General features: G+C 55.8%; 49 protein-coding genes. 15 read left to right on the top strand and 34 right to left on the bottom strand.

The features are described 5' to 3' along the window. Both AC14IB_RS00500 and AC14IB_RS00495 read right to left on the bottom strand, forming a co-directional pair. Window positions 1-212, bottom strand: a 212-nt coding sequence (locus AC14IB_RS00500) for an AAA family ATPase (protein ID WP_484230058.1), incomplete at its 3' end; no start/stop codon positions are given. A 9-nt stretch (window positions 213-221) separates the two neighbouring features. Further along, window positions 222-917 carry a GntR family transcriptional regulator gene (locus AC14IB_RS00495; RefSeq protein ID WP_484230057.1) on the bottom strand — a complete coding sequence of 232 codons (696 nt, stop codon included), beginning with the start codon at window positions 915-917 and terminating at the stop codon, window positions 222-224. 205 nt (window positions 918-1122) lie between these two features. Between AC14IB_RS00495 and AC14IB_RS00490 the strand changes: the two genes are divergently transcribed. Continuing rightward, window positions 1123-2784 (top strand): nitrite/sulfite reductase, encoded by a 1662-nt coding sequence (locus tag AC14IB_RS00490; RefSeq protein ID WP_484230056.1) that lies wholly within the window; start codon window positions 1123-1125, stop codon window positions 2782-2784. After that, entirely contained in the window at window positions 2768-3265 is a 498-nt protein-coding gene (locus AC14IB_RS00485; protein WP_484230055.1) for a DUF934 domain-containing protein, read from the top strand. Before AC14IB_RS00490 ends, AC14IB_RS00485 begins: the two co-directional genes overlap by 17 nt. Before the next feature lies 1 nt (window position 3266). On the opposite strand, the gene AC14IB_RS00480 is transcribed toward AC14IB_RS00485, so the two are convergent. The 12 genes from AC14IB_RS00480 to AC14IB_RS00425 all read right to left on the bottom strand — a co-directional run bounded on the left by AC14IB_RS00480 (window position 3267) and on the right by AC14IB_RS00425 (window position 16675). Beyond that, window positions 3267-4358, bottom strand: a complete 1092-nt coding sequence (locus AC14IB_RS00480; RefSeq protein WP_484230054.1) for a PepSY-associated TM helix domain-containing protein — start codon at window positions 4356-4358, stop codon at window positions 3267-3269. 9 nt (window positions 4359-4367) lie between these two features. Then, entirely contained in the window at window positions 4368-4781 is a 414-nt protein-coding gene (locus AC14IB_RS00475; protein ID WP_484230053.1) for an ExbD/TolR family protein, read from the bottom strand. 4 nt (window positions 4782-4785) lie between these two features. Further along, window positions 4786-5532 carry a MotA/TolQ/ExbB proton channel family protein gene (locus AC14IB_RS00470; RefSeq protein WP_484230052.1) on the bottom strand — a complete coding sequence of 249 codons (747 nt, stop codon included), beginning with the start codon at window positions 5530-5532 and terminating at the stop codon, window positions 4786-4788. Between the two features lie 19 nt (window positions 5533-5551). Next, a complete protein-coding gene (locus AC14IB_RS00465; RefSeq protein ID WP_484230051.1) occupies window positions 5552-6226 on the bottom strand; it encodes an energy transducer TonB in 675 nt (224 codons plus the stop codon). Window positions 6227-6380: 154 nt separating this feature from the next. Beyond that, window positions 6381-7568 carry a 2-methylaconitate cis-trans isomerase PrpF gene (prpF, locus tag AC14IB_RS00460; protein ID WP_484230050.1) on the bottom strand — a complete coding sequence of 396 codons (1188 nt, stop codon included), beginning with the start codon at window positions 7566-7568 and terminating at the stop codon, window positions 6381-6383. A gap of 217 nt (window positions 7569-7785) precedes the next feature. Beyond that, the gene (gene acnD, locus AC14IB_RS00455) at window positions 7786-10389 is read right to left on the bottom strand and encodes a Fe/S-dependent 2-methylisocitrate dehydratase AcnD (RefSeq protein WP_484230049.1); all 2604 of its coding nucleotides are present in this window, start codon (window positions 10387-10389) and stop codon (window positions 7786-7788) included. 2 nt (window positions 10390-10391) lie between these two features. Further along, the gene (gene prpC, locus AC14IB_RS00450; protein ID WP_198341639.1) at window positions 10392-11546 is read right to left on the bottom strand and encodes a bifunctional 2-methylcitrate synthase/citrate synthase; all 1155 of its coding nucleotides are present in this window, start codon (window positions 11544-11546) and stop codon (window positions 10392-10394) included. Window positions 11547-11588: 42 nt separating this feature from the next. Beyond that, window positions 11589-12488: a methylisocitrate lyase gene (prpB, locus tag AC14IB_RS00445; protein ID WP_068859397.1), complete on the bottom strand. Its 900-nt coding sequence runs from the start codon at window positions 12486-12488 to the stop codon at window positions 11589-11591. Further along, window positions 12488-13255, bottom strand: coding sequence for a GntR family transcriptional regulator (locus AC14IB_RS00440; protein ID WP_082968732.1), 768 nt, complete (start codon window positions 13253-13255; stop codon window positions 12488-12490). Before AC14IB_RS00440 ends, prpB begins: the two co-directional genes overlap by 1 nt. A 65-nt stretch (window positions 13256-13320) precedes the next feature. After that, on the bottom strand, window positions 13321-14682 hold the full coding sequence (locus tag AC14IB_RS00435; RefSeq protein ID WP_484230048.1) for a TrkH family potassium uptake protein: 1362 nt from the start codon (window positions 14680-14682) through the stop codon (window positions 13321-13323). Continuing rightward, on the bottom strand, window positions 14679-15332 hold the full coding sequence (locus tag AC14IB_RS00430; RefSeq protein WP_484230047.1) for a potassium channel family protein: 654 nt from the start codon (window positions 15330-15332) through the stop codon (window positions 14679-14681). The genes AC14IB_RS00435 and AC14IB_RS00430 overlap by 4 nt, the downstream gene beginning before the upstream one ends. Continuing rightward, the gene (locus tag AC14IB_RS00425) at window positions 15329-16675 is read right to left on the bottom strand and encodes an MFS transporter (RefSeq protein WP_068859401.1); all 1347 of its coding nucleotides are present in this window, start codon (window positions 16673-16675) and stop codon (window positions 15329-15331) included. The genes AC14IB_RS00430 and AC14IB_RS00425 overlap by 4 nt, the downstream gene beginning before the upstream one ends. A 219-nt stretch (window positions 16676-16894) precedes the next feature. Between AC14IB_RS00425 and AC14IB_RS00420 the strand changes: the two genes are divergently transcribed. Continuing rightward, window positions 16895-18130, top strand: a complete 1236-nt coding sequence (locus AC14IB_RS00420; RefSeq protein ID WP_227513002.1) for a lytic murein transglycosylase — start codon at window positions 16895-16897, stop codon at window positions 18128-18130. Window positions 18131-18149: 19 nt separating this feature from the next. Here AC14IB_RS00420 and AC14IB_RS00415 read toward each other — a convergent pair whose 3' ends face one another. From AC14IB_RS00415 to AC14IB_RS00390, 6 genes are all read right to left on the bottom strand, one after another. Next, a complete protein-coding gene (locus AC14IB_RS00415) occupies window positions 18150-19067 on the bottom strand; it encodes an MBL fold metallo-hydrolase (RefSeq protein ID WP_082968734.1) in 918 nt (305 codons plus the stop codon). Between the two features lie 27 nt (window positions 19068-19094). After that, window positions 19095-19343: a glutaredoxin family protein gene (locus AC14IB_RS00410; protein ID WP_319822947.1), complete on the bottom strand. Its 249-nt coding sequence runs from the start codon at window positions 19341-19343 to the stop codon at window positions 19095-19097. 8 nt (window positions 19344-19351) lie between these two features. Continuing rightward, window positions 19352-21577 carry a bifunctional 23S rRNA (guanine(2069)-N(7))-methyltransferase RlmK/23S rRNA (guanine(2445)-N(2))-methyltransferase RlmL gene (rlmKL, locus tag AC14IB_RS00405; protein ID WP_484230061.1) on the bottom strand — a complete coding sequence of 742 codons (2226 nt, stop codon included), beginning with the start codon at window positions 21575-21577 and terminating at the stop codon, window positions 19352-19354. A gap of 8 nt (window positions 21578-21585) precedes the next feature. Next, complete coding sequence (locus AC14IB_RS00400; RefSeq protein WP_484230060.1) at window positions 21586-22635, bottom strand: quinone-dependent dihydroorotate dehydrogenase; 1050 nt, start codon at window positions 22633-22635, stop codon at window positions 21586-21588. A 184-nt stretch (window positions 22636-22819) separates the two neighbouring features. Then, window positions 22820-25480 (bottom strand): aminopeptidase N, encoded by a 2661-nt coding sequence (gene pepN / locus AC14IB_RS00395; protein ID WP_484230046.1) that lies wholly within the window; start codon window positions 25478-25480, stop codon window positions 22820-22822. Beyond that, window positions 25477-26298, bottom strand: a complete 822-nt coding sequence (locus AC14IB_RS00390; RefSeq protein ID WP_484230045.1) for a DUF2797 domain-containing protein — start codon at window positions 26296-26298, stop codon at window positions 25477-25479. Before AC14IB_RS00390 ends, pepN begins: the two co-directional genes overlap by 4 nt. A 24-nt stretch (window positions 26299-26322) precedes the next feature. Between AC14IB_RS00390 and AC14IB_RS00385 the strand changes: the two genes are divergently transcribed. Then, window positions 26323-26832, top strand: a complete 510-nt coding sequence (locus tag AC14IB_RS00385) for a DUF6231 family protein (RefSeq protein ID WP_484230044.1) — start codon at window positions 26323-26325, stop codon at window positions 26830-26832. Window positions 26833-26841: 9 nt separating this feature from the next. Here the strand turns inward: AC14IB_RS00385 and AC14IB_RS00380 are convergent, their stop codons facing one another. The 3 genes from AC14IB_RS00380 to AC14IB_RS00370 all read right to left on the bottom strand — a co-directional run bounded on the left by AC14IB_RS00380 (window position 26842) and on the right by AC14IB_RS00370 (window position 28881). Continuing rightward, window positions 26842-27111: a YeaC family protein gene (locus tag AC14IB_RS00380; protein WP_068859429.1), complete on the bottom strand. Its 270-nt coding sequence runs from the start codon at window positions 27109-27111 to the stop codon at window positions 26842-26844. Continuing rightward, complete coding sequence (locus AC14IB_RS00375) at window positions 27108-27998, bottom strand: NAD(+) kinase (RefSeq protein WP_484230043.1); 891 nt, start codon at window positions 27996-27998, stop codon at window positions 27108-27110. The genes AC14IB_RS00380 and AC14IB_RS00375 overlap by 4 nt, the downstream gene beginning before the upstream one ends. A gap of 253 nt (window positions 27999-28251) precedes the next feature. Continuing rightward, window positions 28252-28881, bottom strand: coding sequence for a 6-pyruvoyl trahydropterin synthase family protein (locus AC14IB_RS00370; protein ID WP_484230042.1), 630 nt, complete (start codon window positions 28879-28881; stop codon window positions 28252-28254). 162 nt (window positions 28882-29043) lie between these two features. Here AC14IB_RS00370 and AC14IB_RS00365 point away from each other — a divergent pair, with 162 nt between their 5' ends. Next, window positions 29044-30030, top strand: coding sequence for a malate dehydrogenase (locus tag AC14IB_RS00365; RefSeq protein WP_068859431.1), 987 nt, complete (start codon window positions 29044-29046; stop codon window positions 30028-30030). A gap of 209 nt (window positions 30031-30239) precedes the next feature. Next, complete coding sequence (locus tag AC14IB_RS00360; protein ID WP_484230041.1) at window positions 30240-31808, top strand: S8 family peptidase; 1569 nt, start codon at window positions 30240-30242, stop codon at window positions 31806-31808. A 71-nt stretch (window positions 31809-31879) separates the two neighbouring features. Here the strand turns inward: AC14IB_RS00360 and nfuA are convergent, their stop codons facing one another. Then, a complete protein-coding gene (gene nfuA / locus AC14IB_RS00355; RefSeq protein WP_484230040.1) occupies window positions 31880-32518 on the bottom strand; it encodes a Fe-S biogenesis protein NfuA in 639 nt (212 codons plus the stop codon). A 128-nt stretch (window positions 32519-32646) separates the two neighbouring features. Between nfuA and metH the strand changes: the two genes are divergently transcribed. Both metH and AC14IB_RS00345 read left to right on the top strand, forming a co-directional pair. After that, on the top strand, window positions 32647-36375 hold the full coding sequence (gene metH / locus AC14IB_RS00350) for a methionine synthase (RefSeq protein ID WP_484230039.1): 3729 nt from the start codon (window positions 32647-32649) through the stop codon (window positions 36373-36375). 64 nt (window positions 36376-36439) lie between these two features. Next, a complete protein-coding gene (locus AC14IB_RS00345) occupies window positions 36440-36679 on the top strand; it encodes a hypothetical protein (RefSeq protein ID WP_484230038.1) in 240 nt (79 codons plus the stop codon). Window positions 36680-36702: 23 nt separating this feature from the next. On the opposite strand, the gene sohB is transcribed toward AC14IB_RS00345, so the two are convergent. The 5 genes from sohB to AC14IB_RS00320 are packed head-to-tail and all read right to left on the bottom strand — an operon-like array spanning window position 36703 to window position 40467. Next, window positions 36703-37761: a protease SohB gene (gene sohB / locus AC14IB_RS00340; RefSeq protein ID WP_484230037.1), complete on the bottom strand. Its 1059-nt coding sequence runs from the start codon at window positions 37759-37761 to the stop codon at window positions 36703-36705. Between the two features lie 6 nt (window positions 37762-37767). After that, a complete protein-coding gene (gene nudC, locus AC14IB_RS00335; protein ID WP_484230036.1) occupies window positions 37768-38619 on the bottom strand; it encodes an NAD(+) diphosphatase in 852 nt (283 codons plus the stop codon). Beyond that, window positions 38616-39353 carry a DNA polymerase III subunit epsilon gene (gene dnaQ, locus AC14IB_RS00330; protein ID WP_484230035.1) on the bottom strand — a complete coding sequence of 246 codons (738 nt, stop codon included), beginning with the start codon at window positions 39351-39353 and terminating at the stop codon, window positions 38616-38618. The genes nudC and dnaQ overlap by 4 nt, the downstream gene beginning before the upstream one ends. After that, window positions 39350-39796, bottom strand: coding sequence for a ribonuclease HI (gene rnhA / locus AC14IB_RS00325; RefSeq protein WP_484230034.1), 447 nt, complete (start codon window positions 39794-39796; stop codon window positions 39350-39352). The genes dnaQ and rnhA overlap by 4 nt, the downstream gene beginning before the upstream one ends. A gap of 8 nt (window positions 39797-39804) precedes the next feature. Beyond that, entirely contained in the window at window positions 39805-40467 is a 663-nt protein-coding gene (locus AC14IB_RS00320) for a hypothetical protein (protein WP_484230033.1), read from the bottom strand. Window positions 40468-40529: 62 nt separating this feature from the next. Here AC14IB_RS00320 and gloB point away from each other — a divergent pair, with 62 nt between their 5' ends. The 7 genes from gloB (at window position 40530) to AC14IB_RS00285 (ending at window position 49420) form a co-directional block, all read left to right on the top strand. Continuing rightward, on the top strand, window positions 40530-41309 hold the full coding sequence (gene gloB, locus AC14IB_RS00315) for a hydroxyacylglutathione hydrolase (RefSeq protein WP_484230032.1): 780 nt from the start codon (window positions 40530-40532) through the stop codon (window positions 41307-41309). A 171-nt stretch (window positions 41310-41480) separates the two neighbouring features. Then, a complete protein-coding gene (locus tag AC14IB_RS00310; protein WP_484230031.1) occupies window positions 41481-43016 on the top strand; it encodes a transglycosylase SLT domain-containing protein in 1536 nt (511 codons plus the stop codon). A gap of 15 nt (window positions 43017-43031) precedes the next feature. Continuing rightward, window positions 43032-44846: an extracellular solute-binding protein gene (locus AC14IB_RS00305; RefSeq protein WP_484230030.1), complete on the top strand. Its 1815-nt coding sequence runs from the start codon at window positions 43032-43034 to the stop codon at window positions 44844-44846. Next, window positions 44846-45925: a microcin C ABC transporter permease YejB gene (locus tag AC14IB_RS00300; RefSeq protein ID WP_484230029.1), complete on the top strand. Its 1080-nt coding sequence runs from the start codon at window positions 44846-44848 to the stop codon at window positions 45923-45925. Before AC14IB_RS00305 ends, AC14IB_RS00300 begins: the two co-directional genes overlap by 1 nt. Then, the gene (locus tag AC14IB_RS00295) at window positions 45922-46962 is read left to right on the top strand and encodes an ABC transporter permease (RefSeq protein ID WP_484230028.1); all 1041 of its coding nucleotides are present in this window, start codon (window positions 45922-45924) and stop codon (window positions 46960-46962) included. The genes AC14IB_RS00300 and AC14IB_RS00295 overlap by 4 nt, the downstream gene beginning before the upstream one ends. Next, window positions 46959-48569 (top strand): ABC transporter ATP-binding protein, encoded by a 1611-nt coding sequence (locus AC14IB_RS00290; protein ID WP_484230027.1) that lies wholly within the window; start codon window positions 46959-46961, stop codon window positions 48567-48569. Before AC14IB_RS00295 ends, AC14IB_RS00290 begins: the two co-directional genes overlap by 4 nt. A gap of 59 nt (window positions 48570-48628) precedes the next feature. Then, window positions 48629-49420, top strand: a complete 792-nt coding sequence (locus AC14IB_RS00285) for an enoyl-ACP reductase FabI (RefSeq protein WP_484230026.1) — start codon at window positions 48629-48631, stop codon at window positions 49418-49420. A gap of 78 nt (window positions 49421-49498) precedes the next feature. Here AC14IB_RS00285 and AC14IB_RS00280 read toward each other — a convergent pair whose 3' ends face one another. The 5 genes from AC14IB_RS00280 to AC14IB_RS00260 form a co-directional block, all read right to left on the bottom strand. Beyond that, entirely contained in the window at window positions 49499-51391 is a 1893-nt protein-coding gene (locus AC14IB_RS00280; protein WP_484230025.1) for a SurA N-terminal domain-containing protein, read from the bottom strand. Between the two features lie 100 nt (window positions 51392-51491). Next, complete coding sequence (locus AC14IB_RS00275) at window positions 51492-51767, bottom strand: HU family DNA-binding protein (RefSeq protein ID WP_068860697.1); 276 nt, start codon at window positions 51765-51767, stop codon at window positions 51492-51494. Window positions 51768-51927: 160 nt separating this feature from the next. Next, a complete protein-coding gene (gene lon / locus AC14IB_RS00270) occupies window positions 51928-54324 on the bottom strand; it encodes an endopeptidase La (RefSeq protein ID WP_484230024.1) in 2397 nt (798 codons plus the stop codon). Between the two features lie 155 nt (window positions 54325-54479). Further along, on the bottom strand, window positions 54480-55772 hold the full coding sequence (gene clpX / locus AC14IB_RS00265; RefSeq protein ID WP_484230023.1) for an ATP-dependent Clp protease ATP-binding subunit ClpX: 1293 nt from the start codon (window positions 55770-55772) through the stop codon (window positions 54480-54482). A 30-nt stretch (window positions 55773-55802) separates the two neighbouring features. Further along, a partial coding sequence (locus tag AC14IB_RS00260; RefSeq protein WP_484230059.1) for an ATP-dependent Clp protease proteolytic subunit occupies window positions 55803-55923 on the bottom strand: 121 nt, incomplete at its 5' end.

Raw genomic sequence — 55923 nt, 5'->3', positions numbered from 1 at the left:
CCCACCGCGCCATTGAAAATGACGTCGGTCATGTTCTCGCCGCGCAAGTTTTTAGCCGAACTTTCACCCATGACCCAGCGCACCGCATCAATAATATTGGACTTGCCGCAACCATTGGGGCCAACCACCGCAGACAAATTGGTGGGAAAGCTCGCCGTGGTAGGGTCCACAAAGGATTTGAAGCCCGCCAGCTTGATGGATTTTAAACGCATACTGTTTCCTTAACGGCGGTGCCGACGAGCCCAAGCCATCTCAATTTGCTTAACGCGAAAGAGCGACTCAAGCACTAAATTTCGTTGATGCATCACAAATTCTTCTAGGTATTCCGCGGCGCGCTCAGACTGCCTGAGCAAGACCGCATCGAGAAGCCCTCGTAAAAAGCTAAAGGACTCCTCGAGCTCACGCTTATTCATTTGCAACGCCAAGTAATAGGCACGGCGAACGGATGGCTGCATATCCTTGAGCTGCTGATCCAAATAGGGGTTAGCTGCAAACACAGAGGCCGATTTCAACCAATCTAGGCTGCGCTCAAAAAACAGCTCCGTATCTTCCTCAACAACAGCCTCTTGGATGTGCTGAATACCCTCCATAAAGGGTTCAAGGCCGGCTTGCTGCCACACCTCAGCCCACCGCCTAACCACCAAGCTCAGTTGCAGGTTCAGCACTTCATACAAACTTTTCACCAGTGCTGGAGTTAACTCCGTCACAACTGCGCCGCGACGCGGAAAAATATCAATGAGATGCCGACGCTGCAAAATCAATAGCGCCTCGCGCACTGAGCCGCGACTGACTTCCAACTCCGCGACAATGCGCATTTCCTGAATGCGTTCGCCCTCGACCAAATCGCCGGTAACGATCTGCCTTTCGAGATGATGCGCAATTTGTTCAGCGAGACTGTCTTGAGCGCGAAACGTCATAGGAAAAAAGCTACTCTTTACGGATGCTCGGCATCCTAGCACAGGCATTTGCACTTGCCGGTTCGTTCGTCGATTGTTGGACAAACTGTACGCATAATCTTTAATCAAGCAGCATTACTGATAAGCACGGTCAACAAATTCCATTTTCACTGACGAGTCTGCGCTGTTATTCTGCGCGCCTTCTATACCCTGTGGATGAACCCGCATGTATCGCTACGATGCGTATGACCAAAAAATTGTCGACGACCGCGTTCGCCAGTTCCGTGACCAGACTCAGCGCTACCTCGCTGGTCAGCTCAGCGAAGATGAGTTCCGCCCATTGCGCTTGCAGAACGGTCTCTATGTTCAGCGCTATGCGCCCATGCTGCGCATTGCCGTGCCGTACGGCATGCTCTCTAGCGATCAGCTGCGCAAAATTGCGGATATCTCCCGTCATTACGATCGTGGCTATGCTCATGTCAGCACACGTCAGAATTTCCAGCTGAACTGGCCTGCCCTGGCCGATGTGCCAGAAATTCTGGCGGAGTTAGCTCAGGTCGAGATGCATGCCATCCAAACCAGTGGTAACTGTATTCGCAACACCACCACCGACCAATTCGCGGGTGTTGTCGCCGGTGAGATTGAAGATCCGCGCCCTACCTGCGAATTAATTCGTCAGTGGTCGACCTTCCATCCGGAATTCGCCTTCCTGCCACGCAAGTTCAAAATTGCCGTGAACGCACTTCCTGAGATTGATCGTGCCGCCACGCAGGTGCATGACATTGGTGTGTACATTGTTCGCAATGCCGCGGGTGAAGTTGGCTACAAAATCATGGTGGGTGGCGGCCTGGGTCGAACCCCCATCATTGGCTCTATTATTCGTGAGTTCCTGCCGCGTCAGGATTTGATCGCCTATTTGGATGCCGTGCTGCGCGTGTACAACCTGCATGGTCGCCGCGACAACAAATACAAAGCCCGTATCAAAATCTTGGTTAAGGCCCTCACCCCTGCGGTTTTTGCCGAGCAAGTGGAAGCTGAGTTCAAGCATCTCCAAAACGGCCCATTGACAGTTCCGAGTGCTGAATTTGAGCGCCTTGCCGGCTTCTTTACTGCGCCTGCTTATGAGTCACTGCCCGCCATTTCTGCTGAGCTCACCGCTGCTCGCGCACATGATGCTGTGTTTGATAACTGGGTCCATCGCAATGTGTCGGCACATAAAGTGCCGGGCTACGCCATTGTCACGTTATCGCTGAAGCAAGTGGGTATTGCACCCGGTGATATCACCGCCGAACAAATGGAAGCCGTTGCTGGCCTTGCTGACACATTCAGCTTTGGTGAGTTACGCACCACGCACGAACAAAACATCGTGCTCGCGGATGTGAAGCAATCGGATCTGCCAGCGCTTTACGCTGAATTGAAAACGTTGGGTTTTGACACTGCCAACATTGGCTTCCTGACCAACATCATCTGCTGCCCCGGTGGAGACTACTGCTCGCTGGCCAATGCCAAATCTATCCCCATTGCCGAAGCAATCCAACGTCGCTATCAGGATCTGGAAGAGGTGTATGACCTCGGCCCGCTCGACCTGAATATCTCGGGTTGTATGAATGCCTGCGGTCATCACCATGTGGGCCATATCGGGATTCTCGGTGTCGATAAAAAAGGCGCCGAGTTCTACCAAGTTTCATTGGGTGGCTCGTCCGGGCACGATGCCAGCATTGGCGACATCCTCGGCCCATCGTTTGAAGCCGATGACATGGCGGAAGTGATTGAGGAAATCCTCAATACCTACCTCGATCTGCGTCTGTCCGGCGAGACTTTCCTCAGCACTTACCGTCGTGTCGGCATTGCCGTCTTTAAGGAGCGCGTTTATGCCAACGCTGATTAAAAACGGCGCCATTGCCGCCGATACCTATACCCGTGTGGATGCTATTGACGGCAATTTATCTCTGCCTGCAGGGGATGTGCTGGTCGGCCTAGACACCCTCCTTTGCCACCGCGCTCAAGTTCTAGCTCATGCGGGCCGCAAGGGCGTGCAACTAAAGCCAGACCAGTTTGCCGAGCAAATCGCGGACATGGTTTCTGAGCTCGATTTAGTTGCCGTTGAGTTCCCAGCGTTTGCGGATGGCCGCGGCTACTCCACGGCGTACCTTCTGCGCACGCGCTTTGGCTTTACAGGCGAACTGCGCGCCGTTGGCGATATTTTCAAAGACACACTGTTTTATCAGTCGCGTGTTGGCTTTGATGCCTTCGCTATTCGCGATGATAAAGATGCCGAAGTGGCGCTGAAAGGCCTGGCAGACTTCAGCGAGGTGTATCACGCCTCGGCAGATCAGCCTCAGCCCTTATTTTTGCGCCGCGCTATATGACTTAGCGCGGCGTCGTCCGCGAACGGAATAAGCTGATGCCCAGCCAAGCAAAACCTAGCAAAGACAGGCTGCTTAACATCATCATAAGTTGACCGGACCAGCCCCAGTATTGCCCGGTGTGAAGCATTTTCCACGATGCAGTGATTTGCTCGCCCCACGGCTTTTCAGCAAAGCGCTTATGCGACAACACATCACCTGATGGGCTAAACGTGAGGGTGTTCTTCGCACGAATATGCGGCGAATCTTTCGCCAAATATTCCACGCGAATGGCATCGCTGGGCAACGTGGCCAAAAGCACCGTGACACTGTCATAAGCCGGCAATTCAGCTTGCAAACGCGGCCAAACCGACGCCAGATACCCATCGAATTGCTCCGCCGTAATAACCTCTTTAGGGCCGGGCTTAGGCTTCTTAGGCATCTCCACAGACAGCACTTGGTAGATTCCCGCCTTATACCAATCGTAGGACCAGCTCAATCCCGTCGCCGCTGAAAAAATAAACAGGGCAAATAGCCAAGTGCCCGCCACGCTATGCAACTGAAAGCGCCATGCCCGACCATTTAGGCCGCGATGGTAGCCTAACCAACCACCGATACCTCGAGGTCGGCGCTTCCAGCGCAGGTAAAGACCACTCAGCGACATAAAAATCAGAACGAATGCGGACACCCCAGTAACCGCCTTGCCCACTTTATCGACCAACAAATTGCGATGAAGATCCTCTATCCACTCGAAAGCGGCTTCACCTGTAGGCTCAGGCAATAGAGCGCCGGTGTAGGGATCCACCCCCACTGATTCACCTTTAGGGCTTTTCGCCGACGTAAAGATAACCTGTGCCGGACGATCAGGTTGCCCACTCAGGGTTAATGCCTGCAGCGGGCGATTGGGTTCAGCCCGTTGAATTTCTCGATACAATGCTTGCGGGCTAAGCATCACCTGACCCGCTGCGGGCTCCAACTCAAGGATGCCGGGATTTAATAGGCGTAAAATCTGTGGCTCAAAGGCCATCATTGCACCGGTACTACCGACTAATGCAATGACCAGGCCTGCCGTTATACCGAGCCAGGCATGAAGACGCAGTAAAGTTGTTTTAAGCATTACTAATCCTTAAGTGGAGGGCGGTAAATCGGTAACGAAACCAACTTTGGCTAAACCCGCTTCAACAGCCGAAGACAACACGAGAGCCACCACTTCGTAGTCCGTCTTACGGTCGGCACGCAGATGTACTTCGCTCTCAGGTTTAAATTGCTTGAGATAGGTTGGTAATGCGCTGACTGCCACCTCAGCCCCATTCACCAAAAGACGACCGTCCGCCAACACCGCAATGTCAACCGGCTTACTGGCTGCTGCTAAGGGTTTTGCAGTGGCTTGTGGTAAATCCACCTTGACCGCATGCGTCATCAGCGGTGCTGTAATCATAAAAATGATGAGCAAGACCAGCATGATGTCGATAAACGGCACCATGTTGATTTCGGCATTGGCTTCAATCTCGTCGCCTTGTTCAAACGATCCAAATGCCATCGAATTACTCCTGATTATCCCGTGATTGCTGGATACGAGAGATCATGCGCTCCGACGTTTTCTCTACATCGTGCAGTAATGAGCCCGTCGCCAAACCCGTCGAAAGGAAAGCAAAGACATCGTGGGCAAAGGAGTTCAGCTGAACCAACGTATTGCGGTTTAGACGCACGAAAACGTTGTAGGCAACGGCACTGGGGATGGCCACCGCCAATCCGAGCCCGGTCATGATCAGTGCCTCACCCACAGGGCCTGCAACTTGATCTAACCCACCCTGCCCACTCACGCTGATGGCCATGAGCGCGTGGTAGATACCCCATACCGTGCCGAACAAGCCCACAAACGGCGCACTCGAGGCCACCGTAGCAAGGAAGGTCAAACCGCCCTCTAAGCGCGCTTTGTCTTGATCGATGGCGCGCTTCAACGAACGCGTCAAAAAGTCTTCAGCCGAGCCGGCTTCCACCAGCGAGTTGTTCTGGCGCGACTGATGTTGCTCAACGGCCGTAAACCCGTGATGCACTAAGTGTGAGAACGGATCGGTAATACCCGTGCTGCGCAGCTTGCGCGCCACAGCTTCGAGGCTAGGTGCGGCCCAAAAACCACGAACGAAATCACGAGAGCGATTCTGAGCGCCCCAATAGCGCCAGCCTTTGGTCACAATGTAGTACCAAGTACCCACCGACATGACGAACAAAATGGCCAGAATGCTTAATGCAACGCCATCAGCCTGATCCATGAAATGTTGAAAACCCATGATGCTCACTCAGCCTTAATTAATTGGTTAACTTGAATACGAGGGGCACTAGCACCCACTCCGTCAGATTTTCATCGCCCCGTTTTGCCGGGATAAATCGCCACTGGCGCACCGCTGCGATCGCTGCATCATCGAGCCGGCTGTAGCCACTGCTTCGTTGCAAATCGATTTGCTGGGGTTTTCCGTCGCTGCTCACGTGCACACGTAACAGCACCTTACCGGCCTCGCCATTGCGTCGCGATAAAGCCGGATAGCTCGGCGCTGGATTGTTCAGATAAGCCGCATCAAAACGGGGCGGCACGACCGGAGCAGCCAACGCGGGCTCCTGCGGCTGCTCAACAGGCTTGGGCGTAGGCTGTGGCGGCTGTACGGGTGGCAAGGACTTAGGTTCTGGTGTGGGTAGCGCCGGTGCCGGCTCATCTGTCTTAAACCGCTTAATTTCAGGCTTGGGCAATGGTTTAGGTACAGGTTGTGGCTTGACCGGCACAGGCTTCACCGGGGCATCCACAGGGGGTGATGCCTGCAGCATGCGAACCGACAGCACATCTATGCGAACGGGGTCGCTGACCCGCTGAAACATAAACAATCCAGTGAGTAACAACGCGTGAAGCAACACAATGCCGGCTAAAACCGGATAGGCCACCGTTTCAGCGTGTTCATGCAAGGGGTCGTCGGCTAAATAGGCATTTTTCATGACTGAAATTGTACGGGCAAAACAGCATCAACTCAATAAATGAGAATCAATCTCATAAAGATTTTTAAGTTGTGATTTCATGGCCTAATCAGTGCCAAAAAAGACCCGCATATTGCGGGTCCTTTCATACGCACAGTCAAGAAAACACTAATCGTTAGATCGCATCACCAGGCACCCTCACCCAGCCTTCCATAAGCACACGCGCACTACGGCTCATAATGGCTTTGGTCACCGTCCACTGCCCGTTGACTTGGCTGGCCGCAGCCCCAACACGCAACGTGCCGGACGGATGCCCGAAGCGCACCGCTTCGCGCGCCTCGCCACCTGCAGCAAGACTCACCAGCGTGCCCGGAATTGCCGCGGCGGTTCCAATCGCCACCGCAGCAGTACCCATCATGGCGTGATGCAGCTTGCCCATGGACAATGCACGAACCAACAGGTCTACCTCCGAGGCTTTGATCAGCTTACCGCTAGACGAGACATAGTCGGTCGGTGGCGCGACAAAAGCGATTTTTGGCGTGTGCTGGCGGGTTGCCGCTTCTTCCGGGGTTTTGATCAAACCCATACGCAAGGCACCGGCAATTCGAATCGCTTCAAAACGCTTCAGTGCAGCGGCATCGGTATTGATCTGTTCACGCAGCTCCGTGCCGGTGTAACCAATATCAGCGGCATTAACGAACACCGTAGGGATACCGGCTGTGATCATCGTGGCTTTCAACGTACCGATGCCGGGCACATCCAGATCATCCACTAAGTTACCCGTGGGGAACATGGAGCCACCCTCCTCGCCATCATCGGAGGGGTCCATGAACTCAAGGACAATCTCCGCTGCGGGAAAGGTCACGCCATCGAGTTCGAAATCACCGGTTTCCTGCACCTGACCGTTCGTCACCGGCACATGGGCAATGATGGTTTTCTTGATATTGGCCTGCCAGATCCTTACCACGCAGGTGCCGTTGTCAGGGATGCGCGAGGCATCCACCAAACCGGCGTGAAGCGCGAACGCACCCGCCGCCGTGGACAGGTTGCCGCAGTTGCCGCTCCAGTCCACGAACGCCTTGTCGATGGAGACCTGACCATAGAGATAGTCGACATCATGATCTGGCTCGCTGCTCTTCGACAGGATCACGCACTTCGAGGTCGACGAGGTCGCTCCGCCCATGCCATCGATGTGTGCGGCATAGGGGTCTGGGCTGCCGATCACGCGCATGAATAGCTGATCGCGAGACGCGCCGGGCACCTGACAACTGGGCGGCAGATCCTGCAGACGGAAGAACACACCCTTGGAGGTGCCGCCACGGATATAGGTGGCAGGCACTTTAATCTGGGGGGGATGAATCATGATGTTTGTGTCTCACTCAATTAAAAGTAACCGCCCATTTAGCACTCATCCATAACCGACCACCACGCCCGAAACCCGGACATTGGCGAGGCGCGTGGTACGGATGCACTCAGTCAAACCTTCACGCGCCAAGGATGGCGCGTGAGAGCCTACAGGGACGTATTCACGGCGTGTTTGACAGGGTGCAATCGTCCCACACGCCGCGAACTTGGGAGCATCAGGCAGTCGCCGTAGCCTCCAGGAAGTCCTTGGCAAAGCGCTGCAACACGCCACCCGCTTCATACACGGATACTTCTTCATCGGAATCGAGACGACAGGTCATCGGCACACGCACAACCTCGCCGTTGCGACGATTTATCACCAGCGTCAGCGTAGCACGCGGTGTCAGCTCACCTTCCACATCGTAGGTTTCAGTGCCGTCGATGCCCAGCGTTAGGCGCGTGGTGCCCGGCTTGAACTCTAGCGGCAGCACGCCCATGCCGATCAGGTTGGTGCGATGGATGCGCTCGAAGCCCTCGGCCACGATCACCTCGACCCCGGCCAGACGTACGCCCTTGGCGGCCCAGTCACGCGAGCTGCCCTGACCGTAGTCGGCACCGGCGACAATGATCAGGTTCTGCTTGCGGTTCATGTAGGTCTCGATGGCTTCCCACATGCGCATGACCTTGCCTTCCGGCTCGACGCGGGCGAGCGAGCCCTTCTTGACCTGGCCGTCGACCACGGCCATCTCGTTGACCAGCTCCTTGTTGGCGAAGGTCGCGCGCTGGGTGGTGAGGTGGTCGCCGCGGTGGGTGGCGTAGGAATTGAAGTCCTCTTCCGGCAGGCCCATCTTGTGCAGGTACTCGCCAGCCGCCGAGTTCATCACGATCGCGTTCGACGGCGATAGGTGATCGGTGGTGATGTTGTCCGGCAGGATGGCCAGCGGACGCATGCCCTTGAGCGTGCGCTCGCCGGCCAGCGCGCCTTCCCAGTACGGCGGACGACGGATGTAGGTGCTCATCTCGCGCCAGGCATAGAGCGGCGAGGCGGCCCTCTCCGAGTCCTTCTTCTCGAACATCGGGATGTAGATCTGGTTGAACTGGGCCGGCTTCACCGACTTCGCCACCAAGGCATCGATCTCGTCATCCGACGGCCAGATGTCCTTGAGACGGATCTCCTTGCCATCAACCACGGCCAGCACATCCTGCTCGATGTCGAAGCGGATGGTGCCGGCAATGGCATAGGCCACGACCAGCGGCGGCGAGGCTAGGAAGGCCTGCTTGGCATACGGGTGGATGCGGCCGTCGAAGTTGCGGTTGCCCGACAGCACGGCAGTGGTATACAGGTCACGGTCGATGATTTCCTGCTGAATCTTCGGATCCAGCGCGCCGGACATGCCGTTGCAGGTCGTGCAGGCGAACGCCACGATGCCAAAGCCCAGCGCTTCGAGATCTTCGAGCAGGCCGGCTTCCTTCAGATACAGCTCGACGACCTTGGAGCCCGGCGCCAGCGACGACTTCACCCACGGCTTGCGCAGCAGACCGAGACGGCGGGCATTGCGCGCAATCAGGCCGGCGGCAATCACGTTGCGCGGGTTGGAGGTGTTGGTACACGAGGTGATGGCAGCGATGATGACCGCGCCATCCGGCATCAGGCCGTCGGCTTCCTGGGCCTTGGCCTTGTCGAGGTCGACCGCGATGCCGCGCTCCTTGAGCGCCGACACCGGCAGGCGGCGATGCGGGTTCGACGGGCCAGCCATGTTGCGCACGACCGACGACAGGTCGAACGTCAGCACGCGCTCGAACTCGGCATTCACCAGGCTGTCCGACCACAGGCCGGCTTCCTTGGCGTAGGTCTCGACCAGCTTGACCTGCTCGTCGCTGCGGCCGGTCAGGCGCAGATAGGTCAGCGTCTGTTCATCGATGGAGAACATGGCGGCCGTGGCGCCGTATTCCGGGGCCATGTTGGAGATGGTGGCGCGGTCGCCGATGGTCAGGCCCGGCACGCCCTCGCCGTAGAACTCCAGGTAAGCGCCGACGACCTTGGCCTGGCGCAGGAACTCGGTCAAGGCGAGCACGATGTCGGTGGCGGTGATGCCCAGCTGGCGCGTGCCGGTCAGCTCGACGCCGACCATGTCCGGGGTGCGCATCCAGGAGGCGCGGCCAAGCATGACGTTCTCGGCTTCGAGGCCGCCCACGCCCACCGAGATCACGCCCAACGCGTCCACGTGCGGGGTGTGCGAGTCGGTGCCCACGCAGGTGTCCGGGAAGGCCACGCCGTGCTGGGCGTGGATCACCGGCGACATCTTCTCCAGGTTGATCTGGTGCATGATGCCATTGCCGGCCGGGATCACGTCGACATTGTCGAACGCGGTCTTGGTCCAGTTGATGAAGTGGAAGCGGTCCTCATTGCGGCGCTCCTCGATGTCGCGGTTCTTCTGGAACGCGTCCGGATCGAAACCGCCGCACTCCACGGCCAGCGAGTGGTCGACGATGAGCTGCACCGGCACCACCGGATTGACCTTGGCCGGATCGCCCCCCTGGTCGGCGATGGCGTCGCGCAGGCCGGCGAGGTCGACCAGCGCGGTCTGGCCTAGGATGTCATGGCAGACCACGCGTGCCGGGAACCACGGGAAGTCGCGCTCGCGCTTGCGCTCGATGAGCTGGACCAGGCACTCGGTGACGATGGCCGGATCCGCCTTGCGCACGATGTTCTCGGCGTGGATGCGGGCGGTGTACGGCAGGCCGTCCCAGGCACCGGGCTTGATGGCATCGACCGCCGCGCGAGCGTCGAAGTAATCCAGGGCAGTGCCCGGCAGGTTCTTTCGGAAATTCGTGTTCATGATTATTTGCGATCCTTCATCGGCACAAACGTCTGGTCTTCTGGACCGGTGTAGTTCGCGCTGGGGCGGATGATTTTGCCGTCGATACGCTGCTCAATCACATGCGCCGACCAGCCGCTTGTGCGGGCAATCACGAACAATGGGGTAAACATGTCGGTGGGCACACCCATCATGTGGTAGCTCACAGCAGAGAACCAATCGAGGTTCGGGAACATCTTTTTGATTTCCCACATGGTCGATTCCAAACGCTCGGCAATGTCGTACATCTTCATGTTGTTCTGTTCGGCGCTGAGCTGCTTGGCCACTTCTTTAATGACCTTGTTGCGCGGGTCGCTCACGGTATAGACCGGGTGGCCGAAACCAATGACCACTTCCTTCTTCTCTACACGCGCACGGATATCGGCCTCGGCTTCATCCGGATTGTCGTAGCGCTTCTGAATTTCGAAAGCGACTTCGTTAGCGCCGCCGTGCTTAGGACCACGCAGCGCACCAATGCCACCACAAATAGCCGAGAACATGTCGGAACCCGTGCCCGCGACCACACGCGAGGTGAACGTAGAGGCGTTGAATTCGTGCTCCGCGTAAAGAATGAGCGAGGTGTGCATGGCACGGACCCAGCTATCACGTGGCTTTTCGCCGTGCAGCAGGTGCAGAAAGTGACCGCCGATGGAGTCATCATCGGTTTCTACTTCGATGCGTTTACCGTTGTAGGCAAAGTGGTACCAGTACAGCAGCATCGAACCCAGCGACGCCATCAGCTTGTCGGCGATGTCACGCGCGCCCGGGTGGTTGTGGTCCTCCTTCTCCGGCTTAACGCAACCGAGTACGGACACGCCGGTACGCATCACATCCATGGGATGACTGGATGGTGGCAGTTGCTCAAGTGCAACTTTCACTGCCGCGGGCAGACCACGCAGCGCTTTCAACTTGCTCTTGTAGCCCGCTAATTCAGCTGCATTCGGCAGCTTGCCGTGAACCAAGAGGTGAGCAATTTCTTCAAACTCACTGGTCGCCGCCAGATCGAGAATGTCGTAGCCGCGATAGGCCAGGTCATTGCCGGTACGGCCAACGGTGCAGAGTGCCGTATTGCCCGCAACAGTGCCGGACAGGGCAACGGATTTCTTGGCTTTCGGCAAAACTTGTTGTACTTCAGTCATGGTCATTCTCCGGATCGAATTCGGTTTTTTTATAAAAGTGGCTTATTTGTTTTTGGAAAACAGCTGGTCAATCTTGTCTTCATAGCTGTGGTAATTCAGGAACTCGTAGAGCTCCTTGCGCTTCTGCATGAGGTCGAGCACGTTGACCTGCGTACCGTCCTTGCGCACCGCCTCGTACACGGCCAGCGCGGCTTTCTGCATGGCACGTGTGCCCGACAGCGGGTACAGAACCATGGCGATGCCCTGCTCGCCCAGCTCGCTCGTGGTGTAGTACGGCGTGTCGCCGAACTCGGTGATGTTGGCCAGCACCGGCACGTTCACGGCATCGCAGACCTTGCGGTACATGGTGATGTCGGTCATGGCCTCGGCAAAGATGGCATCGGCACCGGCTTCAACATAGGCACTGATGCGGTCGATGACGCCGTTGAGACCTTCCTTCTGCAGCGAGTCGGTACGCGCCATCACGACAAAATCGCTGTCGGTCTTGGCATCGACGGCGGCTTTCACGCGATCGACCATCTCCTCGACCGGCACGATTTCCTTGTTCGGGCGATGACCGCAGCGCTTCTGCGCAACCTGGTCCTCGATGTGCACAGCAGCGACGCCGGCGCGGATCATCTCCGTGACCGTGCGCGAGATGTTGAACGCCCCGCCCCAGCCGGTGTCGATGTCGACCAGCAGCGGCGTATCGGTGACGCTGGTGATGCGGCGGGCATCGATCAGCACATCTTCCAGCGAGGTCAGACCCAGATCCGGCAGACCGTAGGAGTAGTTGGCACAACCAGCACCCGACAGATAAATGGCCTTGTAGCCAACCTTGGTCGCCATCATCGCGGCGTAGGCATTGACCGTGCCCATGACCTGTAGCGGCTTTTCGGCAGCGATGGCATCGCGAAAACGACGACCGGCACTCGGGTGATGTGGGTGGTTATGGCAAGACATCAAGCACTCCTGGCCGGGGCATCCGGCGTTGGTAAAGAGGGTGAGACGCGCGCCTCGATATTGGCGCGGGCGGTGGCAATGTGGCGACGCATCAGGAATTCGGCGAGCTCGCCATCACGCGTGGCAATGGCTTCAACGATGCGACGGTGCTCATCCAGCGCTTTCGCCGGACGACCCTCGGTGACCGAGAACTGGCCTCGGTAAATGCGCACGCGGTGGTAAAGCTCGCCGCAGAGCATCTGAATCAGCACGGCGTTGTGGCTGCCCTGGATGATGCAGTAATGAAAGTCGACGTTGCCTTCTTCCTGGATGTAGGCGCGGCCCTCGTGCTCGGCAATCTGCTGCTCGTGGCGGGCCAGTAGCTCTTTCAGGCCAGCGATTTCGGCATCGCTCATGTGCTGCGCGGCAAGGCGGCAGGCCAGCCCTTCCAGGGTTTCGCGAACCTGATAGATCTGCAGCAGCTCATCCAGCGACAAGGCCATGATGCGCACGCCAACATGCGGAATTCGGGTGATGAGCTGACGGCCTTCAAGCCGGCGCAGCGCTTCACGCAGCGGCCCTCGCGACACACCGTAACGCGCGACTAGCTCCGCTTCGGATACGCGCGAGCCAGCAACGAGCTCGCCTTTGACGATGGCATCCTGAAGCTGGGCAAAGACTTTATCGGCGAGGGTAAGACGGGGCTCACTGCTATTCAGCGATGACACGACCAGATCGCTGTCAGCGACCACGGGGGTGTCAGGTGATGGCAATGATGTCTCAGTCATGCAAGCGGCTCGAATTGTCGACAATCTGCGAGGTATCGAGACGATACGCCTTTGAAACTGAGGGGTCAACCGATATGGACATCCCCGGCCGGATAGCGAATGCGATGACGCTTAGGCTTGGCCAGCAAAAACACCAACGTTAATGGCCCAATGCGTCCAATAAACATGGCTAACATCAAGACGATACGACCAGGCTCAGACAGATCCCCCGTGATACCACGGGATAACCCCACCGTGGCACAAGCCGACACCGCTTCAAAGAAGAGATTGAGAAAGCCGAGATGAGGGTCGGTCAGCGTCAGCGCAAACATGGTTGCCAACACAATCATCATGGCAATAAATGCCATGGCTAAAGACTTAAGTACCAGTTCCAACGGAATACTGCGGCCAAACACAGACGGCGTAGTGCGCCCACTCAAAAACGCTCTTGTCGACAATATCAGCACCATAAAGGTGGTGACCTTGATGCCGCCACCACTGGAATTGGTACCGGCACCGATAAACATCAGGACGATATAGAGCATGGTGACTGCGAGCGTCAGGCTGCCGACATCCACCATATTGAAACCGGCTGAGCGAGGAACAATGGCATGAAAGAGACCAATTGCCAGTTTTTCACTGGTGTCGTATGACCCTAAAGTGGCCGGATTACTCCATTCACACAGCAGAAACACGACAAAAGTGAACAACAACAAGATCGCGGTACCGCTGAGCATGAGACGACTGTGCAACGACATCGCAGACCAGCGTGTTCGCAATCTCAACTCCGCCAATACGGTAAAGCCAAGACCGCCAATAACGGCAAGCGAGCCCAAAACTAAGGCCAAAGGCCAGTGCCCAGCCTTAGGAATGAGGCTTTCACTGGTCAGCGCAAAGCCAGCATTGTTGAACGCTGAGATGCTGTAAAACAGGGCGTGATAACTTCCAGTGAGCCAGCCCTGATCGGGTATTAAAATAACGCTGAGCAGCAGAAAGCCGACCAGCTCAATAACAAAGACCAGCACAAAAATACGTTTTATCAGCCAACCCAGATCCATCACACGGGTATGGTTCATGGCCTCCCGAACCAGTCGTTGCTCGCCTATCCCCAACTGATGCCCTAATAGCAATAAGGTCAAGGCAGCAAACGTCATGATGCCAATGCCGCCCAGCTGCACCAGCACCAGTAAGACCATCTGACCTGCTGTGCTGAAATGAGTGTCGGTGTCCAGCACCGCCAATCCCGTCACAGTGACGGCTGAAGTCGCGGTAAAAAGCGCGTCTGACCAACTAATCGGCACTTTGGTAGCCCAGTCACTGCGTAGTAATAACGCACCGATGATGATTAAAATTAAAAAGCTGCTCGCCACCAGTGTGGCGGGGTTTGTGCCCTTTACCAGCGCTGAGTTGTCACCCCAAAAGGGTAAATGTGGCCGCCAACTTCTCACATAATTCTCTTAGCAAACTTCAGCAGATTCTCGAGCAAACCGGCCAACACAATTTGGTCGCCCACTTGCAATAACAGTCCCCGATAAGGAGGCGGCACCACGATAGAGCCACGTTTCACTAAGACCATTTTTAAGTCAGCAAAATCCAATTCCTGCTCATAGGACTTACGCGCAGCTATGTGTTCGTTGACATTAATTTCAACCACAAACCACCCTTGCCCTAGGGAAATATAGTCGAGCATTTGCGGATGCGTCAGGCTTTGCGCTACCCGTACACCAATCTCATGCTCGGGATGAATAATGCGATCCGCCTGCAATCGAGACAAAATGCGATGATGCGTGTCGTTGGTAGCCTTTACCCACACTCGCTCACAACCACTGCTTTTTAGCGCCAGCGTACTCAGGATGCTGGCCTCTAGGTTCTCACCAATGGCCACCACAACGGCATCGTATTTTTGCAGGCCTAATTCCTCAATAACCTTGTCATCCGTACCATCCGCGACCAGGGTTTGCGTGAGGTGGTCGGCGTGCTTATTCACGCGAGCCTCATCCACATCAATACCCAACACTTCATGACCCAAACGAACCAGTTCGCAAGCAACCGTACCGCCAAAACTGCCTAGCCCAATAATGGCAAACTTTTGCTTCATTTCTTACCCTCGATTGGCTCACACCATTGATCCGCAGCCGCCCTGCCCCGAGTTTCATCAACACTCGACACTACCCACATGGACACCGCAAACAGCACCAGACAAAACAGAATGGCGTCGGCCAACCCGAAAAAGGTCTGCAACAAACCCAGACCGAGCATACCGAATACAGCGGCTAGTTTCGCTGCCGTCCCCCACATGCCGAAGAACTCCGCCGATTTACCCGCTGGCGTCAAGAAACCGACCAAGGCACGTCCGGCCGATTGCGCTGACCCCAGGCTCAGACCCGCCAAACAGCCAGCAAACAAGAAGACATATTGTGCCTGCCAGTTCACACCCAACTGCTCACGCGCCAAAGCGGCAATTTCCGGCGTGAGCCAGATCGCCAGAATCGCAACTACCCAAAGCCCTTGCGACAACATGTAGGTGAAGCGCGACCCCAAACGGCTTTGCAGAATGCCAAATGCGATAGCACCCACTGCCGCATTAAATTGCACGATCACGAACATCATGGTTCGCACCGAGTCATCCCATTTGATGACCTGCGCGCCATAAATAAAGGCAAAGCTGACGATGATGGCAATGCCGGCCATGGAGAAAAAGATGGAGATCAACAAGCGGCGCAAATCTTGAAACTGGCGCATTTCCAGCCAGGTTTCACGCAGGCGTACCAGACCGCGCTGCATCACTGACTCACCGGCTGGCAGTTGTCGCGCCGTTCCACGCTCGCGCAACCACAGAAACGTCGGGATGCAGCCGAGGCAGACAAAAACTGCCGCAAATGGGCCAACCCAGCGCACTGTGTCGTAATTGGCCAGACTGACCTCGCCCAGGAAGCTCAGCGAAAATGCCGTGGCCACGAGGCCGCCAATATAGCCGAGTCCCCAGCCGAGACCGGAGATCCAGCCCAAAGCATCGCGTGGGCCGAGATCAGTGAGAAAGCTGGCGATAATGCCTTCGCCGAGCGCAAAGGCGAAGTTGGTGATAATGATCAGTAACATCGCCAACGCTATCCAGCCCGGCTCCACGAAGTAGAGCAGCGCCGTACCGATGACTGTCAGCACATAAGTCATAAACAGATAGCGTTTGCGCGTAGCGGTGTAATCCATGACTGCGCCACAAATGGGATTCACCAGTGCTACCGCCAAGCAGCTTACGGCAATGGCAACGCTCCAGAGCAAGTTGCCGAGGCGGTAATCCGGGCCATCACCCACAATAACGCGCGTAAACAAATCACCAAAAACGACCGTGATAATGAGCAGTGTGTAGGCCTGATTGGCGAAGTCGTACATGGCCCAGCCAACGATTTCGCGCTTGGGGGCAAGAGGCACAGGAGAGGTCATGGGTGATCCTTACAATAATCACAAGCAGCGGGAATGGGACGAGTCTAACCTTTCTCGTGGGCGGCCAACATGGTAGGGTTTAAGCATCAATTATTGAGTTGCTTTTCGATGTCTCGCTTGCCGTTAAGCTTTGCCTCCACTGCTGTTTTTGCCACCCTTTTGCTGCTTTCAGGCTGTGCCCAAAAACCGCTAGTTAGTCTTTCGGCTTCCCCTGCGCCCATGGCAGCGACACAGGAACAACCCCCTTCCTTGCAAGAGACGACTGTTTTCAGCCATCAGGAAGAATTCCAGCAGTGTTTGGAGAGTCTTCGCCCAGCAGCGCTTAAAACCGGCATCACGGATGCCACTTGGCAGCTGTACACCGAAAAACTGACGCCAGACTTAAGCCTATTACCGCGACTTAACAAGCAGCCTGAATTTAGCCAACCCATCTGGGATTATATTGCCGGCCTTGTCGATGACGAACGTGTTGATCTGGCCAAGCGTAAAATGGCCAGTTACGACAGCGAGCTGACACAGATTTCCGCACAATATCGTGTGCCTCGCGAAGCCATCGTGGCGATTTGGGGCATTGAAAGCAATTTCGGTCAAAATGCTGGCCGCCTCCCTTTGCTACGATCCCTCAGTACACTGAGCTGCCTCGGTCGTCGCCAGGTGTTTTTTCGTGGTGAATTTTTTGCCACGCTGCGCATTCTGCAAGCCGGTGACTTTACCGAAGATCGTCTGAAAGGTTCTTGGGCTGGTGCCTTCGGCCAGACCCAATTCATGCCCAGCACCTTCGAGCGCGTCGCCGTCGATTTTGATGGCGATGGCCGCCGCGACCTCATCGACAACACAGCCGATGCCCTCGCCTCCACGGCCAACTATCTGAAATTGGCGAACTGGGTTTCGGGGCAGCCCTGGGGCATCGAAGTGAAATTGCCGGAAGGCTTTGATGCCGCCGGGGAAAGTCGTCGCAACAAGCGCAGCCTCTCCGTTTGGATGCAGCGGGGCTTACTGCGCGTTGATGGCATGCCGATAGTGGTAGCGTCCGGCGTGGAAGCGTCTGGCGTGGACACGCCACCCACTAACCCCGTCACAGCCGACACCTTAGCTGGCCTATTACTGCCCGCTGGTGCCAAAGGCCCGGCCTTTTTGGTCATGCGTAACTTTGACGCCTTCTACAGTTACAACGCTGCGGAAAGCTACGGACTGGCGATCGCTCATCTTGCGGATCGCATCGCCGGAGCTGGCGACTTTGTCACGCCTTGGCCTACAGATGATTTAGCGCTTTCGCGTAATCAGCGTCGTGAGTTGCAGGAATTGCTATTGAAGCGAGGCCACACGATTGGCGAAGTGGATGGCCGCCTGGGCGAGCGGAGCCGCGCGGCAATTCGCATTGAACAAGAGCGACTGGGTCAGCCAATGACTGGCCGTGGTGGCATGAAAGTGCTGCTGGCACTGCGTGAGCAGTAAACAGCAGCCTTACTCAGCTTTACTGTACTACCGCCGGAAACACCGGCAGCGTCGCCATCACCCGAGCATCGTGCGCTGGCAATAGTTTCATCTCTGGAAATGCCTTCTGTAGGGCGGCCATGTGCAGAATGTTCTCGCGCACTTGGGCGCTATCCTCGCCAATCAGATAACGGGCAATCCATGGCCGCTCGGCTGGCAGATCGATGCCTTCTTTCTGCCACACCAAATCACCCAGCAAGGCATAGCGCGCGCCTGACGGCAGCGTGATGAAGGCAATCACCGAGCCCGGCGTATGGCCAGGAGACGGCACCAGCACCACGGAACCATCATCCCAAACGTCGTAGCTGCTGGCGAAACCCAGGTAGGGGCCATCGTTAAAACTATAGAGGCGGTAGTTGAGCTTGCCAAAGCTGTGCGCCAGTGCGGCCGCCTCGTGATCGCTGGCAATGAAGCCCTGCTCCGGTGCGGAAATCCAGATCGGGATGTTCTTCAGGCTGTCGAGGCCGCTGACATGATCCCAGTGCGCATGGGTGAGCACGATGCCATCCACTTGTTGCTTGGCGGCCGCAAGCTGGATAGCGGCCGGCACGCCCTTGGTGTAGGTTGTGGTGGCCTGCATGAGCTGAGGCAGAGTCTTCACCTGTTCGTCGACCTGCTGGCCCAAGCCAGTATCGAAAAGCAGATTGCCTTTAGGGTGCTTCACCAAAATAGCCGTCATGGCAAAATCCCGTGGCTCAAGGAGACTGCCACCGCGATAGGCCAAGGCAGCTTTGGAATGCATGACGCCGGTAGGCAGTGCAGACAAACTCATACCAGCAGGTGAATTCGCCACCGGCAGTGTTTCGGAGAATTGAGGAATAGGTGATAGCGATGACGGCGTGAACGTCCACAGCAGCGCACACAGCGCCAGCAGCACGACAAGGGCAATCTTTTTCATGGCATGAAACTCGGGACAAAAGAGGTACTAGCGTTGTACCAGCTTTAGCGCATCGAGCAAGGAGAAAGGCCAGCGCAGCTCGTCGCCGGCGCTGTTGCAAAGCACGGGAATGAGCTCTCCGTAGCGGGTGACCAGCGCGTCATCGAGCGCGATGTCGATGTACTGCCAAGTCACACCTCGCGCGCCAGACAACGGTGCCAGCAGCGCCTCGGCGACATCACAGAGATGACAGCCAGGCGTACCGTAGAGCATTAAAGTGAGCCCGTGTGCAGTCACATCAAGCCTCACACACGATGGCGGAAGCGCCAGCAGCGATGGATCTTCGGGTCACGCTCATAGTCGAAACCGATGGTCTCAGCACTGATGTCGGTGACATCGAATTTGGCCTGCAGTGCTTCATCCAAGACAAACTTGCGGAAGTTGTTGGAGAAATACAGCGTGCCGCCCGGCGCCAGACGCGACATCGACAAGCGCAGCAAATGACCGTGGTCGCGCTGCACATCAAAGTCGCTGTCCATGCGCTTGGAGTTGGAGAACGTGGGCGGATCCACAAAGATCAGATCGTAGAGGTCGCGCTCGTCCTTCAGCCAAGCCATCACATCGGCCTGAATCAGGCGATGGTGCGAGTCCGGCAAACCGTTCAGCGCCAGATTGCGATCAGCCCAGCCCAGATACGTCGCCGACATGTCCACCGTGGTTGTGGTTTCGGCACCGCCGTGGATGCCATCGCCCAGTGCGGCATGCACACTGACCGTCCCGGTATAGGCAAAGAGATTGAGGAAATGCTTGCCCGCCGCTTCGGCGGCAATGCGCAGACGCATCGGGCGGTGATCGAGAAACAGACCGGTATCGAGATAGTCGGTCAGGTTTACCAGCAGCGTGGCCTGGCCTTCGCGCACCTCGAAGAACTTGCCGGCCTTGCCCTGCTTCTCGTACTGCTGCTTGCCGCTCTGGCGCTCGCGCACCTTGAGGAAAACCTTGTCGCGGTGCAGGCCCATGACCTTGCGGATGATTTGCAGCGCGAGCTTGAAGCGCGCCTCGGCCTTGGCCGGGTCCACCGTCTTTGGCGGCGCATACTCCTGCACCTGCAAACGCCCTTCATACACATCAATCGCGATGTTGTATTCCTGCAAATCGGCATCGTAGAGACGGAAGCAACGTACATCCTGCTCGCGCGCCAGCTTCAGCGAGGCCTTCAGGTTCTTCTGCAGGCGATTGGCAAAGTCCATGCCCTCTTCCGGCAAGTCGTCGAGACTGCCCTCGAAGGCCAGCGGCAGCTCCGGCTCAGCCGGCAGGATGCGGCCATGACGAGCAAAGATCGGCAGCGCACCGTTGTACAGGCGCAGCGTGTGCTTGTGCTCCAGCCCCAGCGCATCGGCATGCGTGATGTCGGCGGCCAGCACCACGGCATCCCAGCTCGGCAAGGTTTCGCGCAACTGGCGACCGATGGCGCGATACAGGTAGCGCACGCTGCCCTCGTCGCCCAATCGTTCGCCGTAGGGCGGGTTGGTCGCGACCAGACCCGGCACGGAATAATTTTGGCCGGCTCCGGTGATGTCCGGAGCCCATTCCGCCGGCAGGCATGCGGCCACACTATTCAGTGATGGCGAGCGCCACTCGGCGATGCTGCGCTGCGACAAAGTGATCCACTGCGACACGCCCGCCGACTCGGCATTGCGATGGGCACAGGCCAGCGCCTCGCCATCGGCATCGAACCCGACCAGACGCGGCGCCGGCTTCTGCAGCCCGGCCAGGCGACGCGCCACGGCGTCATCGCGAATGGTTTTCCAGAGCGCGGCCTGATGCCCGGCCCAGCCATCGAAGCCGAAGTGAATGCGCGGCAGGCCCGGTGCGGCATCGGCCCACATCAGCGCGGCCTCAATCAGCACCGTGCCGGAACCACAGAGCGGATCGAAGAGACGACCTTCGCCACGTGCCGGCCAACCGGCCTGCATGAGCATGGCCGACGCCAGATTCTCTTTCAGCGGTGCATCGGTCTGGGCAATGCGGTAACCGCGCTTGTGCAGACTGTCGCCAGAGAAATCGAGGCTGATAGTGAGCTGCTGCGCCTCAATAAAGAGGTGCAGGCTGAGATCGGGATTTTCGGTATCGATCGATGGTCGCTCGCCGGTACGCTGGCGGAAGCGATCGACGATGGCATCCTTCAGACGCAGCGCCGCGAAATGCGTATGCGTACTCACGCCTTTGGCGGCCGCCGAACGGATGACAAAGGTCGCCCCCGGACGCAGCACCTGCTCCCAGGGGAATTTCAGCGCATCATCAAACATGCGATCGGGATTGCCTGACGGTACCGTCAAAAGCGGCATCAGCACGCGCGAGGCCAGTCGCGACCACAGGCAGAAACGATAACCGGCGGCGAGGTCGCCTTGCACGGCAATTGCTCCCTTGAGGCGACGCGGCTCGCTGCCACCCAGCGCCAGCAGCTCGTCCACCAGCAGATCATCAAGGCCATCCGCGCCGGTAATCACCCACTCGCGGGTATTCTCCAGAGCGTTGCTCACGCTTGACCTCGGCTGTTACGCGCAAGTTCAGCACGCGCCTGAGCAATGCCAGCGGCAGCGCGAGCAATGACGCCCGGCCCTTGATAAATAAAACCGGTATAAATCTGCACCAAAGAGGCTCCCGCCTGAATTTTTTCCGCAGCTGATGCTGCATCATCAATACCGCCAACACCGATCAATGGCAGGCTGCCATCAAGCGCCGCATGCAGCTCGCGCAACACCCGTGTCGAAGACTCGCGCACCGGGCGACCGCTAAGGCCGCCCATTTCATCGCCATGGGTCATGCCCGCCACCGCCGACCGGGCGATGGTGGTGTTGGTGGCAATCACGCCATCAATTTCCTGCGCCTTGAACACCGAGGCCATGATTTCAACCTCCTCCAACGTCAGGTCCGGGGCAATCTTGACCAGCAGCGGCACATACTTGCCATGCTCACCGGATAGCTGCGCCTGACGCTCTTTCAAAGACGCCAGCAAACGCGTCAGCGCGTCCTCGCTTTGCAGGCTGCGCAGGCCCTGCGTGTTCGGCGACGAAATGTTCACCGTCACATAATCGGCGTGCTCGTAGACTTTTTCGAGGCAGATCAGATAGTCGTCTTCGGCACGCTCGACCGGCGTATCAAAGTTCTTGCCGATGTTGATGCCGAGCACGCCGTCGTAACGCATGCGCTCGACATTGCGAATCAGGTAATCGACACCTTCGTTGTTGAAACCTAGACGATTGATGATGGCGTTGGCCTGCGGCAGGCGGAACATGCGCGGCTTGGGATTGCCCGGCTGTGGCCGTGGCGTGATGGTGCCGACTTCGATGAAACCGAAGCCGAGTGCGGCCAGGGCGTCGATGTAGTCGCCGTTCTTGTCGAGACCGGCAGACAAACCCACGGGGTTACGGAAAGTCAGTCCGAGCAGCTCTACGGGCTGATCCGGCACTTTCGGCAGGCACTTGAGAAGCCCTAAGCGTTCAGCACGCGCGAGGTTGTTCAGAGTAAAGTGATGAGCCGTTTCCGGGTCTAGCTGAAAGAGCGCAGCGCGCGCTAACGGGTACAACATGCAAGGAGTCTCGACGAGGGCAATGCGGCGATTATACGCGACATGGGTCCGCACATGGGTTCGCCACGGGCCAAGAATTACCCTTGGAAAACACGCCGTGAATACGTCCCTGTAGGCTCTCACGCGCCATCCATGGCGCGTGACGGTTTTCCACGGGTAATTCCTGACTCGTGAGCAGCGCTCAGCCTCGTAGGCGCTGCACTGTCTCGCGTGTGTCGGATGACAATTCGCCAGCCAACAATCCATCCAGTGCAGTCAGCACCAAAGCCTGCCTGCTTTCATCCAACTTCCGCCAAATCCCGAAAGCCCCCGCCAAACGCGAGGCCAGCTGCGGGTTGCGAGCATCAATCGCGGCCACCTCGCGCGCCAACAAGGCATAACCTGCCCCATCCGCCCGATGAAAAGCCACGGGGTTGTTGCCCGCAAGCTGCCCCACCACAGCACGCACGCGATTGGGCACAGTGCGGTCGAAGTCAGGATGCGCCAGCAAGCCATCCGCAGTCTCGACGGCGCTCGATGCCGGTAGCGAAGCCTGCGTGGCAAACCACTGATCGAGCACCAGCGGCTCGTGATGCCAGCGCTGATGAAACTGTGCCAGAGCCTGCTCGGCACCCGGCAGCTGATGATGCACGAGCACCGTCAACGCACTCTGCTCCGCCGTCATGTGCGGTGCGGAACTCAGCCACTGCTGCGCGATAGCGCCCGCCTCAGCCGGTGCAAGCCGTGCCAGCGCATCCAGCGCGGTGCGGGCCAGCGAGCGACCGGCAATCGCCTCGGCATCATAGACATAGGGCTGCAACATCACTTCACGCGCCAAAATGCCCCGTAGCGCCGGCACCAGCGGCGTGCAGATCGCCAGCAATACCTGCTCACGAGCGGCATGCAACGCCGCCGGGTCATACACAGAAACTTGTTCGGCGAGATAGCCCAGGCTCGGCAGCTCCAGCAGCTTCACCGCCAATGCCGGGTCAGCAACCGCCAGCTCCGGCCACATCGCTGCCAGCGCATCGGCAAGCACACTCGAACGCTCGGCACGAGCACGCACATCGCCACGACGAATCAACTCGGCCAATGCCACGATTTCGCGGCTAGCCAGCTCCTGCGCAGCAGCCCAGCGATTGAAGCCATTGCTGTCGGCGCGTACCAGACGGGCCAGCGCGGCATCGTCGCAAGCGTAATCGACGCGCACCGGCGCGCTCAGATCACGGAACAGCGAGAGCACAGGCTCTTCGGCTACACCCGAGAACACCCAAGTCTGAGCGGGCTGATCGAGCATGAGCAGGAAATCATCGGCTACATCGCCCTGCAAACTGACACGCAGCGCACCGTGCTCGCCGATCAGGCCGAGACGCACCGGGATCGGCAAAGGCTCCGGCTGCGGATGCCCGTCCAGCGCGACCTGTGTCTGCGTCAGGGTCAGGCGCAGCTCACCAGCGGCGGCATCCCAGACTGGTGATGCCTTGACCACCGGCGTGCCCGGCTGGCGATACCAGCGCAGCCAGGTCGGCAACCACTGCGCCAGATCGCGGCCATTGGCGGCCCCGAGCGCGATCAGGAAATCTTCGACGGTGGCGGCACGGCCATCGTTGTCGGCGAAATACTTGTCCGTGCCACGGCGAAAGCCTTCGGCACCGAGCACGGTGTGCAGCATGCGGGCGATCTCAGCGCCCTTCTCGTACACGGTCATCGTGTAGAAATTGTTGATCTCGACGAAGGATTCCGGGCGTACCGGATGCGCCAGCGGGCCGGCATCTTCGGCGAACTGGTGGGTGCGCAGAAAGGCGACATCCTCCAGACGCTGCACCGCAGCGGAAAGCTGGTCGGCGGAGAATTGCTGGTCGCGGAAGACCGTGAAGCCTTCTTTCAGGCAAAGCTGGAACCAGTCACGGCAGGTCACGCGGTTGCCGCTCCAGTTGTGGAAGTACTCGTGCGCCACCACCGCCTCGACGCGCTGGAAGCCGGCATCGGTGGTGGTCGCGGGGTGCGCGAGCACGCAGCTGGTGTTGAAGACGTTGAGGCCCTTGTTCTCCATCGCGCCCATGTTGAAGTGCGACACCGCGACGATCATGTAGCTGTCGAGGTCGTATTCGCAGCCGTACTTCTCTTCATCCCAGCGCATGGACGCTTTCAGCGAGGCCATGGCGTGATGGCATTTGTCCTGATCCTGCGGCGCCGTAAAGATCTGCAGCGCTACCTCGCGTCCCGAGCGCGTCACGAAGCGGTCTTCCAGCACGGCCAGATCGCCGGCCACCAGCGCAAACAGATAGCTCGGCTTCGGGTGAGGGTCTTCCCAGGTCGAAAAATGACGGCCCACGTCCAGCTCACCGCGTGCAACGCAATTACCGTTGGACAGCAGCACCGGGCACTGCGCCCGGTCGGCTATGACCGTCACACGGAACGGCGCCAGCACATCCGGCCGGTCCGGGTACAGCGTGATCTTGCGGAAACCCTCGGCCTCGCACTGCGTGCAATACAGACCATGTGAGCGGTACAGCCCTTCCAGCGCAAGATTGCTGTCCGGATAGATACGCACCGTGCTGGTAAACACGCCGGCATCCGTGGCGCCCGGAAACACCCACTGCTCGCCGGCCCAATGCCAGTCGCCATCACTCAGCAGCTGACCATCCCAGGCCAGCGCCAGCAGCTCCAGATTCGCGCCCAGCAAGACCAGAGGAGCATCAGCGGGAGCCGATGGGTGTCGTTGCAACTGCAGCGTGGCGCGCACTTCGGCACAGCCCGGCAGCAGCTCCACGGTAAATTCAGCTTGCAACACCTGGTAGGCCGGCACCTGATAATCCTTCAGGTAGATCTTCTCGCCGCCAGCGGGTAATTCAATTTTCATAGCACTGTCACTTCCCACTCATGGCCGGTGTACTTGCGCACATTCAGCACGCCGGTATCGAACAACAAATATTGACCTTTGATGCCGGTCAGCACGCCCACCGCCGGCTCCTTGTCTGGGCTGAACGACTTCGCCTTCACGGCGAACTGCTGCACGGGATAGTTCAGGCTCTGCACATCCGCCTGCACGCGCTCGATCTGGCCGGGAAATTCGGCCTCCAGCGCGGCCAACTCGGCCGCACATAAGGCCATCAGACGATCGCGCTCAGCTGCCAGGTCCATGTCGGCATAGTCGCCCTTGACCAGCGCCTGCCACTTGGTCTTGTCCGCTACATGCGCCGCCAGCGTGGTTTCGATCAGGCCGGACAAGCGCCGCGTCGCCACCCGGAAGATTGGCAGCGCCTGCCCCGCGCCCTGGTCAATCCAGCGCGTGGGAATCTGCGTTTCACGGGTGATGCCGACCTTCAGGCCGGTCGAATTGGCCAGATACACCACATGCGGAATCATGCAATGCGTCACGCCCCAGTCCGGTTCGCGACAGGTGCCGAGGTGGTGATGGCAGGTCTCAGGCTTCATGATGCACATATCGCAAGCCGCGAGCTTGGTGAAACAGCGGAAGCAATAGCCTTGATTGAACGACTTGTTACTGGACTTACCACAGGCCACGCAGGTAATGCGCTCGCTGGCGCGAATCTCCAGCGTCTTACCAATGAGGCCGTTCATGGGCAGCAACACATCGTCTAACGGCAAAAAGTAATTCATCGCATCGGCGCTAGCCGCATTCCGTTCACACTGCATTTTCCTTACAGTACCGCGCATGACCCGTTCACCTGGTGAAAAACATTGAAGAAAACTCTGGATGCCGCCGCTTTACATCTCATCGCCACGGCACTTGAAGATAGCCAACACGCATCGGCGCAGAGCAAAAGTGGCCTCTGGGTCAGTGACCAGCCCTGCCCCCCCATGCCTCAGATGAACGCGCTGAGCTGGTCTGAAACCAGCCCCCAGAATCTATTGCAAAGGCCTTGGCAGAAACGCCATGACCTCGCCGTGACATGGTTATCGGCAGAGCTGCCTTGGCAGGATGTGTTACACCTGCTTTCTGCCCTGCGCGACCTGCATGCGCGACAACTGTTGGCATTTGTGCCCGCCGCTGCTTGGTCGGAGCAAAATGCACTGGCACAAACCGACTCGTTACGGGCCTTAGGTTTGCAGCAGCAAGCACGATTTCAACAAGGTGATGATCTGATTGAAACGTGGAGCTTTGATATTCGCACCTACAAAACCGTGCCCGACTGGCTTAACCCACGTTTCTGGGCCAACCCCGAAAACTGGAACAAGTACCGCTGGTAAAACAACGACTTAATGCAGAAACTTAACGCGCTGCTGTTCGGGATGCGGCGTGTCACACACCTCACCTTCTTTCTCTTTTTTCTCGATGTAGCCGCTGCGCTCAGTTTGAGGCAGATGCTTGGCCTCCCAAGCGATAACAGCCTGCATGCTGGTTTCCAGCTGCTCTCGTGTTAGTCGCTTGCCATCAGGCCATTTGCCCAGCTCAATGGCTTTACGCAAGTTAGCCACGATCTCGGGAGTCAGCACTTCCAGCATGCGGGAGAGCAACACTTCGTTCATTCATTATCTCCCTGACTGAGGTGGCTACTCCAACCCAGCTTGGTGCGGCAGGCCGCGTAAAAATCATGTCCCGGCGGATGAATCAGGCGCAACTTAAAGGGATGTTTGCGCACATATACCCAGTCGCCCGCCTTCAACATTTGCCCCGGCTGGCCGTCCGCACTCACACGAGGTGGAATATCAGACAGCACCTGAATCTTAATTTCGCTTTCGCCATCCACCACAATGGGGCGACTACTCAGCGTGTGCGGGTGCATTGGTACCAGTCCCATCGCGTCCAGACGCGGATGCAAAATGGGGCCACCACCCGATAAGGCATAGGCGGTGGAACCCGTGGGGGTACACACAATCAATCCGTCTGAGCGCAGGCGATAAACAAACTCGCCTTCCACATAGAGCTCAAACTCAATCATGTGCACGGTCTTGCCGGTATGCAAGATGACATCGTTAAGCGCCAACATATCGCCTAGCACGAGGCCATCGCGACACACCTCGGCACTCAGCATAAAGCGCTTATCTTCAGCAAAGTCACCCCGTAATACCGCACCCAGCTTAGCTTCCAGCTCACTCGGTGCGACATCCGTGAGAAAGCCTAGGCGGCCACGGTTAATGCCTAATACCGGCGTATTCGAGCGTGCTAGGGCTCTTGCGGCATGCAGCAGCGAGCCATCGCCACCGACTACAATCACGAGGTCACAGGCTTCACCCAGCGATTGCCGAGAGCACATTTGTATGTCGTTGCGGGAGGGCAACAGCGCCGCGGTATCTTCATCAAACAAGACACGCCGCCCCTGACCTTCAAGGTAGCGCTGAACGTCTAGCAGGGTATCGGCGACGGCGGTATTACCGGGTCGGCCCATTAGGCCAATATTGCGGAACCATTCCATGAGCGAACCATCTCTTGAGATGGCGCGAGTCTAGCGTTTGCTAGGCGTCACGGAAAGGGTATTACAGTTCGGTCGCATCATCGGAGCTTGCGCCCAACTCATCGCTGGCATCTATATCCTCAGCAAACCACACGTCCAAAAACTCTTCTCGTTCCATATCCATTGTCATGCTCTCTTTACTTTCTCTTCGGTATGAACGAAGGAGAACAGAGGAAGATGACAATGCGATGACGCGAATGTCTATTGGGTGCGGCTACTTCACTTGCAGGGTGACGGCGGGGTTACGCTGACGCTGGCCACTCAGCAGTCGCTGCCATAAGGACGTATCAGGCCATTCCGCTTGAACTTGCTCGGAGAACACGATGCGATCAAGGGCAATGTCACCCATGCGCGGGTTTTCAATGTCGGCACGGAAGCATTGGGCATAGCCGGTGGCGGTTTCATGCACGATAACCGAGTTCAGACGAACGTCTTGCTCACCATTGGCCATATCGGTCAGCGCTAAAACACGGTCTACAAGCACAAACATGACGCGTGAGAATTGTTCTGCCGAAGGCGATACAGGCAATGAAATCCAACGAGCGCTGAATTTACGGCAGGCATCGAGATATTCCGCGTCGTCTTGATCCCAAAACGCCACGGCATGGTCAAAGCTGTCGATCAGCGTACGAATATCGCCTTTCATTAAGCCAAAGTCATAGACCATTTGGCCATGATCCAGGGCATTGGCTTCAAGCAGAATTTCGACTTGATAGCTGTGACCGTGAATGGATCGACGACAGCGATCGCTGCTGCAATTGCGCACAATGTGGGCATTCTCGAAGCGAAACAGCTTACGAATCAGCATGAAGACGGGCCAGAACGTGAGATCAGAAGGAGGCATTCTAGCAAATATCCGCTAGAAGCAGTCGCTGAACGGCAGCATTTTCGGTCGCATCTTCATAAACGCGTCGTGTAGAATCGCCACCGGATCTTTTGCCGCTGCGCCATCCCCGACCCGGGGGCCAACAGCGGTATAAACAAACGCCCTACCAGGAGTTTTATCATGAAGCAGCCCGTTCGCGTGGCAGTCACCGGCGCCGCCGGCCAAATTGGTTACAGCCTGTTGTTCCGCATCGCTTCTGGCGAAATGCTGGGCAAAGACCAGCCGGTAATTTTGCAGATGCTGGAAGTGCCATTTGAGAAAGCTCAGGCTGCTCTCAAAGGCGTCATGATGGAACTCGAAGATTGCGCATTCCCGCTGTTGGCCGGCATGGTCGGTACCGATGATCCACGCGTTGCCTTCAAGGATGTTGACTACGCCCTGCTCGTCGGTGCTCGTCCCCGTGGCCCCGGCATGGAACGCAAGGACCTGCTGTCGGCTAACGCTGAAATCTTCACCGTGCAAGGCAAGGCGCTGAACGATGTCGCTTCGCGCAACGTGAAAGTGCTGGTGGTTGGCAACCCCGCTAACACCAACGCTTACATCGCCATGAAGTCGGCTCCTGATCTGCCCGCGAAGAACTTCACTGCCATGTTGCGTCTCGATCACAACCGCGCCCTCTCGCAGATCGCCGGCAAGACAGGCAAAGCCGTGGCCGACATCGAGAAGATGGTCGTGTGGGGCAACCACTCGCCAACCATGTACGCCGACTATCGTTTTGCCACTATTGGCGGCGAAGGCGTAAAAGCTATGATCAACGACGAAGAATGGAACAAGAACGTGTTTCTGCCGACGGTCGGCAAGCGCGGCGCAGCTATTATTGAAGCGCGTGGTTTGTCGTCGGCTGCTTCCGCTGCTAACGCTGCCATCGATCACATGCGCGACTGGGCTCTGGGCACCAACGGCAAGTGGGTCACCATGGGCGTGCCATCCGATGGCTCCTACGGCATTCCAGAAGAAGTCATGTACGGTGTTCCCGTTACCTGTGCCAACGGCGAATACACCCGTATTGAAGGCTTGGAAGTGGATGCATTCTCGCGTGAGCGTATGGACTTCACGCTGAACGAATTGCTGGAAGAGCGTGAAGGCGTTAAGCACCTGCTGCCATAAGGCTTCTGCTTAAAACTCAACGCAAAAAATAGACCCGCTTCGGCGGGTTTATTTTCATAAAAGCGTCAACAAATTTATCGACCTTTACAAGCAATTCGTCGGATTCATTCGAATCCGAAAAATGTTGTGTTTTCTTTTTATTGTCATTTTGAAATGTTATGTTGCAGCTCGCCAGGACGGCTCATAATTCAATAACTCCGAGAGCCAAAATGCTTAAACCAGCACTCTGTTTATTCTCACTCTTTGCTTCAATTCACGCCACCGCATCGACCCCAACAACTAAGGCCGGGCCTATTCCGAACCAATATATCGTTCGTCTGAATATGGATCTTGCTAAACAACAACTGGGGCTTGTCCGCGTTGACCAAGTCGCCCAGAGCCTGCTCGGCACCCTGGGTGTCGGTAAAATTCAGCATATCTATGAACATGCACTGAATGGCTTTTCGGTCAGCATGACACCATTGCAAGCTAAGTTACTTGGTGCTTTACCGATTGTTCAGGCCATTGAACCGGATCAATGGGTAGGGATTGCAGCCACTCAAGCCAATCCCCCCTATGGTTTGGACCGTATTGACCAAGCCTCGCTGCCGCTCAATAACACCTACAACTATGCTGATAGCGCAGGCCAAGGCGTACACGTTTATATTTTAGATACTGGGCTTCGCGCGACGCACAGCGATTTTATTGGACGTATTGGCACCGGTCGCAACTTTGCACCGAACAGTACCAGCGTACTAAATTCGTCAACTGACCCTAACAATACCAACGACTGCCAAGGTCACGGCACCCATGTTGCGGGCACAGCAGTAGGCACTCAGTACGGTGTGGCTAAAAAAGCCACCGTGCATGCCGTTCGCGTGCTCGGCTGTGATGGCTCCGGCTCCAACTCAGGCGTCATTGCCGGTGTGGATTGGGTCGTTGCGAACAAGCAACTCCCCGCTGTTGCCAACATGTCTTTAGGCGGCGGGGCCTCTAGCGCACTCGATGACGCCGTGAAGCGCGCCACGGCTGCAGGTGTAACATTTGTGGTTGCCGCAGGTAACGACAACACGAATGCCTGTAATGGCTCGCCCAATCGCGTACCAGAAGCGGTCACGGTAGGGGCCAGTACGAGAACAGACAGCCGTGCAAGCTATTCCAATTTCGGCACTTGCCTTGATTTGTTTGCGCCAGGCGATGCCACTGTCTCAGCGGGTCATAACAGCGATAACGGCACCGCAACGTTAAGCGGGACCTCAATGGCTTCACCTCATGTAGCCGGTGCAGCCGCACTCTTCTTGTCTGCCAATCCAACGGCAACGCCTGCGCAAGTCTCTAATGCCTTGGTGACTCAAGCGACGGTGAACAAAATCACCAGTGCTGGCACAGGCTCCGTGAACAAGCTGCTCAATGTCACCTCCCTAGGCGGCCCAGTCAGCACCGTTCCAACCGATCCAACCACCACGCCAACCGAGCCTTGTACCAGCTCTGGGACTGGCAAAAACTGCACGCTGTACACTTTTAGCGCCAGTAACGGTAGCGCAACATTGGCACCGAATAGCAATGGCTTTAGTGCCAGCGGTAATTTGAATGGTTACCTGCAATTGCCAGCGGGGATGACAGCGACAATTACCCTTCAGCGCTTAACACGCAGCCTTTTCTCAAGCAGCTGGAGCAATGTGGCGAGCAGCAGCACAGGCACGCTGAAAACCACCAATCAAACCAGTGCAACCTATCGCTGGCGCATCACTGTGACGGCAGGCAGTGGCACCGTGAAGTTCTACGGCCAGCCTAACTGATCGCTCACTGTTTCGTGAGGCATCAAAAAGCCCGGTTAGCGATACGTTAACCGGGCTTTTTATTCACGCCATTATTTGAAGTAGGCGTTGTCTTTTTTACTGTGGTCCGTACTGTCAGTGACGCGGGCCAATTCAGGGATTTGCGCCTTGAGTGTGGTCTCAACACCTTGCTTCAGTGTCATATCCACGGCGGAGCAGCCTTGGCAACCGCCACCAAATTTCAGCACGGCCGTCCAACCATGATCCGGGTCGTTGTAGCACTCCAGCAAGCTGACACTGCCATTGTGGGCGGCCAAGCCTGGGTTCACTTCCGCAAATAAAACGTGGTTGATACGTTCTTCGATGGGGCTATCGGAAGAAATATTCGGCACCTTGGAGCGTGGCGCTTTAAAGGTGAGCTGGCCACCCATGCGGTCTTTGTTGTAATCAATAACAGCATCGACCAAATAGGTCACCGAGCGCGCATCCACATAGGCAGGAAAGCCTTCGTAATCGATACGCACATCTTCCGACTTTTCTTCGCCGAGCGTGCAATACGCCATACAACACTCAGCGCGAGGCGTTCCCGGATTCTCCACAAAGATACGTACGCCAATGCCAGCGCTATTTTGCTTAGCCAACAATTCGCGCAAATATGCTTGAGCGGACTCTGTGATGACCATGTTGCTGGTCAGTTCACTGGTCTCTGCGTTGTTTACTGCATCACTCATTAAGAGCCCCTTAGGCGGAATTCAAACGATGGCTGATTATAGCAGGCCTGTCGCATCTGCAAGACAGGACTCATGCTAACAGCTCTGCTACACTATCCATCCATTTTTTTGGATAGATGCCACCTCTAATGTCCAAGTCATTGTTAGCCAACACCGCCGCACGTGAAGTCCGAGTCCAGCAACTTCAGCAGGCCCTGCAAGAACGCATTCTAATTATCGATGGCGCCATGGGCACCATGATTCAGCGCCATAAGCTGGAAGAAGCGGACTATCGCGGTGAGCGCTTTGCCGATTGGCCACGTGACGTGAAGGGTAACAACGATCTTTTGGTGCTGAGTAACCCCAGCATTATTGCCGGCATTCATGATGCGTATTGCGCCGCCGGCGCCGATATTCTGGAAACCAACTCCTTTAATGGCACGCAAGTGTCCATGGCTGACTATGGCATGGAGTCGCTGGTCACCGAACTGAATCGCGAGGCTGCTGCCCTCGCCCGTCGCGTCGCAGATGAGTGGACAGCACGCGAGCCGCATAAGCCGCGCTTTGTTGCTGGCGTTCTTGGCCCAACCTCGCGCACTTGCTCGATCTCGCCGGATGTGAATAACCCTGCCTTCCGCAACGTCAGCTTTGATGAGCTGGTGGTGAACTATCGCGAGGCCACCTATGCGCTCATCGATGGCGGCGCAGACATCATTTTGATTGAAACCGTCTTTGATACGCTCAACGCCAAAGCCGCCATTTTTGCTGTGCAGGATGTGTTTGAAGAGATTGGATTCACCCTGCCCATCATGATCTCCGGCACCATTACCGATGCGTCTGGCCGAACCTTGTCGGGTCAAACTGCCGAAGCCTTCTGGAACTCAGTGCGACATGCCAAACCGATCTCGATTGGTTTCAACTGCGCGCTAGGCGGTAAGGAGTTACGCCCGTACGTGCAGGAGCTGGCCAACAAGGCAGATACTTTTGTCAGTGCCCACCCCAATGCGGGCCTGCCAAATGCTTTTGGCGAATACGACGAGACCGCCGAAGAAACCGCCGCCATCATTGAAGAGTTTGCAGCAAGCGGCTTTCTCAATATCGTGGGGGGTTGCTGCGGTACCACGCCAGAGCATATCAAAGCCATCGCCAAAGCCGTTGCTAAGTATCCCCGCCGCAAAGTGCCGAGCTTCACACCGGCCTGCAAACTCTCCGGGCTGGAACCGTTCACGATTGACGAGAGCAGCCTGTTCGTTAACGTCGGCGAGCGCACCAATGTCACCGGCTCGAAGAAGTTCGCCCGTCTGATCCGCGAAGAGAACTATCAGGAAGCGCTGGCGATTGCCCGCGAGCAGGTCGAGGCCGGCGCACAGATCATCGACATCAACATGGACGAAGGCATGCTCGACTCCGAGCGCGCCATGGTCACCTTCCTCAACATGGTCGCCACCGAGCCCGACATCTGCCGCGTGCCGATCATGGTCGATTCGTCGAAGTGGGAAATCATTGAAGCCGGCCTGAAGTGCATCCAGGGCAAGTCGGTGGTGAACTCGATCTCGATGAAGGAAGGCATTCCCGAGTTCGTCGCCCGCGCCAAACTGTGCATGCGCTACGGTGCGGCAGTCATCGTCATGGCCTTCGATGAGCAGGGCCAGGCCGACACCGAGGCGCGCAAGAACGAGATTTGTAAGCGCTCCTACGACATTCTGGTCAATGAAGTCGGCTTCCCACCCGAAGACATCATCTTTGACCCCAACGTGTTCGCGGTCGCCACTGGCATTGAAGAGCACAACAACTACGCTGTCGACTTCATCAATTCCTGCGCGTTCATCAAGCGCGAACTCCCGTACGCGAAAATCTCCGGCGGTATTTCCAACGTGTCGTTCTCGTTCCGGGGCAACGAACCGGTGCGCGAGGCCATCCACTCGGTCTTCCTGTACTACGCGATCCGCAACGGCCTCACCATGGGCATCGTCAACGCCGGCCAGCTCGCTATTTATGAAGACATTCCGGCTGAGTTGAAAGCGCGCGTTGAAGATGTGGTGCGCAACTTACGCGATGATGGCACCGAGCGTCTGCTGGAAATCGCCGAACAATTCCGCGGTGATGGCAGCAAGGCCGTGGTGGAAGATGCCGCATGGCGCAGCCTGCCAGTAGGCAAGCGCCTCGAGCACGCGCTGGTGAAAGGCATTACCACCTTTATTGTGGAAGATACGGAAGAGGCTCGCCTTTCCGTAGCGCGCCCGATTCATGTCATTGAAGGTCCACTCATGGATGGCATGAATGTAGTCGGCGACCTCTTCGGTGCCGGCAAGATGTTCCTGCCGCAGGTGGTGAAATCAGCCCGCGTCATGAAGCAGGCTGTTGCTCACCTGATCCCCTTTATTGAAGAGGAAAAAAACGGTGTCGAAGAGGCAAAAGGCAAAGTGCTGATGGCCACGGTCAAAGGCGACGTGCATGACATCGGTAAGAACATTGTAGGAGTTGTGCTCGGTTGCAACGGCTACGACATTGTTGATCTCGGGGTCATGGTGTCTTGCGAGAAAATTCTACAAGTCGCCCGCGACGAGAAGGTCGACATTATTGGTTTATCCGGCCTCATCACGCCGTCACTGGACGAGATGGTGCATGTGGCGCGCGAAATGCAGCGCCAAGGCTTTGCGATTCCGCTCATGATTGGCGGCGCAACGACATCAAAAGCGCACACCGCCGTAAAGATTGATCCGCAATACAAAAACGATGCCGTGATTTATGTCGCAGACGCTTCACGCGCCGTAGGTGTTGTCACCACGCTACTCAGCAAAGACATGAAGCCAGCTTTCATTGCTGAGCGCCGAACGGAGTACGCGGAAGTACGCGAACGAATCAACAACCGTCAGCCCCGTGGCGAGCGCGTACCTTATGCTCAAGCAGTTGGCCAAGGCTTAGCCACCGATTGGACGAATGCGAAACCCGTTACTCCCAACACACCCGGCATCACGGTATTTGATCACTACCCGCTTGAGGAACTGGTGTCGTACTTTGACTGGACGCCTTTCTTTATTTCCTGGGACCTGCACGGCAAGTACCCCAAAATCTTGCAAGATGAGGTCGTGGGCGAAGCAGCACGCAGCCTCTTTGCCGATGCGCAGAGCATGTTGCAGGAGCTCATCGCCAATAAAACACTACGAGCTCGCGGCGTCATTGGGCTATGGCCTGCCAACCGCATCGGCAGTGACGACATTCAACTGTGGCAGGATGCCGACCGAACGGATGTGCTCGGACAGATCCATTGCTTGCGTCAGCAGAGCGAAAAAGTCAGTGGCAAGCCCAACTACTCCTTAGCTGACTTCGTCGCACCACTCGACAGTGGCATTGCCGATTATGTGGGCGGGTTTGCGGTGTCAGTTCACGGCGCCGATGAGCTAGCTGAGCAGTATGAACGCGCCGGCGATATGTATAACGGTATTCTGGTGAAAGCCTTGGCCGATCGCTTTGCAGAAGCGCTGGCGGAGTGCTTGCACCGTCGTGTCCGTAAGGAGTTCTGGGGTTATGCACCGGATGAGACCCTAGATAACGCCGATCTCATCGCCGAAAAATATGTGGGTATTCGCCCCGCGCCGGGTTACCCCGCTTGCCCAGAGCATAGTGAAAAAGCTGAGCTGTTCCGCTGGCTAGATGCACCGAAAAATGCCGGCATGCAGCTTACCGAGCATTTCGCCATGCTGCCCGCCTCGGCTGTCTCTGGTTGGTATTTTGCCCACCCACAAGCCACCTACTTTAACGTGGGCAAAATCGACCGTGATCAGGTTGAAAACTACGCGGCTCGCAAGGGTTGGGACATGGCGACCGCTGAACGTTGGCTATCGCCAAATTTGGGGTATGATCCGGACAGAAATTAACCACCCGGCGCGACTCTGTCGTGACCGGCCGCCAGTAAGAGCGGGTCATCAGACGGAGTTTCGCGTGCAAAAGGGTTATAGCCATCCGCTACCGCCAGGCGGTCCGAAAGAGAAGCCACGTTGGCGTCAGGCCATCAGTCGCTTCCTGCGCTCAGGGTTTAACGTCGCTGGCTTAAAGCAAGTGGATTTAGATGAAAACGCTGAGAGCGCCGAAATTTTCGTACTCTCAGGCATTTTTCTAGCCGGCATTATTGTCGGGGTGATTTGGATCTTACTGCAGGACTATTTCGAGCCAACACGTTAGGTCGGCTTGAACACCCCTACCCCTTAATGCCAGCGCGCTTGCGTGGCGCGTTGCCACCAACGCGTTAACACGCGATCCGCGCTTTCCTCAGCAGCCAATCCCACTTTCTGCGCCAAGGTCTTACGCTGACGCCAATGCAAGGCAAATAGGTCCGCCGAATTCGCCCGTTGGCGCAAGTAGTCATCACTGGTTTGCAGTGCATCGACTAAGTTCAAGGCGATGGCTTGCGTGGCAAACCAATGCTCCCCTGTGGCCACCACCTCAATATCCACTTGGGGTCGCCATTGCTGTACAAATTGCTTAAACAACTGATGCGTTTCATCAATATCATGCTGAAATTTTTCACGCCCAGCGTCGGTATTTTCACCCAGCAAGGTCAACGTGCGTTTGTATTCACCGGCGGTCATCAACTCAACGTCAATATCGTTTTTCTTGAGCAGGCGATGAAAGTTAGGGATTTGCGCCACCACCCCAATCGAGCCCACGATGGCAAACGGCGCGGCCAGCAAGCGATTAGCCAGACAAGCCATCATGTAGCCGCCACTGGCCGCCACTTTATCGACACAAATAGTCAACGACACTCCCGCATCACGGATGCGCGCTAACTGAGAAGCCGCTAAACCGTAGCCGTGAACGACCCCACCCGGGCTTTCCAACAACAGCACCACTTCATCGCGACCAGCGACTGCCACAGCGAGCAGAGCCGACACTTCCTGACGCAAATGCGCGACGGCTGAGGCCGCCATATCGCCGGAAAATTGCAGCACAAACACTCGTGCACGAAGTTGGGTGGCATCCACAGTCTGGGCAGCAGCGGCTTTTAATGCCGCTTTTTCCGCTTTCGCTTTCGCTTTGCGCTGCTTGCGCTCGACCTTCCAAGCGGCATCATCCCATACCAATGTACGCAAACCATCGGCTTCTGCTTGGTAACGATCATTCAGCGCCTCAACATCAAGGTAGCCGGTTTGCAGGCCCTCACCTTCTTGCTTTGAACGTGAAATCAACCGCAGCAAAATCGCCAGCAGAATCACACCGGTCACGCCTTTTGCCAAAAATAATCCGTACGCGGACAACCACTCCATTAAAAATTACTCACTGATAAGTTGCTGATGAAATGCCTGACGCTCACGAACCACTTGATCGATGAGCAAGCGCGCAATGCTGCCTGTAGGGGGGACAAAGGGTAATTGATCAAAACGATAAAAGCTGGCCTCGGCAATTTCATCATCCTGCAGTGTGATCTCGCCGCCCGCGTAGTCGGCAATAAAGCCGAGCATGAGATTGCTAGGAAATGGCCAAGGCTGACTGGTCACATAGCGAATATTCGTGACCTCAACGCCCACCTCTTCGCGCACCTCACGGACCAGAGTTTCTTCGGCTGACTCGCCCGCTTCCATAAAGCCAGCGAGCGCGCTAAACATGCCATTGGTGAAGCGATGTGCGCGCGCTAAGAGCAGCTCATCGCCCTTCACAATAACGACGATGACACAGGGATTAATTCGCGGATAACAACTGTGGCCGCAGCTCGGACAAACCCGTGCACGCTCATTTAATTCATGCCGTTGCATGCCAGAGCCGCATTGGCCGCAGAAACGATGTGTTTTAGACCATTCCAGAATTTGCGCTGCGCGACCGGCCAACTGAAAGATATGCGCGTCTGGTGCAATCACTAACTGACGAAGCGGCACTAAATCATAGTCTTCGGGCAACACTGCACTGAGGCTGCTATCGAGCTGAACCGTAAAGCAAGGCTGTGAATTGACCTCGCCAAGGTAGTGCCACTCTGCATCTATGGAGGTGGCGGAAATCACGTGGATGTACTGTGGCCATGTGAACGTCTTCACGTCGATCAGCAGTTCGTTGCCTCTGAAAGCAATGACAGAAGCCTCATAGGGAATGTGGCCGGTAAAGTGATGGCCTGGTATAAATTCTGTACTCACGCATCGGCCTCAGTCTGGGTTAGTTCAAGCTGCCGAAATAAACTGTTGGCATTGATCGCTTTATCGAGAACCGCCACACGCTGCAGATGGGCGTCCATTTCTTCCGCGCTGGCTTTAATCACAGGCAAGCGAGGACGCTGGGGCGATAATCGCCGAACGGTCTCACCGCCACTTTCCCCAGACTCATTCGAATCTTCTTCATGCCCCAACGACAGACCAACTTGGCCGCCGGTCATGGCTAAATAGACTTCGGCCAGAATCTCAGCGTCCAACAAGGCGCCATGATAGGTTCGGTCGCGTTGATCCGCGAAATAACGGCGAGCCAAGGCATCAAGATTGTTCTTCTGGCCCGGATGCTTAGCCCGGGCCATCGGCAACGTATCTAGCACCGTGCATTTTTCTTGAATGCGCGGCATGTTCAGTCGCGCTAGCTCGGCATTCAGAAAGCCGACATCGAAGCTGGCGTTGTGGATGACTAATTCGGCACCATCAACGAATTTTAGAAACGCCTCTGCGATATCGGCAAAGCGAGGCTTGTCGCGCAAAAACTCATTGGTAATGCCATGCACCGCCATAGCCCCGGCATCTACGTCCCGATCTGGCTGTAAATAGTGGTGGAAGCTGCGCTTGGTGAGACGACGGTTAATCATCTCCAAGCAGCCCACTTCGATGATGCGATGCCCAAGCGCGGGATCTAAGCCGGTGGTTTCAGTATCGAGAATAATCTGTCTCATGCTGCCTTCAAGCCTCGGTCTATGGCCTCATTAGCTAACTGATCTGCGGCCTCGTTGCCCGGATCACCCGCATGGCCTTTCACCCAGCGCCAATCAATGTGGTGACGCTGAGATTCGGCGTCGAGCGCCTGCCAAATATCCGCATTTTTCACCGGCGCCTTAGCTGCCGTGCGCCACCCTCTGGCCTTCCAGCCTGGCAGCCACTCACTCATGCCTTTACGAAGATACTCAGAATCTGTCCACAAAATTACCTGACAGGGCGTTTTTAAGGCGCGCAGGGCTTCCAGCGCAGCGGTCAGCTCCATGCGATTATTTGTGGTCATTACCTCAAAGCCGGAGAGCTCTTTTCGATGTGCGCCGGAGACTAATAACGCGCCCCAACCGCCGGGGCCTGGATTGCCGCGACAGGCACCATCCGTGTGAATCACCACAGTACTCGACATGTAACTTCCTACTTCGCTGAATGATCAATGGTGGATTGTGGTTGCCACCCTAAGGTGGTCGATGCCGATTTTTTTGCACGGCGTTTTAAGCGAGGTGTGTTGGGGCAAATCGTTTCACGTTGCCACAACTGCACACTCCACTCAGCCCCAAACGGCAGCCATTGCTGCCAGGCTGCAGACCATTTATTTGCGACCAGCTCGGGAAACAGGCTAACGGGCCGCGCATCTCCCCAAGTACTTTGGCATAACACCCAATCGTGTCCCAAACACAGCGGCATGCCGATTTGACACCAGCTATTCAGCAGGGGCGACTCTATCCAGATAAGTATTCTGGCGGATGGGCCCAGCGAGGCACCCATCTGAGCTAACACGGCCGGTAGCTCAGCAATGTCATTGGCAGCCACTCGCCAAATCACCAGGTCCAGACTGAGGGGCTGAATTGGCCATGCTGAGGCCTGAGCCAAAAAGGATTCACTGAACCGATATACATGAGGAATTCGCAGGTTTTCGCGGCTAAGCGACTCACTACTCAGCTCAACGGCCCATAAGCCGTGACACTCTTGAAGATACCGCTGCCAAACCAGAGACATTCTCGCCCGTGCACGGAGGGCTTGGGCTGAAGTCCACGCCGTACGCGACATCACACTGGGCAGTAATTGAAGAGCTGTCATGACGGTATGTTCACACAAGTTCAGGCTATTATTGAGACTCCTTCGCTAGCTGTCACGCGCTCATGCATAGCCCCATCCCAATTTCGTCATTTAACGACAATTACATCTGGTTGATAAAGACTGATAAAGGCTGCTGGGTTGTTGACCCTGGTGACGCCAAACCAGTGATTTCGTGGCTAGCGGCTAATCAACAGCGCATCGCAGGCATTTTACTGACGCACCACCATGCCGATCATGTGGGCGGCGTTCAGGCGCTGGAAGCATTTGCACAAACTCAACAGCAAACGCTAGCGGTGTGGGGCCCAGACGAATGCCAGCGCTGGCGCACACAGGCTGCTAAACCCGGGGATTTGCTCCGTATTCCTGGGCTAGGCTCAGTCAGCGTGGTCGATGTTTCCGCGCATACCTTGGGTCATATTGCCTATTTTTTGCCAGAGCCAGCCTGGCTTTTTTGTGGCGACAGCTTGTTTAGTGGCGGTTGTGGTCGTTTGTTTGAAGGCACACCATTACAGCTCTTTCATACCCTAAAACGCATCAATGACCTCCCCGCCCACACGAAAATATTCCCTGCGCATGAATACACTCAGAAAAATTTGGCCTTTGCTAAACACGTAGAGCCCAGCAACGAATACGTCGCGCTCGCCTACCACGAAGTGTTGGCATGGCGGGAACAGAAGCGGCCTAGCTTACCCACCACGCTAGCGCGAGAACGGCTCATCAATCCCTTTTTAAGACTGCATAGCCCGGAGCTAAGGGAACAGGTATCGCACTTTGCCAAGCAATCCTTTCAGTCGGAAGTCATCACACTGGCTCAAATGAGGCGGTGGAAAGACCAGAGCTAATCTCTGGATTTGCCTGTATTAAGCCAAGCAACTTATTGATTCGCGATAATTTTAGATACATTTACTTGCTTGCAAGCATAGCGTTGCGCTGTCTACTATCCGGTCATTGTAATTTTTTGTTCGTGGTTTTTTCTTTTTTCATGCCACGAATCACTATCTATGAGTCCTTTTATGCCGCTTAGTACTAAATCAAAACACTTCGCCCAGCAGGTCGTTTTAGCCCTTAAAGCCCATTCCCTTCGTCTGGTGTATTTATGTGTTTTGACCGGCACTACCGGCGCTTATGCCGACAGCAATGCTGAAACCGTTACTCTCAGCAACGGCCAAGTCATCATCGTCAACCTGGCAGAGCCGATTGAAAACAGTCGCAGTGCGACACCAAGCCAGAACGACAGCAACACTTTTGATTTGATTCATCGACTCCGCAAAGGCTTCGTCCTTGACACCGATCTTTCCGAAGACCGCTTGCAGCGCCAAAAACAGACTCTGATGGGCAAGCAGGCTTATGTGGATCGCATTCTTGAACGCGCTCAACGCCACATGTATCTGGCCGTAACGGAAGCCGAGCGCCGTCAACTACCCGCTGAATTAGCCTTACTCCCTGTTATTGAAAGTGCCTATGACCCTATGGCGACCTCTCGCTCGCAAGCAGCAGGTTTGTGGCAGTTCATTCCAGATACGGGTCGCCTGTATGGTCTCGATCAGACGTGGTATTTCGATGGTCGTCGTGATCCTTTAGCGTCCACAAGAGCCGCTTATGACTACCTGGCAAAACTAAACTCCATTTTTAATAGTTGGGAGTTGGCACTTGCCGCTTACAACGCAGGCCCAGGAACCGTATCTCGAGCCATCAAGCGTAATATTGCCCTTGGTCTGCCGACGGATTATTGGTCCCTAAAGCTCCCTGCTGAAACCATGGCCTATGTGCCCCGCTTCCTAGCGGTAGCTGCTCTGTTTAAATCGCCCGAAAACTTCAACGTGCGAATGGCGAGCATTCCCAATCGGCCCTATTACCGAACCATTAACACCACCAGCCCCTTGACCCTCAACGAGGTGGCGGAAATTACAGGCCTATCGCACGCCTTTATTCGTGAGCTAAACCCCGCGTATCGCCGTGACAGAAACCCGCCCGAAGGCCCTTATCATTGGCATCTACCAGCAACCTTAGACGTCGCACTTGAAAACCAGCTTATGCAGTCAGCCGGTGGGCCACGTGTTTTAATGGCTAAGAATGAGGCTAAGCCCCTCGATAACTTCACTGCTCCTTCCTCTAAGCTCAGCAATGATGCGCCTGTCGTTCAAGCCGTCAGCTTCAGCAGCGAGCCCACTCGCTATATCGTTCAAGCTGGCGACACGTGGACATCCGTTGCTCGCGCGTTTGGGCTTTCAACAACTGCCGTCATGGCCGCAAATTTTGCTCAACGTGACGACACCTTGAGCATCGGACGCGAGCTCAACCTACCCACGGCGCGCCGCATTAACGCCATGACCTCGGATGTTATTCAAGTCAATGACGACGCATCTGATGCGCGTATTGAACTTCGTCGTCGCGTGGTAAAAGGCGACACCCTGTCCTCGCTCGCCCGTCAGTACCAAGTCACTCTGGCCGAGTTACGCGCTTGGAACGGCAGCATCCAAAATTTAACGGTTGGTCAGGAATTGATCTTGCGTGTGCTTCCCAGTGTTTTAAACTCCAAGGCACTATAACGCAGGGAGTTTCACGTGAGTCTGTGGCGGGTCTTAGGTTTCGGCCTGGTTTTGAGTTGCACACTTTCCGCCGCAGGGTTCAGTCAAGCTCGCATCGAAATCAGCCATGCCTTGGCACTGCATGGCAAACCAGCACTCACTGCAGGCTTTACGCACTTCCCTTTTGCGAACCCCTCTGCGCCCATCGGTGGTCATTTACGCCTAGATTCCACCGGCACGTTTGACAGCTTGAATCCATTCATAAGCAAGGGCATTGCCGCAGAAGGTATTAACCGGATTTATGACAGCCTAACGGTGGCCTCGCCAGACGAGCCCTTTACGCGCTATGGGCTGTTGGCCGAGCGAATTGAACGTGACCCTAATGACGCCTCATGGGTAATTTATCAGCTGCGGCCCGAGGCCCGATTTAGCGATGGCAAACCGGTCCGTGCTGCGGACGTTGTGGAGACATTCAGGCTGATTCAAAGCCAAGGTGCGCCAGCATACAAAGCCTACTTTGCTGATGTGAAACGCGTTCAAGCCCTGACCCCGCTGAGGGTACATTTCGAGTTTCGCAGCAAAACGAATCGAGAGCTGCCACTGATCGTGGGCGAAATGAGCATTTTGCCTAAGCATTACTGGCAAAACCGCGCATTTGAAAAGTCCAGCCTAGATACCCCTATTGGCAGTGGCCCTTACACGGTGGCCAAGGTTGATCCGGGTCGTGGCGTAACCTATGCTCGAAATCCAAACTACTGGGGCTGGAAACTCCCCATTAACCGCGGCCTTCACAACTTTACACGCATCAGCTATCGCTACTATCGCGATGGCAGTGTGGCCTTTGAAGGCTTCAAAGCCGACCAATACGATATTCGCTTAGAAAACAAAGCCAAAACCTGGGCGACCGAATACAACTTTCCTGCTGTTCAAAACGGGCAGGTCATCAAGTTAGAGCAACGCCATGAAAACCCCAGCGGTATGCAGGGGTTTCTCTTTAATACCCGACGCTCACCCCTCAATGACATTCGCGTCCGGGAGGCGATGAGCCTAGCGTTCGATTTTGAGTGGTCAAATCGCGCCCTGTTTTATCAAGCCTATAAGCGCACCAGTAGCTATTTTGACAACTCCGCTTTGGCGGCTACTGGCCTGCCTAGCCAAGCGGAAAGGCGACTGCTAACGCCGTTTAGACGCCAACTCCCACCACAGGTATTCGGGCCGGCCGTCATGCCGCCTCGCAGCCAGGGTGATGGATACAATCGCGACAACCTCATCGCGGCACAGCAACTGCTCAAGCAAGCGGGCTGGCGCGTACAGCAGGGTCAATTGATCAACGCCAAAGGCGTACCTTTACGCCTTGAAATGTTGCTTGTGCAGCCTGAGTTTGAACGTATCACCCAGCCGTTTAAACGGAATTTAGCGCGCTTGGGCATCACCCTAGATATTCGTATTCTCGATGCGGCGCAATACGTTGAGCGACTGCGTCAGTTTGATTTTGATCTGACAGTCGGAGGCTTCCCAGCATCCAGCTCGCCCGGTAATGAGCTGTGGAGCTTTTGGAGTAGCGCAGCCGCCGCCACACCGGGTAGCCGCAACCTGACGGGTCTGAAATCGGCCGCCGTGGACGCGCTGGTTGGGCAGGTGACTCAAGCTCAAGATCGCGGCGAATTGGTCACCGCCGTACGCGCGCTAGACCGAGTGCTGCGGGCACAACATCTCGTGGTTCCTCACTATCACACCCCCGTCATTCGCATTGCAGCGTGGAATCGTTTTGGGCGACCCGAGCGCCCGCCCCGCTTTGGTGATGGCTTAGATACCTGGTGGTTTAGCCGCCCCGCTGCGGAGGCTAAGTAATGCTGACCTATACCCTACAACGCCTTGCGTTAATGGTGCCGACACTCTTTGGCATTTTGCTGATTAACTTTCTCATCATTCAGGCCGCGCCTGGTGGGCCAGTCGATCGTACGTTGGCACATTTGCAGGGTATCGGCGGCAGCTCAGTGATGTCTAGCCAAGGCGATATTGCCGTTTCGAGTAGCACCTCTGGCCACGGCTATCGGGGCAGCCAGGGTTTGGACCCTGAGCTCATTGCAGCCATTGAAAAGCAATACGGTTTTGATCAGCCTCCGGCTCAGCGTTTCTGGAAAATGCTGAATGATTTCGCCCGCTTTGATTTGGGAAATAGCTTCTATCGCGACACATCAGTAATGGATCTGATTAAAGAGAAGTTGCCCGTATCACTATCGCTCGGGCTCTGGAGCACTTTGCTTATTTATCTTATTGCGGTGCCTCTTGGCATTCGAAAAGCGCGCTACCCCGGCAGCCGTTTTGATGTGTGGACCAGCGGCATGATCATTGTGGCTTATGCCATTCCTGGCTTCCTGCTGGCCTTGCTACTGATCATTCTTTTTGCCGGCGGGAGCTATTGGCAATGGTTCCCCATGCAAGGGCTGGTCTCCGAAAATTTCGCTTCCCTGTCGCCTTGGCAGCAAGTGCTCGACTATGCCCACCACATGGTATTGCCTACGATCTGCCTGACGTTAGGTGGCTTGGCGACATTGACATTGTTTACCCGCAACAGCTTTCTGGAAGAACTACAGAAGCAGTATGTGCTAACGGCACGAGCCAAGGGCGCCAGTGAACAACGCGTGCTTTTTGGCCATGTCTTTCGCAATGCCATGCTCATTCTTATCGCGGGCCTACCCGCCACCCTGTTTGGCATTTTGTTTACAGGCGCTTTCCTCATTGAGATCTTGTTCAATCTGGATGGCCTCGGGCTACTCAGTTATGAGTCCGTCATCAACCGCGACTACCCTGTCATATTTGGCACCTTATTTTTGTTTACGCTGATGGGCATGTTGCTCCGATTACTGGGTGACCTCTGTTACCGCTGGGTGGATCCGCGCATTCATTTTGAACAGGTGACATCTTGAAGCTTTCCTCATCGTGGTCTCCGCTGACCCAAAGACGATGGGCGCAGTTTCGCGCTAACCGCCGCGCTTGGTGGTCGCTAATCAGCCTAATCGTGATTTTTATCGCCACCTTAGGGGCCGAGCTCGTCGCCAATGACAAGCCCATTTTGGTTCGATACCAGAGTGAGTGGATTATTCCGCTGCTGGAGGATGTTCCCGAAAGTCATTTTGGCGGGGAATTTGAAACCACCACGGTGTATCGTGATCCTGCTGTGCAAGCACTCATCAATGAACAGGGCTGGATGCTCTGGCCCATGATTCGTTTCAACGCCGACACCATCCACTTTGAACGCGCCGAACCTACACCCTCCGCACCGTCCTCGCAAAACTGGTTAGGCACAGACGACCAAGGTCGCGACGTGTTAGCACGGCTTATCTACGGCATCCGTATTTCGCTCTGTTTTGCCGGCCTGCTCACGCTGGCAACAGTCATTTTAGGGGTAGGCACTGGCGCGATTCAGGGCTATTGGGGTGGCTGGGTAGACCTTTTCGGCCAGCGCATCATTGAAATTTGGTCCGGCCTGCCCGTGCTTTTTATGCTGATCATTTTATCCAGCGTGGTTGTGCCGAACTTTTGGTGGCTACTGGGCCTCCTAGCCCTGTTTAGTTGGACCGATTTAAGTGGCTTGGTGCGTGCTGAGTTTCTCCGTACACGACAGCTAGACTATGTTCGAGCCGCCCGCACACTCGGGGTTAAGCCCTGGCTCTTAGTCTGGCGTCATGTCTTACCGAATGCGCTTGTCACGACGCTCACCCTGTTGCCTTTTATTTTTACTGGCGCCATCGGGTTACTGACTTCGTTGGACTTCCTAGGCTTTGGTTTGCCGCCCGGCTCAGCTTCCCTAGGCGAGCTCATCGCGCAAGGTAAAAACAACCTGCAATCGCCTTGGCTGGGCTTAACGGCCTTCTTTTCACTCGCGGCACTCATGACCCTATTGGTTTTTATCGGGGAAGGTCTTCGTGATGCCTTTGACCCACGACAGGTCGCGTTGAAATGACCTCTTCGCTACTACGCATTCAACAGCTCTCGATTACCAACTCAGCATCTGAGAAGTTGGTGCAAAAAGTGTCCTTAGATCTCAACGCAGGTGAATGGTTGGCGCTAGTCGGTGAGTCAGGCTCGGGCAAAACACTCACTGGTTTAGCCTGCTTACGCTTACTGCCGGCTGGCCTCAAAAGTGAGGGCACGATTCACTGGCAGGGCCAAGACTTGGCTAGCCTTTCGCTCGAGCGCTTACGTCAGTTACGCGGTGGCGATATTGGCATGGTCTACCAAGAACCCTTGACCGCGCTAAACCCTTTGCATCGCATCGGCAAGCAGCTCATTGAGGCCATCACGCTACATCAATCCATCAGCCCTGCCCAAGCGACACAGCGGGCGTTAAGCCTGCTGGCCGAAGTCGGCATTGATGATGCCGCTCGACGTCTGGAAGCCTGGCCGCATGAGCTCTCCGGCGGCCAACGGCAGCGCGTAGTCATTGCCATGGCCTTAGCTAACTCGCCCAAGCTTTTGATTGCAGATGAGCCCACCACGGCCTTGGATGCGCTGCTTCAGAATCAGATACTGGACTTGTTAAAGTCGCTACAAAAACGCCGTGGGCTTGCCATTCTTCACATTAGTCATGACTTGCCACAGGTTCAACGTTACGCCGATCGCGTCATGGTTATGCAAGCGGGCCAAGTGATTGAAGCCGATAAAACCGAGCACGTGTTTCAGCAACCCAAACACGACTACACCCGCGTCTTGCTGCAACCGTTTGCGAACAGCCAACCCTGCCCACGCCCCAAAGATGCCAACGTGACACTGAGCGTGAGTCAACTCAATGTGCGCTATGCCCTTGAAAAAACGTGGTGGGGTGCGGTGTCTCATTGGCGTGACGCCGTCTGCTCATTAGGGCTTACCTTGGCGCAAGGCGAATCGGTGGGCATTGTGGGCGAGTCTGGCTCCGGTAAATCCAGCTTTGCGGCGGCCATTCTCAGACTTACTCCTGCCACCGGGCGCGTGGTGCTCTTGGGTCAGGATTGGCTTAAGCTGTCAGGCGAGTCGCTTCGACGGGGACGTGCCGAGTTACAGCTGGTGTTTCAAGACCCCTATGGCAGTCTTAACCCCAGACTGACCGTAGCCGCCCTGATCAGCGAAGGGTTACGCGCACATCAGGCCTTAACTGAAGCGGCCCTGGATGCCGCTGTCTGTACGGCACTGACAGCGGTTAGACTCGACCCTCAGTGTCGTCACCGTTACCCACATGAGTTCTCCGGCGGACAGCGCCAACGCATCGCGCTAGCACGCGCGCTGATTTTGGACCCTGCGGTCTTAGTGCTCGATGAACCTACCTCGGCCTTAGATCGCCATACCCAAGGCGAAATTCTTAGCCTGCTCCGTGATATCCAGCGGGAGCGTGGCATTAGCTATTTGTTCATTAGCCATGACTTGCGCGTAGTTCAAGCGCTTTGCCACCGTGTCTTGGTGATGCAAGCGGGAAAAGTCGTCGAGTCAGGTGATTGCCAGCGAATTTTCCAAACGCCACAACACCCCTATACCAAGGCGTTGGTTTCTGCAATGAGCCTAACTCTTTCGCCGCCACCGCTGCCCGTGCAGACCTAAATGCCACTATACTTTTTGCCATCGTTAAACGATTTAAATTTACCGAACAGGAGCCTGATATGGGCATGATGACCGGCAAGCGCGTTCTCATTGTGGGCGTCGCCAGCAAACTCTCTATTGCTTATGGCATTGCTGAAGCGATGCATCGTGAGGGTGCCGAACTCGCCTTTACCTATCAAAATGACAAGCTGAAAGGCCGTGTTGAAGGCTTTGCCGCGACCTTTGGCTCTACCTTGACGTTTCCTTGCGATGTTGCCTCAGATGATGAAATTAGCGGCGTGTTTAGCGCCCTAGCTGCACATTGGGATGGCCTCGATGTTCTCGTGCACTCGGTCGGTTACGCGCCAGGCCATGAGCTAGAAGGCAATTATGTGGACATCACCACGCGTGAAGGCTTCCGCATTGCTCATGACATTAGCTCATTTAGCTTTAGTGCCTTAGCACAAGCCGCTAAGCCGATGATGTTGGGACGCGGTGGCAGCTTGCTAACGCTCACCTATCAGGGCTCTGAGCGCGTCGTACCTAACTACAATGTCATGGGTCTAGCGAAGGCCTCCTTGGAAGCCAATGTGCGCTACCTCAGTGCCAGCTTGGGTCCAGAGGGTATTCGCGTGAATGCCATCTCGGCAGGTCCGATTCGCACCCTGGCAGCCAGTGGCATTAAAGACTTCCGTAAAATGTTGTCCTATAACGAAGCCGCTACTCCGCTGCGTCGAAATGTCACCATCGAGGAAGTCGGCAATGCCGCAGCCTTCCTGTGCTCAGACTTAGCGTCTGGTATTAGCGGTGAGATTTTATATGTGGATGGTGGTTTCAATACCGTTGCGATGCCTGCACTAGACTCTGTCTAAGCGTCTTGTTTCAGGCATTTAAAAGCCGCGCTACTCTCATCGAGTTGCGCGGCTTTTTATTGAGCCAGACTCAGACGTTTACTCCGCTGAATTATTTGCTCTCAAGGTGATTTTAGCTTCGGCCTTTAAGAAACCCAGAACATCCTGAAGTTCTTGTTGGCCGCGGTTTTCACCCAGCATGGTTTGCGTAGCGGAACGTTGTGTGCCCGCCAGTGCGACACCCGGCTTAACGGCGCTTAAAGCAATAACCGAAACGGCATCACCCAACTCCGCCACACCCGTGCTCAACGCCTTACCCTTCGGCGGTGCAATACGGAAGACTTCGCGCAACAGCAATGGATTAAGCGCGGTATCTCGACGTGTCACGCCCGTCTGCACTTGAACACTTAAACCGGCTTTGCTGGCTGCCGCAGCAAAACCTAAGGTTTTAGTGTCACGTGCAACGACTTCAGCCGCCTGCTTAGCCAGCGCCAGTGCCTGTTGAATTTGCAGTTTGGTACGGATAACCGAAGACACTTCCGCCAATGGCAGCTTGCGTGATGGCTGGTGCGAGGCCAGGCTCAACCACAGTGTGGTGCCATCTTTAAGCGTGATCGCGCTGGTGTTCTTACGTTCTTTGATCAAGTCGTCGCTAAAAGCGGCATCCAGTACTTTGCGCTCACTGAAAACACCTGCTGCACCCTGACGATCAAAGACCGGCGAGGTTTGAACCTGAAGATTGAAGGCCTTGGCAGGGCCTTGTAAGTCAGATGACTCATAAACCGCTGCATCTAGCTTCTCCACAGCCTGAGCAAACAGCTCATCTGTCTGTGTAGCGCGAACTTCTTGCTCCAATTCGGCTTGGAGTTGAGCAAAGCTAGGGACAGTTGGTTGCTTAATGGCCAGCAGCTTAATGAGATGGTAACCAAAGGGGGTTTTAACCACGTCCGACACGTCACCCACTTGCTTCAGGCTAAAAAGCGCCTTGTCGAACTCAGGCACAAACTGACCACGAGCGGTCAGGCCCAAATCGCCACCATTGGCCGCCGAGCCTGGGTCTTTGGAGTTCGCCTTCGCCAATGCGGCAAAATCAGCCCCCTCCGCTACCTGCTTGGCCAGCGCTGTTGCTTTGGCCTTGGCATCCGCGTCCTTCACTTTGTCATCAATGGCAATCAGGATATGCGCCGCTTGACGCTCTTCCGTACTGGCCAAGGCTTTTACGCGTTCGTCATAGCGCGCTTTCACAGCTTCCGGGTCTGACTTGGCTTGTCCGGCAAACATGCCACGGGTCAACGCTAGGTAATTCACACTGACCACTTCCGGACGGCTGAACAGGCTTTGATCTTTATCGTAGAACGCTTTGATTTGAGCATCCGTGACGTTGACGTTAGCTAGGAAACGATTCGCTGGGATAATGGCATAGCTAATATCACGCTGCTGGCTATCCAAAGCACTCAGTTGATCTAACTCTGTTGGCGTGACAAACGCGCTCATGAGCAAGCCAGACACGCGCTGTGAGGTCAAAATCTCTTCGCGGGCACGCTCAGGGAATGTCGCCGGTGTCTCGCCAATTTGGCTCAGGACTAAGGCATAGCGAGAGGGCGAAAACTTGCCGGCTTCTTGGAATGTCGGTGTGCTCTGAATCAAGGTTTGAATCGTGGCATCAGAAACCTTGTAACCGGCATCGTGTGCTGATGTCAGCAGCAGCTGGCGTTGTATCAGGCTATTTAAGACACGCTCCCGCAACTGCTTCTGTTGCTCATCTGTAAGAACGCTCTCGGCGCCCATACGTGCCAACACTTGCTGCTTCTGATTTTCAAACGCCTTATCCAACAGCGTTTGAGAGATCTCGTGCCCATCAACTTCCGCAACGATCACTTCAGAATTGCCACCGAAATAGGACTCGACACCAACCAACACTAACGGAAGCGCCAAAAGGCCGAGCATGACCTTCCCTAACCAACCACGAACCACATCACGAAACGCTTGCATGAGCAACCCACACGCTAAATGGATGCGTCATTACGACGCTAGAAAAAAGCGCGCCAGAGTAGGCGCGCTTTTCGGGTACTGCTTTAACCGCAAAACATCCTTAGACGTTTACGGCATCCTTCAGACCTTTACCGGCCTTGAAGGACGGAGTCTTGGAGGCGGCGATTTTGATTTCTTTACCCGTTTGCGGGTTACGACCTGTACGAGCGGCGCGTTCTTTCACAGCAAATGTACCAAAGCCAACCAGAGTAACGGCATCGCCACCCTTCAAGGTTGCTGTGATGGCAGCAACGGTTGCGTCTAATGCACGGCCGGCATCCGCTTTGGTCATGTCAGCTTTTTCTGCAATGGCGTCAATTAATTCAGACTTGTTCACAGGCGTCCCCTTTTCGATAGACATTTTGATTATTGGAGTAGTTCAGCTGCTGGCAACAGGGCCACGCAAGTGAGTTGTTTTATAAAACGCAGGGGCAAAGGAATCAAGCACAACTCCATTAAAACCCCTGTTTTCAGCATAAAAATTTACTTTACCGGCCTTAATGGTGGCTTACATTGGGCTGATCCCGTCTTTCGACACGAGCCAAACCTGCTTCATACGCCTCATCACTTAACGGTTGAGGGGTCTGCGTGAGGGCAATGGCGAGCACTTCGTCGATCCATTTCACCGTACGGATCTCCAAAGCGGCCTTCACCGTATCCGGAATATCCTTCAAATCACGCGCATTTTCTTCAGGAATAATAACGGTACGAACGCCGCCACGATGCGCGGCCAAGAGCTTCTCTTTCAAGCCGCCAATCGGCAAGACCTGCCCACGTAGGGTGATTTCCCCGGTCATCGCCACATCTGCTCGCACCGGAATTCCGGTGAGGACAGAAGCCAGTACGGTGCACATACCGATACCGGCACTGGGGCCATCTTTGGGTGTAGCGCCCTCTGGCATGTGGATATGAATATCCCGCTTTTCGAACGTATCAGGTGATAGGCCCAGCGTGCGTGAACGCGAGCGCACTACCGTCATGGCCGCGCGAATGGACTCTTGCATGACATCGCCCAGCGAGCCCGTCATTAATTGGCCACCCTTACCCGGCACGGAAATGGCCTCAATGGTGAGCAGCTCGCCGCCCACAGAAGTCCAAGCTAAGCCCGTCACCTGACCCACTTGATCTTCCGCTTCGGCTTTACCGTAGTTGTGCTTGCGAACACCCAAATACGCTTCCAGAAATGCATCATCCACCACAATAGCGCCGTGACGCGTGCCCATCACGGCCTCTTTCACGACCTTACGGCAAACCTTGGCGATCTCGCGATCCAAGGCACGCACACCGGCCTCACGCGTGTAATAACGCACGATATCTCGGCAGGCGGTTTCGGTGATGCTGATTTCCGTAGGCTTTAAGCCTGCTGCTTCAATTTGCTTAGGCACTAAGTACTGTTGCGCGATGGCAATTTTCTCGGCCTCGGTGTAACCGGGCAAGCGAATGACTTCCATACGATCCAGCAAAGGCGCCGGAATATTCATGGAGTTCGCGGTACACAGGAACATTACGTCCGACAGGTCGTAGTCGACTTCGAGATAGTGATCATTAAAGGCCTTATTCTGCTCAGGGTCCAAAACCTCCAACAAGGCTGACGACGGATCACCCCGCATATCAGAAGACATTTTGTCGATTTCATCTAGCAAAAACAGTGGGTTACGCACGCCCACTTTAGACAACTTCTGGATCAGCTTGCCCGGCATGGAGCCGATATAGGTTCTGCGATGGCCACGAATCTCGGCCTCATCACGCACACCGCCCAGCGCCATACGCACGAACTCACGATTAGTCGCCTTCGCAATAGACTGCCCCAATGAGGTTTTACCCACACCTGGTGGGCCCACTAAACAAAGCACCGGGCCATTGAGCTTCTTAACGCGCGATTGCACGGCAAGGTATTCCAGAATGCGATCTTTGACTTCTTCTAGGCCAAAGTGATCCGCATCGAGAATTTCGCGGGCTTTCTTCAAATCAATTCGTACTCGGCTGCGCTTTTTCCAGGGCACACCCAGCATCCAGTCGATATAGCTACGAACCACCGTCGCCTCTGCGGACATGGGTGACATCTGGCGTAGCTTCTTTAGCTCACTATCGACTTTCTTGCGGGCATCCACAGGCATGCCGGCTGCAGCAATGCGTTGCTCCATTTCAGACAGCTCATCCTCGCCGCCCTCATTGAGGTCGCCCAGTTCCTTCTGAATCGCTTTGATTTGCTCGTTCAGATAGTACTCACGCTGGCTTTTTTCCATCTGCTTCTTAACGCGGCCACGAATGCGCTTTTCGACCTTCAGAATGTCGATCTCTGATTCCATCAAGGCCATGAGGTGCTCAACGCGAAGCTGCACTGGCAGGATGTCTAAGATGGCCTGCTTTTCTTCTAAACGCAGCGATAAATGAGCGGCAATAGTGTCGGCTAGTCGGCTGGGATCATCAATGCCGGTGACAGAAGTCAACACCTCGGCAGCGACCTTCTTGGACAGCTTCACGTATTGATCAAATTGATTGAGCAGCGTTCGTGTCAGCACTTCCGCGTCTGCACGTGTCAGATCTTCACTAGGGATTTCGGACAAGACCGCCACGAAGGCGCCAGCCGTCTCAGTGAGATCGCTCAGCTCAGCGCGGCGCAAGCCTTCCACGAGCACTTTAACGGTGCCATCGGGTAGCTTTAAGAGCTGCAACACCTGCGCGATAGTACCAATGGTGTAGAGCCCGGACTGGCGGGGGTCGTCTTCGGCCGCATCACGCTGCGACACCAAGAAAATTTGCTTGTCGGCATTCATCGCCAAATCCAGCGCTTGAATCGAACGCTCACGCCCTACAAACAACGGAATGACCATGTGGGGATAGATCACCACATCACGCAATGGCAATAACGGTAACTTGAGGCCATCAGTCATGACACAACACTCCCAATCTGACTGCGCAGATGCGCTTAACTCCTTTTTGGGGGAGACCGAGCCAGATTACAAGGTGACCAATCGCTGGTTGAGCGAAAAGCCAACAAAAAAGGGACCGATGGTCCCTTTTTTGTCACTCGAATCGAGTCTAAACACTACTCCGGCATGACACGAGCCGTCTCAATGTTGTCATAAACCAGTAAAGGCTCTGTTTCACCCAAGATCACTTTTTCATCTACAACGACGCGGCTAACACCTTCTAAGGAGGGAAGCTCGTACATGGTACCGAGCAAAACACCTTCCAAAATCGAGCGCAGGCCACGAGCCCCCGTTTTTCGCTCCAAAGCACGCTTAGCTATCGCACTCAGGGCCTCTGGACGGAATTCCAGCGATGCACCTTCCATGTCAAATAGCTTGGCATACTGCTTGGTCAAGGCATTCTTCGGCTCAGTCAGGATTTGGATTAGCGCTGCTTCATTCAATTCCGTTAACGAAGCAATCACGGGCAGACGGCCTACGAACTCCGGAATCAAGCCGAACTTCACCAAATCATCCGGCTGCACCGTTTGGAATAGCTCGCCAACGCTTGGCGCCTTGCTGATGCTCTTCACTTGCGCGTTAAAGCCAATACCGCCGGGCTCTGCACGATGAGCAATGACCTTATCAAGCCCAGCAAAAGCACCGCCGACGATGAACAAAATGTTCGAGGTATCGACCTGCAGGAACTCTTGCTGAGGATGCTTGCGACCACCCTGCGGTGGCACACTGGCAACCGTGCCTTCAATGAGCTTGAGCAGTGCTTGCTGAACGCCCTCACCGCTGACATCACGCGTAATGGACGGGTTATCACTCTTGCGAGAAATCTTGTCGATTTCATCGATATAGACGATGCCGGTCTGAGCTTTCTCAACGTCGTAGTCGCACTTTTGCAGCAACTTCTGAATGATGTTCTCTACATCTTCACCGACATAGCCGGCTTCCGTCAGCGTGGTCGCATCGGCAATGGTAAAGGGCACATTCAGCACGCGCGCCAAGGTCTCTGCCAATAAGGTCTTACCCGAACCGGTCGGTCCAATGAGTAAGATATTGCTCTTCGACAACTCGACTTCAGCGCCGGTGCGGGCACCGACGGCACGCTTCATACCGGCACGCAGACGCTTGTAGTGGTTGTAAACCGCTACAGCGAGCACACGCTTAGCTTGTTCCTGACCAATGACATAATCATCCAACGAGGCTTTCAGCTCACGCGGGGTTGGCAGGCGATCACTGGCCTTCTCGTCCGCTTTCTCCTGAACTTCTTCGCGAATAATGTCGTTGCAGAGATCAACGCACTCGTCGCAGACATACACCGACGGACCCGCAATTAGCTTGCGAACTTCATGTTGGCTTTTTCCGCAGAAGGAACAGAACAGCAGCTTGCTGTCCCCTCCTCGTTTCTCGTCGGTCATGCTGATTCTCTCAAATACCTGTTATGTGGCTTATGGGCGCTTTGTTAACACTTGGTCGATCAGACCATAGTTCTGTGCTTCATCTGCGGCCATAAAGTTGTCGCGATCTGTGTCGCGCTCAATGTTCTCAATCGGCTGACCGGTGTGGTCT

The organism is Perlucidibaca sp. (genome assembly GCF_057084925.1).
The sequence above is the reverse complement of the archived record's forward strand: the minus strand, read 5'-3'. Positions and strand labels throughout refer to the sequence as shown.

What these genes read in the sequence shown, in the direction of transcription:
- AC14IB_RS00495 (WP_484230057.1), bottom strand. Translation starts at nt 917, where the DNA reads ATGACGTTTCGCGCTCAAGACAGTCTCGCTGAACAAATTGCGCATCAT.
- AC14IB_RS00490 (WP_484230056.1), top strand. Translation starts at nt 1,123, where the DNA reads ATGTATCGCTACGATGCGTATGACCAAAAAATTGTCGACGACCGCGTT.
- AC14IB_RS00485 (WP_484230055.1), top strand. Translation starts at nt 2,768, where the DNA reads ATGCCAACGCTGATTAAAAACGGCGCCATTGCCGCCGATACCTATACC.
- AC14IB_RS00480 (WP_484230054.1), bottom strand. Translation starts at nt 4,358, where the DNA reads ATGCTTAAAACAACTTTACTGCGTCTTCATGCCTGGCTCGGTATAACG.
- AC14IB_RS00475 (WP_484230053.1), bottom strand. Translation starts at nt 4,781, where the DNA reads ATGGCATTTGGATCGTTTGAACAAGGCGACGAGATTGAAGCCAATGCC.
- AC14IB_RS00470 (WP_484230052.1), bottom strand. Translation starts at nt 5,532, where the DNA reads ATGGGTTTTCAACATTTCATGGATCAGGCTGATGGCGTTGCATTAAGC.
- AC14IB_RS00465 (WP_484230051.1), bottom strand. Translation starts at nt 6,226, where the DNA reads ATGAAAAATGCCTATTTAGCCGACGACCCCTTGCATGAACACGCTGAA.
- prpF (WP_484230050.1), bottom strand. Translation starts at nt 7,568, where the DNA reads ATGATTCATCCCCCCCAGATTAAAGTGCCTGCCACCTATATCCGTGGC.
- acnD (WP_484230049.1), bottom strand. Translation starts at nt 10,389, where the DNA reads ATGAACACGAATTTCCGAAAGAACCTGCCGGGCACTGCCCTGGATTAC.
- prpC (WP_198341639.1), bottom strand. Translation starts at nt 11,546, where the DNA reads ATGACTGAAGTACAACAAGTTTTGCCGAAAGCCAAGAAATCCGTTGCC.
- prpB (WP_068859397.1), bottom strand. Translation starts at nt 12,488, where the DNA reads ATGTCTTGCCATAACCACCCACATCACCCGAGTGCCGGTCGTCGTTTT.
- AC14IB_RS00440 (WP_082968732.1), bottom strand. Translation starts at nt 13,255, where the DNA reads ATGACTGAGACATCATTGCCATCACCTGACACCCCCGTGGTCGCTGAC.
- AC14IB_RS00430 (WP_484230047.1), bottom strand. Translation starts at nt 15,332, where the DNA reads ATGAAGCAAAAGTTTGCCATTATTGGGCTAGGCAGTTTTGGCGGTACG.
- AC14IB_RS00425 (WP_068859401.1), bottom strand. Translation starts at nt 16,675, where the DNA reads ATGACCTCTCCTGTGCCTCTTGCCCCCAAGCGCGAAATCGTTGGCTGG.
- AC14IB_RS00420 (WP_227513002.1), top strand. Translation starts at nt 16,895, where the DNA reads ATGGCAGCGACACAGGAACAACCCCCTTCCTTGCAAGAGACGACTGTT.
- AC14IB_RS00415 (WP_082968734.1), bottom strand. Translation starts at nt 19,067, where the DNA reads ATGAAAAAGATTGCCCTTGTCGTGCTGCTGGCGCTGTGTGCGCTGCTG.
- pepN (WP_484230046.1), bottom strand. Translation starts at nt 25,480, where the DNA reads ATGAAAATTGAATTACCCGCTGGCGGCGAGAAGATCTACCTGAAGGAT.
- AC14IB_RS00390 (WP_484230045.1), bottom strand. Translation starts at nt 26,298, where the DNA reads ATGCGCGGTACTGTAAGGAAAATGCAGTGTGAACGGAATGCGGCTAGC.
- AC14IB_RS00380 (WP_068859429.1), bottom strand. Translation starts at nt 27,111, where the DNA reads ATGAACGAAGTGTTGCTCTCCCGCATGCTGGAAGTGCTGACTCCCGAG.
- AC14IB_RS00375 (WP_484230043.1), bottom strand. Translation starts at nt 27,998, where the DNA reads ATGGAATGGTTCCGCAATATTGGCCTAATGGGCCGACCCGGTAATACC.
- AC14IB_RS00370 (WP_484230042.1), bottom strand. Translation starts at nt 28,881, where the DNA reads ATGCCTCCTTCTGATCTCACGTTCTGGCCCGTCTTCATGCTGATTCGT.
- AC14IB_RS00365 (WP_068859431.1), top strand. Translation starts at nt 29,044, where the DNA reads ATGAAGCAGCCCGTTCGCGTGGCAGTCACCGGCGCCGCCGGCCAAATT.
- AC14IB_RS00360 (WP_484230041.1), top strand. Translation starts at nt 30,240, where the DNA reads ATGCTTAAACCAGCACTCTGTTTATTCTCACTCTTTGCTTCAATTCAC.
- nfuA (WP_484230040.1), bottom strand. Translation starts at nt 32,518, where the DNA reads ATGAGTGATGCAGTAAACAACGCAGAGACCAGTGAACTGACCAGCAAC.
- metH (WP_484230039.1), top strand. Translation starts at nt 32,647, where the DNA reads ATGTCCAAGTCATTGTTAGCCAACACCGCCGCACGTGAAGTCCGAGTC.
- sohB (WP_484230037.1), bottom strand. Translation starts at nt 37,761, where the DNA reads ATGGAGTGGTTGTCCGCGTACGGATTATTTTTGGCAAAAGGCGTGACC.
- dnaQ (WP_484230035.1), bottom strand. Translation starts at nt 39,353, where the DNA reads ATGAGACAGATTATTCTCGATACTGAAACCACCGGCTTAGATCCCGCG.
- rnhA (WP_484230034.1), bottom strand. Translation starts at nt 39,796, where the DNA reads ATGTCGAGTACTGTGGTGATTCACACGGATGGTGCCTGTCGCGGCAAT.
- AC14IB_RS00320 (WP_484230033.1), bottom strand. Translation starts at nt 40,467, where the DNA reads ATGACAGCTCTTCAATTACTGCCCAGTGTGATGTCGCGTACGGCGTGG.
- gloB (WP_484230032.1), top strand. Translation starts at nt 40,530, where the DNA reads ATGCATAGCCCCATCCCAATTTCGTCATTTAACGACAATTACATCTGG.
- AC14IB_RS00310 (WP_484230031.1), top strand. Translation starts at nt 41,481, where the DNA reads ATGCCGCTTAGTACTAAATCAAAACACTTCGCCCAGCAGGTCGTTTTA.
- AC14IB_RS00300 (WP_484230029.1), top strand. Translation starts at nt 44,846, where the DNA reads ATGCTGACCTATACCCTACAACGCCTTGCGTTAATGGTGCCGACACTC.
- AC14IB_RS00290 (WP_484230027.1), top strand. Translation starts at nt 46,959, where the DNA reads ATGACCTCTTCGCTACTACGCATTCAACAGCTCTCGATTACCAACTCA.
- AC14IB_RS00285 (WP_484230026.1), top strand. Translation starts at nt 48,629, where the DNA reads ATGGGCATGATGACCGGCAAGCGCGTTCTCATTGTGGGCGTCGCCAGC.
- AC14IB_RS00280 (WP_484230025.1), bottom strand. Translation starts at nt 51,391, where the DNA reads ATGCAAGCGTTTCGTGATGTGGTTCGTGGTTGGTTAGGGAAGGTCATG.
- lon (WP_484230024.1), bottom strand. Translation starts at nt 54,324, where the DNA reads ATGACTGATGGCCTCAAGTTACCGTTATTGCCATTGCGTGATGTGGTG.
- clpX (WP_484230023.1), bottom strand. Translation starts at nt 55,772, where the DNA reads ATGACCGACGAGAAACGAGGAGGGGACAGCAAGCTGCTGTTCTGTTCC.